Origin of the sequence: Paenibacillus graminis (assembly GCF_000758705.1) — a bacterium.
Taxonomy (GTDB): domain Bacteria; phylum Bacillota; class Bacilli; order Paenibacillales; family Paenibacillaceae; genus Paenibacillus_AQ; species Paenibacillus_AQ graminis.
In genome coordinates, this window is record NZ_CP009287.1 from 1 (window position 1) to 57671 (window position 57671).

Consider the following 57671-nt stretch of genomic DNA (forward strand, 5'->3'; position numbering starts at 1 on the left):
GATAAGATTTCGTAACAACCCATTTTCTTCGACATTTCCACTTCATGGCTGACGCCACATTTGGAAGATTTAAAGGAGTGACAGTCTGTGGACAGCCATACTTCCGAATTATGGCAGCAAATTTTATCGATTATTCAAACCAAATTAAGCAAGCCGAGCTTTGATACCTGGTTTAAGGCAACGAAGGCGCTTACCTTCAGCTCCCAGGCCCTAATCATCTCGGCGCCTACAACCTTTGCTGTAGAATGGCTGGAAAGTCGTTATACCAAATTGGTAGGAGCTACGGTTTATGAAGTGACCGGAGAGCAAGTTGAGGTCAAGTTTGTGATTGAGGAGAATAAGCCGGCCGAACCAGTCGTGCAACAAATGGCTCCTTCCCCAGCGGTATCGCGTGAAGAAGCGCAGACCCATTTGCTCAATCCCAAATACACTTTCGATACGTTCGTCATCGGTTCAGGCAACCGTTTTGCGCATGCGGCTTCACTAGCCGTGGCAGAAGCGCCGGCAAAGGCTTATAACCCTCTGTTTTTATACGGCGGCGTGGGACTAGGTAAAACTCATTTGATGCACGCGATCGGACATTATGTGCTGGAGCACAATCCTAACAATAAGGTAATCTACATTTCGTCCGAGAAGTTTACGAATGAGTTCATCAATTCCATCCGTGACAACCGCGGTGAAAGCTTCCGCAACAAGTACCGCAATGTTGACATATTGCTTATTGACGACATTCAATTCCTCGCCGGCAAGGAGTCAACACAGGAGGAATTTTTCCATACGTTCAACGCTTTGCACGAAGAACGCAAGCAAATTATTATCTCGAGCGACCGTCCCCCAAAGGAAATTCCCACATTGGAAGAACGGCTGCGCTCCCGGTTTGAATGGGGACTCATCACCGATATTCAACCGCCGGATCTGGAGACGCGAATTGCCATTCTTCGCAAGAAAGCCAAAGCAGAGAATCTCGACATTCCGAATGAAGCCATGATGTACATTGCCAATCAGATCGATACGAACATCCGTGAGTTGGAAGGTGCTCTAATTCGGGTGGTTGCCTACTCTTCCCTGACCAACCAGGATGTAACGACCCATCTGGCAGCCGAGGCGCTGAAGGACATTATCCCTTCCAGCCGGCCGAAGATGATTACCATAGGTGATATTCAGCAAAAAGTCGGAGAATATTACAATTTGCGCATGGAAGACTTCAAAGCGCGCAAACGCACCAAGGCTGTAGCTTTTCCCCGGCAAATCGCCATGTATCTCTCCCGCGAGCTAACGGATTATTCGCTGCCCAAGATTGGAGAGGCGTTCGGAGGACGGGACCATACCACCGTTATCCATGCCCATGAGAAGATTACACAGTCACTAAAGGTAGACCAGGAGTTGTACAAAGTGGTAAATAATCTTGCGGAGAAAATTAAAAATCCTTCCTAAGAGGAACAAAGAGCCTATACACAATCTATACACATGTGGGTAGGCTTAATTTTATGCTGTTTTCCGGGTTATCCACATAAACCGGGCCCCTACTACTAATACTATTAAATAACTATAATAATTCATCTTCTAAGAGCCGTGTTTCGAAGTGAATGAACCACCACCGGTTTCCCAATTTTTCCGCTAGGAGTGAAATCATGAAAATAAGCATTCTCAAAAATGAGCTCAATGAATCGATAGGTCATGTATCCAAGGCAATTTCCAGCAGAACTACCATCCCGATTCTTACCGGTATTAAGTTCGAAGTCAGCCATCAGGGAGTTACCCTGACTGCCAGCGATACGGATATCTCCATCCAATCCTTCATTCCTGCAGAAGATGACAGCCATACGATCGTCAAAGTCGAGCAGCCCGGCAGTGTTGTACTTCCAGCCAAGTTTTTCGTGGAGATCATCAAGAAGCTTCCCTCCAAAGAAATTCACATGGAAGTCAAAGAAGGCTTTCAAACCTATATCTCTTCCGGTTCCACCGAGATTCAAATTGTCGGCCTTGATCCGGAGGAATTCCCTGTACTTCCCAGCATTGAAGAGAATGATACGATCTCTCTGCCTGGCGATTTGCTGAAGAATATGATCAAACAAACCGCTTTCTCCATCTCCACCCAGGAGACAACTCCTATTTTGACAGGGATTCTGTGGAATCTTAGCGATAATGAATTCAAATTCACGGCTACTGACCGGCACCGTCTGGCCACAAGAGCTGCGCATCTGGAAGGTACGGAAAGTGTCCAATTTGCCAATGTCGTCATTGCCGGCAAAACGCTGAACGAATTGAGTAAAATCATTCCGGATCAGAATATGCTGGTGGATATTGTCGTTGCCGATAACCAGGTGCTGTTCAAAATTGACAAGGTTTTGTTCTATTCACGGATCCTGGACGGGATTTATCCGGATACTTCTAGGATTATTCCAACCGCCTACAAAACAGAACTAACTTTGGATACAAAAAAACTCAGCGAATCGATTGACCGTGCTTATTTGCTGTCGCGTGAAGAAAAAACGAATATCGTACGCATGCAGACGCTGGAAAACGGTGATGTTGAGATTTCATCCAGCTCGTCAGAGCTTGGGAAGGTCCGGGAAGAGCTGGAGGTTATTGATTTTAAAGGCGAGCCGCTGAAGATCTCCTTCAACTCAAAATATATGCTGGATGTGCTCAAGGTTGTAGAAAGTGAACAGCTCGTCATCGCTTTTACCGGGATGATGAGTCCGATCATTCTGAAGCCGCTGGATGAAAGCCGCAGCCTGTACGTTATTCTCCCATACCGGACAACCAATTAATGCCGCTGTCCATCCACATGTGGATAAGTGGCCGAAAGGATAAAAATCATGAAAAAAATACTTATCCACAGTGAATATATTAAGCTCGACCAGTTTTTGAAGCTCTCCGATTGTGTATCCACAGGCGGGATGGCGAAAGCCTTGCTGCAGGAAGGCTATGTGCAGGTCAACGGGGAAAAGGAAGATCGTCGTGGAAGAAAGCTGTACCCGGGTGATAAAGTAGAGGTTCAGGATAACGGCGTTTTCGAGGTTGAAGGCGGCGGAATAAAAGAATAACACTCGGGGAGGCTCAGCTTCGTGTTTGTCAAAAATATCGGTCTGCAGTATTACCGCAATTACGGACTGCTGCGTCTGGAGAGCCTGGGCGATGTGAACCTGATCCTCGGTCAGAATGCCCAGGGCAAAACCAACCTTATGGAGGCTTTGTTCGTTCTGGCCATGACCAAGAGTCACCGTACCTCCAAGGATAAGGAGCTTATCTCCTTCGATGCTCCGGCAGGCTCTGCGCAAATAGTAGCTGAGGTGGAGCGGAAATACGGTGATCTGAAGCTGGAGCTGACCTTATCCGCCCAGGGCAAAAAAGCCAAAATTAATGGACTGGAGCAGCGCAGGCTTAGCGAGTTCGTCGGTTCTTTAAATGTCGTCATGTTCGCTCCGGAGGATCTGGAGATTGTCAAAGGGACCCCTGGCATAAGACGCCGGTTCCTCGATATGGAGATTGGCCAGGTGCAGCCGAGCTATCTGTTTCATCTGCAGCAATACCAGAAGGTGCTGCTTCAAAGAGGCAATTTGCTCAAACAGTTATGGGGCAAAGAGGCTGCCGGGAAAGAGCTTTTGGAGATATGGGATGCCCAACTTGTAGAACATGGTGTTAAAATCGTCAAAAAAAGGAAAGAATTCATAAAGAAGCTGCAAATATGGGCTGAAAGCATTCATCGCGGCATTACAAACGGCGGAGAAGAGCTGAAACTATTGTATGTTCCTTCTTTTGGTGAGCGTGAGATGGAAGATGAAGCTGTCTTATTAGACAATTTTATGTTAAAGTTATCACAAACGAGAGATCAGGAAATCAGGCGCGGCATGACGCTGACGGGTCCCCATAGGGATGACCTGTCCTTTTTTATCAACGGAAGAGAAGCTCAGGTCTACGGCTCCCAAGGGCAGCAACGCACGGCAGCTTTATCGCTCAAGCTGGCGGAAATCGAGCTGATCCATGAAGAGATCGGAGAGTATCCTGTGCTGCTTCTTGATGATGTTTTGTCCGAACTTGATCCCTACCGTCAGACCCAGCTTATCGAAACCTTTCAAAGCAAGGTGCAGACTTTTATTACCGCCACCGGGATTGAAAGTCTGAGTGCCGATAAATTAAAGGGCGCAAGCCTATATCATGTGCATGACGGCAAAGTGGAGATCTAAAGAGCGGAGGAAGACCATGTATATTCATTTGGGCGGGGAAAAGATTATTCGATCCTCAGAGTTAATCGCTATTTTTGATATCTCGATTGAGAAATCCTCCAAGGTATCGAAGCAGTTTATTGTTCATTCCGAGCAGGACAAAAAACTGGAACGAATCGGTGAAGAGGAAGCGAAGTCCATTGTAGTAACCAAAAATACTGTATATTACTCCCCTATCTCCTCCTCCACTCTCAAAAAAAGAGCCAAAATCTTGTTGGAAATATAACGTTGTGTGAATTACAAGAGATAATCTGAAAGAAGTAGGTGAAGGCATGTCAATGAATCAACCGACATATGATGAGAGCCAGATTCAGGTACTGGAAGGGCTGGAGGCAGTTCGGAAACGTCCCGGCATGTACATCGGTTCTACTAGCGCCAAAGGTCTGCATCATTTGGTCTGGGAGGTTGTCGATAACAGTATCGATGAGGCGCTGGCAGGCTATTGCGACCGGATTCAAGTGAAGATTCATGAGGATAACAGTATTACAGTAATAGATAATGGACGGGGTATCCCTGTCGGCGAGAATGCGAAGCTCAAAAAATCGACGCTCGAAGTCGTCATGACGGTCCTGCATGCTGGGGGGAAATTCGGCGGCGGCGGATATAAAGTATCAGGCGGATTGCACGGTGTAGGGATTTCCGTTGTAAATGCCCTGTCCGAGAAGGTTGTTGTGAACGTCAAGCGTGACGGCCACATCTACCAGCAGGAATATAGACGCGGTGCGCCGCAGTATGATATCAAGATCATTGGTGATACCGATGAGACAGGAACAACAACAACGTTTCATCCGGATCCAGAGATTTTCACCGAAACCACAGTATTTGAATATACGACATTGCTCACACGTATCCGTGAATTGGCCTTTCTTAACAAGGGCATTGAGCTTTCACTGCTCGATGAACGCACTGGTGTATCTAATGTTTTCAAATACGAAGGCGGTATTGTTGAGTATGTAAAGTATCTGAATGAGAAAAAAGAAGCGCTGCATGAGGAACCGATCTACGTAGAAGGTTCCCGCGATATGATTGCGGTGGAAGTTGCTCTGCAGTATAACGATTCCTATACAGAGAACATTTACTCTTTTGCCAATAATATTAATACGCATGAGGGCGGGACCCATGAATCCGGCTTCAAAAGCGCATTAACCCGGATCATCAACGACTATGCCCGTAAAACGGGAGTCATTAAGGACAGCAGCTCCAATCTTACCGGCGATGATGTGCGTGAAGGGTTGACAGCGATTATTTCTGTTAAGATTCCAGAACCGCAATTTGAAGGCCAAACCAAGACCAAGCTGGGCAACAGTGAAGTCCGCGGTATTGTAGAATCTCTATTCGGAGAGAAGCTGCAGGAGTTTTTGGAAGAGAATCCGGCAGTTTCCCGGCGTGTGCTGGAGAAATCCATGCAGGCTTCCCGTGCCCGTGAGGCGGCCCGTAAAGCCCGTGAGCTGACTCGCCGCAAAAGTGCACTTGAGGTAAGCGCCCTGCCGGGGAAACTGGCTGACTGCTCCTCTAAGGATGCCTCCATCAGCGAGCTGTACATCGTCGAAGGGGACTCTGCAGGCGGTTCTGCCAAGCAGGGCCGTGACCGTCATTTCCAGGCTATTCTGCCGCTCCGCGGGAAGATCCTGAACGTTGAAAAAGCGCGGCTTGACCGTATATTGTCCAATGCCGAAATACGGGCGATTATCACCGCTCTGGGAACCGGCATCAGTGATGATTTTGATCTGTCCAAAGCTCGTTACCATAAGGTTGTTATCATGACCGATGCGGATGTCGATGGTGCCCATATCAGAACACTGCTGCTGACCTTCTTTTACCGCTACATGCGGAAGATTATCGAAGCGGGCTATATTTATATCGCCCAACCGCCGCTGTTTAAGATTGAGCGAAATAAGGTCATCCGCTATGCTCAAACCGAAAAGGAACGTGATGAGATTATTGCCAGCTTCGGCGAGAATGTTAAAGTCAACGTTCAACGGTATAAAGGTCTTGGGGAAATGAATGCGGCTCAGCTGTGGGATACAACTATGGACCCTGAGAGCCGCATGATGCTTCAGGTCACCATTGAGGATGCTATTCTCGCAGACGGAATCTTTGATACGCTGATGGGCGACAATGTCGAGCCGCGGCGGGAATTTATTCAGGAGCATGCACAATCCGTGCGTAACCTGGATATTTAATACGGCAGTTTGTTGATAGGAACCTCCGATTTCTCTATTTGTGATAAATAAGAGAGCGGAGGTTCTTTTTTAATGTCTTTTAGCCCGTTTGTATCGACGGACTGAGGTGGGGCGGGCTTTTTTTAATCTACCGTAAGCCCGGGCATAACTGCGGATCTTGCGGTAAATAGACTTATTCTGAAAGCTGCTGAATACAATAATGGATGGAAGCGTATTGACCTCCAGCAGCCATAGATCATGATGCGAATCTATAGCCACATCAAGTCCAATCTCTTTAAGACCCGGATAGGCGGTTTCTAGCTGTGCGGCAATTTTTACGCCCATAAATTTCAACTTCTGAATGGTCGCATTCATTTCATCTGGAATCATATGCGGTTTTAGCAGATTGTGAACGGTATAAATGCTGCCCCCGCTGTGGTAGTTAGTGACAACTTTTTGTGGAGCCGCTACTCTGCCCAGCATCCCCGTAGTTTCCCATGCTCCTGAAAGGTTTTTTTGCGTAAGTACCCGCAGATCGAAAGGACGGTCCTGATGACAGAGCAGATCAATACCCTGCTGGATCAAATACGTACGTCCTTTAATCCGCTGCAGCAAAGCTGCATGCAGCTCCTGCGGCGAGGAGAAGGCCTCTGCATCTTTTGCATAGCGCAGAATATACATTACCTTTTGTTCAATACCTGCATCACTGTCTACGATTCCATGGGTTAAAGCGTAGTCACTGCTCCCGGGTTGACGGTCACTGGGGCTTAAATGAACCGTACGCTGTTCTGCCCTCATTACCCCGCTGCCAAAAGTCCCGCGATCTGGCTTAATATAAACCGTTCCGTAAATCCCAAGCAGTTCTACTAACGCCTCCTGGCTGTATTTTCGCGTTTCAGGAATAAATACAGCCAACTGGCGGTTGGATAAAATGACTTTCGTCTTGGCCCATTTACTGGACACCCGCTGAATCTTCATGACCTGCCTCCTTCAAAGTATTACGAGCAGTAAACTACATTTCATATTCATAGAGTCAGGCATTGGCATTTGAAATTTCAGGACAAGCAACCCAAACAATGTTATAATATAAGGATATGGGGCTATGTCTTTTGGGACAAAATAAGAGTTATAGAGCCTTTCTTCTTGTCTTTACATTCTATGTGCTGAAGGCAATGGCGGAGCGGGCGTATACCCTTATCCCGCTAAAGAAAATCCATTATAGAAGATAAAAGGCTATCATGTTTAATTGTGCTGCTTTTGTGAAAGTAATATAATTAAGGGTAGCGGTTTTTAACTGAAGGAGGTCCAGCAACTCATGGCTGAACAAAATAACCCGCAAGTCAAAGATCGGGACATTGGTGAGGAAATGCGCGAATCCTTTATGGATTACGCGATGAGCATCATTGTGAGCCGGGCTTTGCCGGATGTGCGGGACGGACTTAAGCCTGTCCACCGACGCATTTTGTTTGCGATGTCGGAACTTGGAATGTTTGCCGATAAACCTCATAAGAAATCAGCAAGAATCGTCGGTGAGGTTATCGGTAAGTATCATCCTCACGGAGACTCGGCTGTTTATGAAACGATGGTCCGGATGGCGCAGGATTTCTCGATGCGGTATATGCTCGTCGATGGTCACGGGAACTTTGGCTCTATTGACGGCGACATGGCTGCAGCCATGCGGTATACCGAAGCCCGGCTTTCCAAAATTGCCGGAGAAATGCTACGCGATCTGAATAAAGAGACCGTTGATTTCGCACCCAACTATGATGGTGAAGAGAATGAGCCCGTAGTATTACCTGCCCGTTATCCGAACCTGCTTGTTAACGGGGTATCTGGTATCGCTGTTGGTATGGCTACCAATATTCCTCCTCATAACATGGGAGAGGTTATTGACGGTGTGCAGGCGATGATCAAAAATCCCGACATTACACCCATGGAACTCATGGAATATATTCAAGGCCCGGACTTTCCAACGGCTGGTTACATTTTAGGCCGTGAGGGCATCCGCCAAGCTTACCGTACTGGCCGCGGATCGGTAACTATGCGAGCCAAAGCGGATATCGAAGAAAATAACGGCAAAGCGCGGATTATTGTAAGCGAGCTGCCTTACCAGGTCAACAAAGCCAGATTGGTTGAGAAGATCGCGGAATTAGTGCGTGAGAAACGGATTGAAGGCATTACAGATCTTCGGGATGAATCGGACCGCAATGGTATGCGTGTAGTCGTTGAAATGAGACGTGATGTGAACCCGAGCGTGGTGCTGAATAATCTTTACAAGCATACCTCGATGCAGTCCACATTTGGTATCAACATGCTTGCCATCGTTAATAACGAACCGAAGATTCTTAATCTCCGGGATGTGCTGTACCATTACTTGCAGCATCAGATTGAAGTTATTCGGCGCCGGACGATTTTCGATCTCAAAAAGGCTGAGGCACGGGCACATATTCTGGAAGGATTGCGAATCGCACTGGATCATCTGGATGAAGTTATTGCCTTGATCCGAGCTTCCCGTACAACTGATATTGCTCGGGATGGCTTGATGAGCACCTTCAGTCTCAGCGTAGAGCAGGCACAAGCCATCCTTGATATGCGGATGCAGCGTCTGACCGGCTTGGAACGTGAAAAAATTGAGAACGAATATAATGAGCTGTTGGCCAAGATTGCTGAGTACCGTGAGATTCTGGCTAATGAGCATCTCGTACTGGAGATTATCAGCAATGAGCTCCAGGAGATCCGTGACAGGTATTCGGATGACCGCCGTACAGAAATCACGGTTGGAGAAGAAAGCATCCTGGATGAGGATCTGATTCCGCGTGAAGAGGTTGTCATCACTATTACGCATACCGGATATATTAAGCGTCTGCCGGTCAGCACCTATCGCAGCCAGAAGCGCGGAGGCCGCGGCGTTATGGGGATGGATACCAAAGACCAGGACTTCGTGGAACATCTCTTTGTGAGCAACTCCCACAATTACTTGATGTTCTTTACCGATAAGGGCAAGGTATACCGGATCAAGGCTTATGAGATTCCGGAGCTTGGACGGACTGCGCGGGGGACACCAATCATCAATCTGATCCAGATTGAACAAGGTGAGAAGATTAGTGCTGTAATCCAGGTGGAAGAGGCCGACAGCGACAAATACCTATTCTTTGCGACCCGTGAAGGGATCGTCAAGAAGACACCTCTGGAGGATTACAATAATATCCGCAAAGGTGGATTGATTGCAATCAATCTCCGTGAGGAAGACTCCCTAATCGAAGTTAAGCTGACAGATGGTGAGCAAAACCTGATTATCGGTACTGCACGCGGAATGTCGATTACGTTCTCAGAGAATGATGTCCGTTCTATGGGACGCAGCGCAACCGGCGTTAAAGGTATTACACTTGATGCCAATGACCATGTTATTGGGATGGATTGTGTAGACAAAGAGCTGGAGGTACTGATTGTAACCTCCAAGGGTTATGGCAAACGTACCCCTGCTCTGGACTATCGTTCTCAGACACGTGGCGGTAAAGGGATCAAGACCATCAACCTTACTGACAAGAATGGTCCTGTAGTTGGGCTGAAGGTGGTCAAAAAAGACGAGGACCTCATGATCATTACAACGAGCGGCACCCTGATCCGTACCAGTATGGATGGTATTTCTACCATGGGACGTTATGCTCAAGGGGTTAAGCTGATTAACATCCGTGAAGATGATGCTGTGGCTACGCTCTGCAGAGCCGATAAGAGTGAGGAGGATGAATTCTCCGAGCAAGAGGCTGGCGAGGAAGTTTCAGGCGGAGTTGCTGAGCAGGCTGGGGATGAAATCCAGTCTGAAACAGTCTCTGATGGCGAAGAGGATAATCTGGAGTAAACCTAATATCAAGAGCATGGGTTTCTGTATACAGAAACTCATGCTCTTTTTGCGTACCTGCAGTTGAATTGAAGATATTTTGCAATTAAATTTAAGGAAAATCCCTGCTCCATCTAGTCGCTTGGAGTTATCCATACTATAATTAGGGAGTTATATTACTGGGCACAAGTGTTTCAGAAACAGAGGGGCTGATTGTATGCCAAGCATATCCGTAGGGGAAGTAAAGCCGGGGTCAAAGATTGTTAAAGATGTGGTAACACCTTTGGGAGGCATTTTATTCACCAAGGGGAAAATTATACTGCCGCGGGATATTGAAATCCTGCAGGCTTTTTTGATCCAGCACATAGAGATTGAAGGCGCCCAGGAAGAGAACAAAGCTCCTGAGACAGCCAAGCCAGTCACCAAGCATGCAGCCTCCAAGCCAGGGGCACTAATCAATGAGTCTCAGCTTGCCAAAAGCAATTCTCCGCTTCACGATGAATATGAGAAGATGTTGGCTCTTATTAAGAAAAGCTATGCTTCTGCTGCAGCTGCCCAATTGCCTATACTTGAATTGCGAAGCCAGTTGGAAGCACTGATCAGTCATTTGAAGGACTATCATATTTTGAAGTTTGCACCGCGCGTTCTTTTTGACCAGGATTACAATTATCATAACGCAGTGCTCTCTGCATTGACCTCCTACAAAATCGCCCAGTGGTGCGGGTATCCGCAAAAGGATTGGATGCAGACGGCATTTGCAGGCTTGCTGCATGATATAGGAAACGTTAAGGTGGATGCATCACTGCTGCAGAAGCCGACACCATTGGCTGCCACTGAAATAGAAGAAGTCCGCAGGCACACCACTTACGGGTACCAGCTGCTGCGTAATGTTACAGCTATCAATGAGGGCGTTCGGCTGGCCGCATTGCAGCATCATGAGAAGATCGACGGTTCAGGGTACCCGCTCAAATTGGAAGGCAGCCAGATTCACTTCTATGCCAAGATTGTGGCCGTAGCGGATATATTCCATGCCATGACGCTGGAGAAGGCTTATAGAAAGGCACAGTCGCCATATCTGGTCCTGGAGGAGTTACTAGCTGAGAGCTTCGGAAAGCTGGACCCGGTCATTGTCCAAACATTCATTCAAAAAACAACCGATTTATATAACGGTACAAGAATACGCCTTAGCGATGGCCGCCATGGTGAAATTATATTTACAGACCGCAGCAACCCTACCCGGCCTATGGTCAAGGTTGAAGGTACGATCGTTAATTTAATGCTGGAGCGGGAGTTGTATATTCAGGAGATTATTGCGTAATACTATGTATGATGTAACATATATAGTTCCTTAAAGCTGTTCCTTGCTCTGCTGCTTTGTTTTAAGCGGTGCATGAATAGCTTTTTTCTTTTAAAATAATGCTTGCAATGAATCTCTATACATGGTATATTCTTATTCCGGCCAAGAAAGCTAAACGCCGAGCTCGATAAGAAGTTAAAAAAAGAGCTTGCATTAATCGGCCGAACATGATATATTATAAGAGTTGCTGGTGACGAGATAATCGACACCGACGACGAGCTTGATCTTTGAAAACTGAACAACGAGTGAGTGGGATTTCACGTAAGTGAGATCCAAATTAGAGAATATTTTATTCTCGTCAGATGTTTCAAAATGAGCAATCGCTCTTTTCAATATCTTTTTCGGATGGTTATTTTCTCGGAGTAATTCGGGTGAAGTAACCGCTCGAAAAAACCTATTTGGAGAGTTTGATCCTGGCTCAGGACGAACGCTGGCGGCGTGCCTAATACATGCAAGTCGAGCGGATTTACTGGAGTGCTTGCACTCCAGTAGGTTAGCGGCGGACGGGTGAGTAACACGTAGGCAACCTACCCTCTAGACTGGGATAACTACCGGAAACGGTAGCTAATACCGGATAATTCCCTGACCCCCCTGGGCTAGGGATGAAAGGCGGAGCAATCTGCTGCTAGAGGATGGGCCTGCGGCGCATTAGCTAGTTGGTGGGGTAACGGCCTACCAAGGCGACGATGCGTAGCCGACCTGAGAGGGTGAACGGCCACACTGGGACTGAGACACGGCCCAGACTCCTACGGGAGGCAGCAGTAGGGAATCTTCCGCAATGGGCGAAAGCCTGACGGAGCAACGCCGCGTGAGTGATGAAGGTTTTCGGATCGTAAAGCTCTGTTGCCAGGGAAGAACGTCCGGTAGAGTAACTGCTGCCGGAGTGACGGTACCTGAGAAGAAAGCCCCGGCTAACTACGTGCCAGCAGCCGCGGTAATACGTAGGGGGCAAGCGTTGTCCGGAATTATTGGGCGTAAAGCGCGCGCAGGCGGCTATTTAAGTCTGGTGTTTAAACCTTGGGCTCAACCTGGGGTCGCACTGGAAACTGGGTGGCTTGAGTACAGAAGAGGAAAGTGGAATTCCACGTGTAGCGGTGAAATGCGTAGAGATGTGGAGGAACACCAGTGGCGAAGGCGACTTTCTGGGCTGTAACTGACGCTGAGGCGCGAAAGCGTGGGGAGCAAACAGGATTAGATACCCTGGTAGTCCACGCCGTAAACGATGAGTGCTAGGTGTTAGGGGTTTCGATACCCTTGGTGCCGAAGTTAACACAGTAAGCACTCCGCCTGGGGAGTACGGTCGCAAGACTGAAACTCAAAGGAATTGACGGGGACCCGCACAAGCAGTGGAGTATGTGGTTTAATTCGAAGCAACGCGAAGAACCTTACCAGGTCTTGACATCCAACTAACGAAGCAGAGATGCATTAGGTGCCCTTCGGGGAAAGTTGAGACAGGTGGTGCATGGTTGTCGTCAGCTCGTGTCGTGAGATGTTGGGTTAAGTCCCGCAACGAGCGCAACCCTTGACTTTAGTTGCCAGCAGGTAAGGCTGGGCACTCTAGAGTGACTGCCGGTGACAAACCGGAGGAAGGTGGGGATGACGTCAAATCATCATGCCCCTTATGACCTGGGCTACACACGTACTACAATGGCCGGTACAACGGGAAGCGAAGCCGCGAGGTGGAGCCAATCCCAGCAAAGCCGGTCTCAGTTCGGATTGCAGGCTGCAACTCGCCTGCATGAAGTCGGAATTGCTAGTAATCGCGGATCAGCATGCCGCGGTGAATACGTTCCCGGGTCTTGTACACACCGCCCGTCACACCACGAGAGTTTACAACACCCGAAGTCGGTGGGGTAACCCGCAAGGGGGCCAGCCGCCGAAGGTGGGGTAGATGATTGGGGTGAAGTCGTAACAAGGTAGCCGTATCGGAAGGTGCGGCTGGATCACCTCCTTTCTATGGAGAATCGTTTCCTGCAACGGAAACATTCAAATCGGAAGCTCAGCTTCCAAATCTCAGGTTTAGGCCTGTTGCTCACTCGTTGCTCAGTTTTGAGAGTCCAAACTCTCAAGCAAGACCTTGATCCTTGAAAACTGGATACCGAAACGAAAATGCGTTTTAGAACATCTTTTAGCTGAAACTTGTGTAAGCAAGTTGAAATAGTTATTAGTTGATACAGCGATTTTCCCTGCGGGAAAACGCATGGTTAAGCTAATAAGAGCACACGGAGGATGCCTAGGCGCCAGGAGCCGACGAAGGACGTGGCGAACAACGAAACTGCCTCGGGGAGCTGTAAGCAAGCTTTGATCCGGGGGTGTCCGAATGGGGAAACCCAGCTGTGGTAATTCGCAGTTACTCATACCTGAATACATAGGGTATGCAGAGGCAGACCAGGGGAACTGAAACATCTAAGTACCCTGAGGAAGAGAAAACAATAGTGATTCCGTCAGTAGCGGCGAGCGAACGCGGAACAGCCTAAACCAAGGGGCTTGCCCCTTGGGGTTGTGGGACGTCTCACATGGAGTTACAAAGGAACCGGGTAGGCGAAGAGGTCTGGAAAGGCCCGCGATAGAGGTAAAAGCCCTGTAACCTAAACCCTGTTCCCTCCGAGACGGATCCCGAGTAGTGCGGGGCACGTGAAACCCCGTATGAATCCGGCAGGACCATCTGCTAAGGCTAAATACTACCTGGCGACCGATAGTGAAACAGTACCGTGAGGGAAAGGTGAAAAGCACCCCGGAAGGGGAGTGAAATAGAACCTGAAACCGTGTGCTTACAAAAAGTCAGAGCCCAATTTAGGGGTGATGGCGTGCCTTTTGTAGAATGAACCGGCGAGTTACGTTTAACATGCAAGGTTAAGGTGAGAAGCCGGAGCCGCAGCGAAAGCGAGTCTGAATAGGGCGACTAAGTATGTGGACGTAGACCCGAAACCGTGTGATCTACCCCTGTCCAGGGTGAAGGTGCGGTAACACGCACTGGAGGCCCGAACCCACGTATGTTGAAAAATGCGGGGATGAGGTGGGGGTAGCGGAGAAATTCCAATCGAACTCGGAGATAGCTGGTTCTCCCCGAAATAGCTTTAGGGCTAGCCTCGGTGAATGGAGTCGTGGAGGTAGAGCACTGATTGGGTGCGGGGCCCGCAAGGGTTACCAAGCTCAGTCAAACTCCGAATGCCATGGACTTCTTGCCGGGAGTCAGACAGTGAGTGCTAAGATCCATTGTCAAAAGGGAAACAGCCCAGACCATCAGCTAAGGTCCCCAAGTGTGTGTTAAGTGGGAAAGGATGTGGAGTTGCACAGACAACCAGGATGTTGGCTTAGAAGCAGCCACCATTGAAAGAGTGCGTAATAGCTCACTGGTCGAGTGACTCTGCGCCGAAAATGTAACGGGGCTAAACACACCACCGAAGCTATGGCTAGATACGTATGTATCTGGGGTAGGGGAGCGTTGTATGTAGATTGAAGGTGTACCGTAAGGAGCGCTGGACCGCATACAAGTGAGAATGCCGGTATGAGTAACGAAAAGATCAGTGAGAATCTGATCCGCCGAAAGCCCAAGGTTTCCTGAGGAAGGCTCGTCCGCTCAGGGTAAGTCGGGACCTAAGGCGAGGCCGACAGGCGTAGTCGAAGGACAACAGTTTGAAATTACTGTACCACCGTAATCCGCTATGAGCGATGGGGTGACGCAGGAGGGTAGTGACGCGGACTGATGGATGTCCGTCTAAGCAGTGAGGCTGGTGTGCAGGCAAATCCGCACATCATAAGGCTGGGCTGTGATGGGGAGCGAAAATTATAGTAGCGAAGGTCATGATCTCACACTGCCAAGAAAAGCCTCTAGCCAGGAGAAGGTGCCCGTACCGCAAACCGACACAGGTAGGCGAGAAGAGAATTCTAAGGCGCGCGGAAGAACTCTCGTTAAGGAACTCGGCAAAATGACCCCGTAACTTCGGGAGAAGGGGTGCCTCGGTAGGGTGAATAGCCCGAGGGGGCCGCAGTGAAAAGGCCCAAGCGACTGTTTAGCAAAAACACAGGTCTGTGCGAAGCCGCAAGGCGAAGTATACGGGCTGACGCCTGCCCGGTGCTGGAAGGTTAAGGGGAGCGGTTAGGGGCAACCCGAAGCTGTGAACCGAAGCCCCAGTAAACGGCGGCCGTAACTATAACGGTCCTAAGGTAGCGAAATTCCTTGTCAGGTAAATTCTGACCCGCACGAATGGCGTAACGACTTGGGCGCTGTCTCAACGAGAGATCCGGTGAAATTTTAATACCTGTGAAGATGCAGGTTACCCGCGACAAGACGGAAAGACCCCATGGAGCTTTACTGCAGCTTGATATTGAATTTGGGTACGATCTGTACAGGATAGGTGGGAGCCGTAGAAGCCGGAGCGCAAGCTTCGGTGGAGGCGCCGTTGGGATACCACCCTGATCGTATCTAGGTTCTAACCTGGTACCCTAAGCGGGTACGGGGACCGTGTCAGGCGGGCAGTTTGACTGGGGCGGTCGCCTCCTAAAGAGTAACGGAGGCGTTCAAAGGTTCCCTCAGAATGGTTGGAAATCATTCGAAGAGTGCAAAGGCAGAAGGGAGCTTGACTGCGAGACCAACAAGTCGAGCAGGGACGAAAGTCGGACTTAGTGATCCGGTGGTACCGCATGGAAGGGCCATCGCTCAACGGATAAAAGCTACCCTGGGGATAACAGGCTTATCTCCCCCAAGAGTCCACATCGACGGGGAGGTTTGGCACCTCGATGTCGGCTCATCGCATCCTGGGGCTGAAGTAGGTCCCAAGGGTTGGGCTGTTCGCCCATTAAAGCGGTACGCGAGCTGGGTTCAGAACGTCGTGAGACAGTTCGGTCCCTATCTGTCGTGGGCGCAGGAAATTTGAGAGGAGCTGTCCTTAGTACGAGAGGACCGGGATGGACGTACCGCTGGTGCACCAGTTGTTCCGCCAGGAGCATGGCTGGGTAGCTACGTACGGACGGGATAAGCGCTGAAAGCATCTAAGCGTGAAGCCCCCCTCAAGATGAGATTTCCCAAGTCAGTAAGACCCCTTGAAGACGACGAGGTAGATAGGTTGGAGGTGGAAGTGCAGCAATGCATGGAGCTGACCAATACTAATCGGTCGAGGGCTTATCCAAAAAAGTAAAACGCAGATTCGTTTCGGATTCAGTTTTCAGGAATCAAATTCCTGAAGCATTTACGCTGTAAATGCCCGTTTGGTGGCGATAGCGGAGGGGTTCCACGCGTACCCATCCCGAACACGACCGTTAAGCCCTCCAGCGCCGATGGTACTTGGACCGAAGGGTCCTGGGAGAGTAGGACGCCGCCAAGCACATGAAGCCATTGTTGAGCAATCGACAATGGCTTTTTTGTTGTTTAGGCAACTATGGGTTCCTCTTGATGGGATGAGGTGTTGATGGAATAAGCAAGGCACTGATAGCCGCTTCATCTGTGATTGTAATTTAAGCAAAGAAGAATAGAAAGAATAAATAGTAAAACGCTTTCAATCGAGTGACATTTTTGTTACCGACGGTCTTTGTGTCTCAAGTATAATAGTAAAGTGCAAATATTAAGCACATCCTTAATACGAATGAACTACCGATAAATTCTAATTTTGAATTTTTTTGTGTCTTTAGATGCACGGTAGAGGTAAGGAGGATTTAAGGTATGAAGCGAACCCGACCTTTGTGGATTTTACTTATTGTTTGTATAGTTGGTGTAATGCTGGCTGGTTGTGGAACAAAGGAGCCTGCCTGGGATTCTTTTGAGGGTGCTCTTAATGAAAAAAGCTTTCCGGTACCTAAGGATGCTAATTCTACAGAACACACAACTACTAATGTTGCTATGGACTATGTCCGATATTCTATGCCTGAGCTAAAAGAAAAGGATGGCGTACCGGAGCCTTACTTAGAGGCTATTGAAGACTGGGGATGGGAAGAGCAGAAGGATGAAGATTCGACAAATTCCCGGGTTTTTCAGAAGGATGGACTTATTGTACACTTAACTGTGCATAACGGTTACTTTATAGTTATGATTCCCAAGGAAAAGAAGGCCTCAATCAAAGGGCTGAAAACTAAATAAAAAAACGCCATCCTGGAGCTGGATGGCGTTTTTTGCTGTAATGAGCCAGGTCTATACCCTATGTATATGCGCAAATTGTTATTGTGCGTAGTAAGAGGCATCCGTGGGTGTGAATTTTAACATACCGTCCTTTTCTTCGCGTTTCAGTCGGAACAGTGTATATAATCGGGGCAGAAGCACCCAGAGATGGCAAACCGCCATAGAAACAGTAAATGCGGGAGGGGCCCAGACGATAAAGAGCGCAGTAATGGAAAGGCCGATCCAAAGGTTATGGAGTTGTATTTTACGGAAAATACCGTAGTTGATGTATTGATCGGGCATATATCCGAGCCAAGGAAGGCGATATGACATTTTCCAGCGTTTAGCAATAGGATGGCCGGAAATCAGAAGAACCGAACGTGAAATCACATATTGGATCCACAGAATGACGGGGGCAGCGATGATCATATATAGGATGCTCCACCAAGAGAGAAAAATGGTTTCAACCACAACACAAGATACGGGAATTGCCATATAGACACGCAGCCAGGCAGTGGTGGTATTGATTTTTTTGATTAATTTGTATTGGTAGAATGTAGCTGAGCCTTTGTTGTTTACATCCATAAGAAAGCCCTGACCTCCTCACAAGTCTTTATGTTACTAATATCGGCGGATGAAGGCGTTTTGTTAAACCTACCGGAGGCGGAAACACCGTTTGGGCCAGTGCTGAATATATATATTTTGGTTGTGGAGGATAGGAAAAATCTATGAAAAGGTTTAAAATGATAGAAAGTGTATCATACTGTTCTTAAAAGAGTCAAGGTGGGATGGTAATGGAACAGCAAACCGAGCAAGCCTGCATCATCTGCGGGCAGATGAAAGAAGAAGGAATTGTGATTGTCTCGCATTTCATTTGTGAGGATTGTGAAGCTGAGATGGTGCGTACGGAGGCTGAAGACGCCAAATACCGCTTTTTTGTGGGCCGGATGAAAAAGATCGATCTGCAGAAAAATGCTTGAATGAAGTGCGTGGCAGGCTTAAATGAAATGTGCAGAATCGGTTTGATAGACTGAATTAGTATCGGATGGATTAGAACAAACCAATATAACGGCTTCACCTGCGCTTGTGGGCGGGAGGAGCTGTTTTGTTATGTAGTTAAGCTTTTTGGCGGAAATATAGGCGTATGGGCATAATTGCGTTAAAATAGAAGATAACCCCCAGGGAAGGAAGAAAAGATGGATAGAATTCTGCCTGGAAGGGCACCCGTATATGAAATGCTGGAACAATATAGAGTTAAGGGGAATATCTCTTATCACGTGCCCGGACATAAGAACGGCGAAGCCTACCGTGGTTCAGAAACAGCCGGTTTCTTAAGTGAGGTAATGAGATACGATGTGACGGAGATTACCGGTACGGACGATCTTCATCATCCGGAAGGGGTCATCCGGGAAGCGCAGGAGCTTGCGGCGGATTGTTTTGGGGCAGAGGAGAGCTTTTTTCTCGTTGGGGGCAGCACGGCCGGAAATTTGGCGCTGATCCTTACGGTATGCCCGGAGGCGGGGATGACACTTATCCTTCAGCGGAATGTGCATAAGTCCGTTATCCATGGATTGATGCTGGCAGGGGCACGGGCTGTTTTTATAGAGCCGCAGATTGATCCGCTAAGTGGTCTGGCAGTCGCTCCGGCGGCAGAGGCGGTTCAGGCTGCGCTTGCAGCCTACCCTGAGGCCGCCGCTGTTCTGGTGACCATGCCGAATTACTATGGCATGGGAAGCGATCTTGCGCCCCTCGCACGGGTCTGCCACACCAGCGGCGTACCGCTGCTGGTGGATGAAGCGCACGGGGCGCATTATGGACAGCACCCCGCGCTGCCTGCGGGGGCGCTGATGTGCGGCGCGGACGGCGTTGTACAGTCCACGCACAAGATGCTGCCGGCGCTGACGATGGGCGCCATGCTGCATGTACAAGGGCCATGGCTCGACCGCGCGCTGCTCCGGCAGCGGCTTGCCATGGTGCAGAGCTCCAGCCCATCCTACCCCGTGATGGCTTCGCTCGATTTGGCCCGGCGGCTGGTGCACAGCCAGGGCGCCGGTGCCTTCACGGCGGGGCTAGCCGCCGTGGATGTTCTGCGGCGCGGCCTGGCCACGCTGCCGCGCTACGGGCTGCTGCAGCCGGCAGCGCCGCTGCAGGGAGCCAGCGGCGGCGCTGGCTCAGCCGCCGCCACAAGTACGCCGCCGCAGGGCATGGCGGCGTACAGCACCCAGGACCCCTTCAAGGCGGTCATCTATGACGCTACGGGGGTCCTGGGAGGCTTCGAGCTGCAGCGCAGGCTCGAAGAGAAGGGCATGGTGCCGGAGATGAGTGACGACCGGCACGTGGTGCTAGCCTTCAGCCTGGGGTCGAAGGCTGATGACACGCAGCGGCTGCTGGCTGCGCTGCGGGAGATCGCCGAAGAGACGTCAGGCGGATTGGCGAACCTGCCCGGAGGTACAGCCAAACAGAAATCCTCAACGGAATATCTGCACACTGAACCGGGAGAAGATCAGGTTCAAGCTTCCGTCAAATATTCCACGTGGAACAATTTAATGGATGATTTCATTTCAAGACCTGTGTTATTTTCAATGAAGCCGGTGAATCCAGTGGAAACCGAAAGAATCCGGCTTGAATATAGTGCAGGTAGAACGGCCGCCGAAATGGTCATACCTTATCCACCGGGAATTCCGCTTGTATATCCAGGGGAGTGGATAAGCGAAGACATCTGCAGCCGGCTGGTTAGCCTCAGGCAGGGCGGAGCCAAGTTTCAAGCTTGTGCAGATCCAGCCTTACAGCATATTCAGGTCTACAACATTAAGAAGGGCGGAGACGTATAAGTGGCACGCGAAGGTTTCTTTATTACTCTGGAGGGAGGCGACGGCTCCGGAAAAACAACAGTACTCGGTAGAGTGGCTGCCTATCTGCAGAATCATTCCATGCCCTATCTGATTACCCGTGAACCTGGGGGTATCGAAATTGCTGAGAAAATCCGCTCTATTATTCTGGACCCGGCCCACACGGCAATGGATGCGAGGACGGAAGCACTGCTGTATGCGGCATCCCGGAGCCAGCATTTGGCAGAAGTAGTCGAGCCTGCGCTCAAGGAAGGGCTTACTGTGTTATGTGACCGCTTTGTTGACAGCAGCCTGGTTTATCAGGGCTATGCCAGAGGACTCGGAATTGAGGAAGTTAGAAGCATCAACCAGTTCGCCACCGGCGGCCGTATGCCGGACTTGACCTTTTATCTCGATGTGGACCCGGAAGTGGGGCTCTCGCGGATTGCAGCCAACCAGGACCGGGAGGTTAACCGGCTGGATTTGGAGAGCATGGCCTTCCACCAGAAGGTCAGGGAGGGTTACCGGCAGGTCGTTGAATCTGATCCGCAGCGGATCGTGGTGCTAGATGCCAACCGTCCGATTCATATGGTGGAGCAGGACATTATCCAAACGCTGAAAGACCGGATATTAAAGGATTTTTAAGGCGCTTTGTCTAATATAACTTAAGTGTACAATAAAATTATGTGTATGCTGTCGGAGCAAGTTCTATAAGAACTGAATTCAGGAAGCTAAGCTCACAAACTTTTAGGAGGGATAGCGAAGATGAATCTGATCATTGCAATTATCCAGGACAAAGACAGTAACCGGTTGTCGAGTGAACTAGTCAAAGCAAACTTCCGTGCAACGAAGCTGGCCAGTACCGGCGGGTTTCTGCGGGCAGGCAATACTACATTTATGATTGGTGTTGATGACTCGCAGGTGGAAGGTGTATTAACTGTTATCCGCAACAGTTGCAAGGTCCGTGAGCAGCTAGTCACTCCTGTCACACCCATGAGCGGTACAACGGATTCTTATTTGCCGCTTCCCGTAGAGGTTCAGGTTGGCGGAGCCACAGTATTCGTGCTTCCTGTCGATCGATTTGAGCATTATTGAGTATAATATAGAGCGATACCCCATAAAGGGCGGTGGAAACCTTTGAAAATTAATCCCGGCTACAGGCCCTTAAAAAGTGAGCTGCCGACAGCTGAAGGAACGGGAAGGCCCGTTCAGCAAAAAACCTTTACTGATATTTTCCAGCAGCAGGGCGAGCAGAAGACGATGGATGAACTTAACCAGAAGATCAAGGACATTCAGCAGCAAGGTGATCGATTGGCCAAATCCATGACAGTCCGTGAGCTGGCTATTTACCGCAATATGATCAAGAAGTTTCTGGAGGAAACTGCACGTCGCGGTGTTACTCTGAAGGAAACCAAGGGCTGGGACCGGCGTGGACGCGGCAAACGCTATAAGCTGCTGGAAGAAATTGATGCAGCGCTGCTCAATTTGGCTGATGATCTGCTGGAAAGCGAGCAGGGCCGTATTGATCTGCTGGGGCGTGTAGGAGAAATCCGCGGTCTGCTGATTAACCTTTCTTTTTAAAAGACTTGGAGGAATGTATGTCTTTTCATGATATATTAGGCCAGGAGGATGCCAAACGGCTGCTTCAAAACGCGCTGCGCAAAGATGCCGTGAGCCATGCCTATCTGTTCACGGGTCCATCCGGTAGCGGCCAGATGAAGACGGCGCTAATGTTCGCGCAGGCTATATTTTGTACCACCTGTGAAGATGATGCCTGCGGAGAATGTCTCGAATGCCGCAAGGTGGAGCATGGCAATCATCCGGATTTATCGCTGCTGAAGCCTGATGGGGCAAGCATCAAAATCGATCAGATCCGTGAGCTGCAGCGTATGTTCTCATACCGCTCAGAGGGCGTGAATCCGAAGGTGTATATTATAGAAGGAGCGGACAGAATGACGGTGCAGGCCGCGAACAGCCTGCTTAAGTTTCTGGAGGAGCCCCCGGCACCTGCGGTGGGTATTCTCATTTCCGACAACAGCAGTTCCCTGCTGCCGACAATCCAGTCAAGAACTCAGCGCATTCCTTTCAGTCCGCTGCATCCGGACATTATGCTCCAGGCACTGTCCAGCGAGGGGGTTCCGGTGCCACTGGCACGGTGTGCGGTATCACTGACTTCGGGACTTGATGGTTGCAGGGAACTTTTGGCACAGAATTGGTTTGCAGAAATGAGAAATCTAGTGTTACAATTAGCGAAGGAGTCTTTGGGCAAGGGCAGTTCCGCGGTAGCAACCGCCGGGCAGAAGCTGTTCAAGTCCGGGCTCGGTGAACATTTGGATATCCTGTTCGGTATGTTCCACTTATGGTTCAAAGATATGCTTTACTTCCTGTACCGAAAGCACGAAAGTATCGTTTTCATAGATCAGTTAGACTTCATTTCCAGACATGCCCGTCAACGAAGCACGGAGCAATGGGTGGCTTATATGGAATTTGCTGCAGAGAGCAAGGGGAAGCTGCGTTCCAACGCCAATGCCCAGTTGTGTCTGGAGCAATTCCTAATCCGACTGGAAAGTTAAGGGTTAGTTTTGATATATCCTCCGGATCAACGCTTCAGCCTGGAAGTACGGGTTTAACGGATGAGGAAGGACAAGCATGGATACCAGGGAGCGGACTTGCTTAAGGGTTCCTTTTACCGGCAAACAAGGGGGTTAATTTTTGTACAGCGTAGTAGGTGTCCGCTTCAAAAAAGCGGGTAAAATATATTATTTTGATCCGCTTGATTTTCCGATTGAACGCGACCAGTGCGTAATTGTGGAGACAGCAAGAGGGGTCGAATACGGTAAAGTTGTCGTAGGGAAAAAAGAGGTTGAGGAAGCTGATGTGGTATTGCCTCTCAAAAAAGTCATGCGGATTGCCGGTGAAACGGATGCACGTGTGGTGGAAGAGAACAAAGGTGCCGCAAAGGATGCTTTTACCACCTGTTTAAATAAAATCCGCGATCATGGCCTCAAAATGAAGCTCGTGGATGTAGAATTTACGTTTGACCGCAACAAGATCATCTTTTATTTCACCGCTGAAGGAAGAGTCGATTTCCGTGAGCTGGTCAAGGATTTGGCAAGCATTTTCCGTACCCGAATCGAGCTCCGGCAGATAGGGGTGCGTGATGAAGCCAAGATGCTCGGCGGACTGGGGCCATGCGGACGTGTGCTCTGCTGTTCCTCCTGGCTTGGCGACTTCGAGCCGGTATCCATTAAGATGGCCAAGGATCAGAACCTTTCGCTGAATCCCACAAAGATTTCCGGTCTTTGCGGAAGACTCATGTGTTGCTTGAAATTTGAGCATGATAATTACGAAAGTACGAAGGAAGAAATGCCGGCGGTGGGTAAGCTTGTCGTAACCTCGTTAGGGGATGGTAAGGTTGTAGGCATCAATACCGGAAGCCGTACAGTTCATGTGCAGTTGTTTGAAGTGGGCAAAGTTAAGGAACTTCCAATGGATGATGTTGTCGTCAAGTAAACCATATAAGGTTACTTTCGGGGTGGAAACTTGGAGAAGATGAATATTTTTGCACACATGCAGGAGATGGAAGCGCAGATGGAAAGCATGCGCGCTAGTCTCGGAGAATGGAAGTTGACGGTTAAAGAATTAATGGAAGCCAACCAAAGGCTGAGTCTGGAGAATGAACAGCTCCGCAAAATACTGAAGCGGGAAGCGCCATTGGACCCTGCTGCCCATTCTGCAGAAGCGGAGGCTCTTTTGGCCGCAAGTGAGGGGGTAGAGGAGGTTGTCGGGGAAGGTTATGACAATCTGGCGCGGCTCTATCATGAAGGTTTTCACATCTGCAATGTCTATTTTGGGCATTTGCGTACTGAGGGTGACTGCCTGTTCTGTCTTTCGTTTCTTAATAAATGAGGAAATCCAGCCGTAGGAGATTTACGCCTACGGTTTTTTTTGAATTTAGAGGAGTTTATGCTCTGAAGCATGTGTGATTCCAAGAAGGAGAATATAATGATGAATTCTTATAACGATGGCCCAGTTCCGCTGCATCCTGCCGAGCGGGTGGACGATTTATTGACGCATGATTTGCGGATTATCCAAAGCGACGAGGTATTCAGCTTTTCAATGGATGCTGTATTGCTTGCACGCTTCGCCAGTGTTCCACCTCGGGGCAGAGTACTTGATTTATGTACAGGCAACGGCGTGATCCCAATGCTGCTGACCACACGGACCAAGGCTTCTATAGAAGGTATCGAAATCCAGCCCCGTCTGGCGGATATGGCCCGCCGAAGCGTATTAATGAATAACCTTACGGAACGGGTAACCATCCATGAGGGGGATTTGCGTGAGCTGCACCTTACAGCAGGATACGGTGTATACGATGCCATATCCGTCAATCCTCCTTACATGCCGCTGAACGGAAGCGATCTTAAGCTGAATAGCCATCAGGCTATGGCCCGCCATGAGCTGGGCTGTACCCTGGAGGAAGTGATTCAGGCCTGTGTCCGGCTGGTCCGTACTGGCGGCAAGGTAAGTATGGTCCACAAACCACAGCGTCTGGTGGATATCATCAGTCTAATGAGACAATATAGACTTGAACCCAAGCTGATCCGTTTTGTTCATCCGCGTGCCCATTTGGAGGCCAATATGGTGTTGATTGAAGCTGCCCGTGACGGCAAGCCTGAAGCGCGTTTGCAGCCCCCGCTGATCGTATATAATGAGGACAATCAATATTGTCCGGAAATTCTGGATATCTACTATGGAGCTAAAGAGGGTAAATTATGACAATCTTGTGTCAAAGCAGCTTTCAAAATAAGAATCAGCAAGCAGGAACTGGCTCATTGTATCTGGTGGGGACCCCCATTGGCAATTTGGAGGATATGACCTACCGCGCTGTCCGTACCTTGCAGGAATGTGAGATTATTGCCGCCGAGGATACGCGGATGACCCGCAAATTACTCAGTCACTTTGAAATCACACCATCGATGCTGTTCAGCTATCATGAGCATAACAAGGCCGCGAGCGGGCCCGAACTGATACGCTATATAATAGAAGGTAAAAATTTGGCACTCGTCAGCGATGCCGGCCTGCCGGCCATTTCTGACCCTGGAGCCGACCTCGTGGCGCTAGCGGTCAGCCACGGCATTCCCGTGATTCCGATCCCTGGAGCCAACGCAGCATTGTCTGCTTTGATTGCTTCCGGTTTGCCCACAACCAGCTTCACTTTCATTGGTTTTCTGCCCAGGGAGCGTAAAGATATCCGTAGTGTGCTGTCAGGTCTTCGTTCCGCGCAAGGGACCTTATTGTTCTATGAATCACCGCACCGCGTGTCTAAAACATTAGCCCACCTGCAGGAGGCATTCGGCAACCGTCGGATTGTACTCGCCCGTGAGCTGACTAAGCGTTATGAGGAATTTCTTCGCGGCACTATTGAGGAGTGCCTGGTCTGGCTGTCGGAGCATCCACCGCTGGGGGAGTATGTGATCGTGCTGGAGGGTGAAAGCAAGGAGGAGGCTGAGCTTGCTGAATCCTCATGGTGGCGTGAACTGAGTATCGAGGAGCATGTAACCCACTATGAAACTTCCGGGCTGGCCCGTAAGGACGCTATGAAAAAAGCTGCGTCGGATCGCGGCTTGGCCAAACGTGATATTTATAATGCTCTTCTGGAGAAGGAATAAGCAACATATTCAAGAGATAACTGCACATTATACATTTGCTTCGACTTCTATCTGGTATGAAATAACTGTATAGAATGCAGATATCCAAATCTACCAATGCTAAGTGGGTTGAGCCCAGTGTGACTTGTTACGCGTAGTCAAGCGATTCCCAACGGGAGAGCGCTCCAATGCACCTGAAACCGCTCACCCGCCAGTAACCAGCGAGCACCAACGTCACAGGAAAGTGCTGCTGTAGAGCGATTCACGCAGGTAGAGCGGCTTCTGCGCCCCTCGTTGCCCGTGAGCGCCTTGCGCAGCTGCCATAGAAGCGCGAAGCCTATGGCGGAACCCTTCTCATGACAAGGCCCCGAGGGCTTGCCCGAAAAAGGGCCGGTCCTCCGCCAACCGCTGCTTCCTTACGCGCATCCCCACAGTTAGACAAGCTTCCGGGTGTCCAGAGGGCGGGAGCCCTTGGGGCCCTCCCTGTAGGGAGGGTTTGGGAGGGGAAAAACCTTGGGAGGGTAAAAACGCATAAAAAATACCCCCCGCAAACACGGGAGGCCAAGGAGATATAAAAAAGGTTAGAATTAACAATTGGATTAGTTCCTATTATAACCGATTTGTTTTAATTTGTCACAGGGGTAGGGATGGCAGAAATACAATCGTGACAAACAATTTTTCCTTTGAAGTAGGTTACATTCTCAGCATTGCCGCAGAAGATGCAAGCAGGCTCGTATTTTTTCAGCATGATCCGCTCACCGTCCACGTAAATTTCGAGCGCATCTTTTTCTCCAATGCCCAGTGTGCGGCGCAATTCGATTGGAATAACAACCCGTCCTAGCTCGTCGACTTTTCTTACAATTCCTGTTGATTTCATCATTTCAATCGTTGCTCCTCTCAATGTTCAAAAGCGTCATTATTCGACATTGTTCACCGTTTTATGATACTTATAATACCAACCATTCCCAAAACAGTCAACCTTTTTTGTGGTTAATTTTAAGGGGATTTTGAAAAAAAACTTTTGTACCGCTTATAATCAACTCAAATGACAAGAAAAAGGCCTGAAAAGGAATTTGTCGATTTGTAAATCGTTAAAACGCCATCATTCGACAAAGTACGACAATATATACTATTATAACCGTTATTTCAACCGATTCCTAATCCTAAAATTTGAAGGAGTTGATTTTATGAAGCAGCTGCTGACAGAAGAAAAGGTTTTTAAAGACCCGGTTCACAATTATATTCATGTCCAGGACACCATGATCTGGCGATTAATCAATACCATGGAATTTCAGCGTCTGCGGCGGATCCGCCAGCTCGGCACTTCTTATCTGACTTTTCATGGAGCGGAGCACAGCCGTTTTTCCCATTCATTGGGTGTCTATGAAATTACGCGGAGAATCATCTCCCAATTTGAACGCAGCGGTTATAAGGATTGGATGCCGGAGGAAAGTCTGCTGACTTTATGTGCAGCGCTCCTGCATGATTTGGGGCATGGCCCCTTCTCCCATTCTATAGAAGAAGCTTTTGAAATGAATCATGAGGACTGGACCTGCAGAATCATACAGGAGAACACGGAAATTACAGCAATTTTACGCGAAGTAGGCGAGGATTTCCCTCAAAAGGTTGCATCTGTGATTGCCAAAACGTATGAACATGAGATCGTTGTCAACCTGGTGTCAGGCCCTCTGGATGCAGATCGTATGGATTATTTGCTGCGGGATGCGTATTATACTGGGGTGAACTATGGGACGATCGATATTGACCGTATTCTGAGAATGCTGCGACCCTATAATGGCCGTGTTGTCGTAAAAGAATCGGGTATGCACGCCATTGAGGATTACTTGATGTCACGTTACCAGATGTATTGGCAGGTTTATTTCCATCCCGTTACGCGCAGCTCGGAAATTATTTTAAGGCAGATTTTCCGGAGGGCGAAAGAGCTTTTCCAGGAGGGGTACTCTTTCCGGTTTATGATCAATCCGCTCAGCGATTTATTCGGTGGAGAGATTAATGTAGAACAATATTTACTCCTGGACGAGGCTTTGGTTCAGACAGCCTTTATGCAGTGGACGCTGGAAGACGATAACATACTGGCTAACTTATGCAGCCGTTTTATTCATCGTAAACTGTATAAATATGTGGAGATGGACCATCTTGATTCAGAGACCATTGACGAAATCCGCCGCAGTTTTGCCGGTGCCGGACTGCATCCGGATTATGACCTGGAAATCGATTATCCGACAGATCTGCCTTACGATGTTTTCCGTCCGGGAGAGGGGTTTGACAGCAAGCAGATTTTGCTGCTTGACCGCCATGACAAGCTGCGTGAAATCTCTGAGGTATCTGATATAGTGCGCTCGATCAGCGGCATCCACCGGGGCAGGTATCACCTGTATTTTCCGCAGGATAAGCTGCAGGAGGCACTGACCCGGCTTCCTGGTTCCATTGGCGAGATCTTTGCAAAATAATACAAAAATTTCTGGAATTCATCATAGAAATCAATCCTGAAAGGATGGTATTGCATGCGCTTATTCGACACACATACTCATCTGGATGCCCCACAATTCGACGACGATCGTGAGGAGGTCATTGCCCGCGCGTTAGAGGCTGGAGTCACCAAGATGATTAACATTGGATTTAACCGGGATACGATTCCAACGACAATGAAATTGGCAGAGACTTATGATTATATTTATGCAGCTGTCGGCTGGCATCCCGTAGACGCTATTGACATGAAAGAGGGGGATATGGACTGGATCGCTTCCCTGTGCAGCCATAAAAAGGTGGTGGCCATTGGAGAAATCGGACTGGATTATTATTGGGATACATCCCCAAAAGAGGTACAGCACGAGGTATTCCGCAAACAGATCGGTTTGGCCCGTGAACTAAAAATGCCTATCTGTATTCATAATCGGGATGCCCACGAGGATGTAATCCGGATATTGCGTGAAGAGAAGGCGAATGAAATCGGCGGTGTGATGCACTCCTTCTCCGGCAGCTGGGAAACGGCCAAAATGTGTCTTGATTTGGGCTTTCATTTGTCCTTCGGGGGACCTGTAACTTTTAAGAATGCGAGGGTGCCAAAAGAGGTGCTCGCTCAGACTCCAATGGACCGGCTTTTGATCGAAACTGACTCCCCATATTTGACGCCGCACCCCTTCCGCGGGAAGCGAAATGAGAGTGCTTATGTGAAGCTTGTGGCTGAGGCTGCTGCGGAAATAAAAGGGATTGATTTACAGGAATTAGCTGAAATTACGTATGCGAACGCCCTGGAACGATTTGGAATTGTCTGAAAACGGGAGAAAATGCGGTGAAAAAAGAAGTATAGCCGATATATTAAACTTTTTTAACATAAAAACAGCTGATTATTACAATATTTTAATCATTTTTTTGCGTAAACGTGGTTGAATGCTCCTTTACAACATGCATCAAAACAGGATATCATCTTTTCAGTGAAGTGAGCTGTTGTTACTGTGACAGTCACCAAATTCATGGATCGTCTCGCTGAGTCTCCGTATGGAGAACGGGGGAACCAATGATGCTCTGCCGCATAGTGCACACAGAAATGCCGCAGACGTTATTTGATTTCTTTACGTGGTCTTTGGGGTGAATTTGAGGGCAACCGCCGTGAGCGGGTGACCTGAGATAGGGCGTCTCTCTTATGCCCGAACCCGACAGCTAACCCCGTAAGCGCAAGTAAGAGAGGAAACCTCGTGCATAAACATTCCCGCGTATTCTGACACCCGGAGAGCCACGAAAGAGTCCTCTGTGAACTCTTTTCGGGCTTTTTTTGTTTTTGAATAATGCGGATGTTCCCGGCATACTGTTATATAACAGGTATCTGGAGTAGCTATGCCGAGCAGGCGATCCATGAGCAGGAAACGCTAAAGCAATGCGGGCGTATCCTGTGCAATCTCAAACCTAGTTTCGTCAGAAGTGATGAAGTCACCTTTGTTATACAACTTGGACGACGGGGCTATGTAAGGAGGATGGAGAGAGTGGGCGTATTCCAACCAGAAGTATCCCATGATTCGCAATCATCCAGCAGGTCTTTCGCATTTCGGTGGAAGCAAGTGAATTCTCGCGTACTTTCGCTTGCAGGCGCGGCCTCAATTGTTATCGCGCTGGTAATTCTGCTGTACGTACACGGTCAAAGCATTAAAGAAATAACTTTAGTAATAGACGGGAAGGTACAAACGCTTGAGACGCGGGATGCGCTGCTCGGCGATGTGCTGGCCAAGGAACAAATTTCGCTGCAGCCGCATGATGCTTTATCTATTGGCCTTAGTGATGAAATAAAGGACGGAGACCGTGTCGTCATCAACCGTGCGCAGGCGATTAAGATCACTACGGATGGGACCACCAAAACGTTGTACACGACCGAAGATACAATCGGTCAGGCGATTGACAAACTGGGCATTGGCCTGGAAAGCTATGACAAGATTTACCCTTCGCTAGGCACCGCAGTTTCTGCAGACATGGAAGTCAAAATTGTTCGGGTTAACAAGCAAGTGGTACAGCGGACAACAGCTTTGCCTTTCCGAGTCATTAAAACCGCAGACCCCTCCCTGACCAAGGGAACGGTGAGAGTTGCACAAGCGGGCAAACCGGGCGTAATGATCCAGCACATCGAGAAAATCTACCGAGATGGCGAGCTGGCATCCATGCGTATGGTCGGCAAGGAAGTACAGGCGGTCACCAAAGACAAAATCATTGCCATTGGTACCAAACCGCTTCCCAAAGCTGTTGTAGCCACTACCGTAACTTCTAAATCAACAACAACTTCTAAAACATCCAAAGTGAGCGCAAAAAGCAACAATGTTGCCAGTAAAGCAGGCGTAGATTTTGAGTACAAGAAAATTATCAGAAATGTATCCATGACGGCCTATTCATCGGAAGAGCCTGGTATTGGCAACCGTACGGCTTCCGGCACACGCGTAACGGAAGGCCGGACCATTGCTGTGGATCCGAGCGTAATCCCTATCGGCTGGTGGGTGTACATTGAGGGACTTGGGTTTCGCCGTGCAGAGGATACCGGCGGTGCCATTAAAGGCAACAAGGTGGATGTGTATTATGATTCACTGAGCCATGCCCGTAACTTTGGCCGGAAATCACGCACGATCTATGTGATAGGGCCTGTGAAGCCAGAACTGAACTAAGTGGCAGATACTTTGCAAATTAGCGGTTTATAGGATATAGTGAGGGTAGCACTTAAGGAATTCTCAGGAATCTGAACGTGAAATTACAGAGCTGCCGCTCATCACTTATACATTCTTTAGCCAAAAGGAAGGGGAGCGAATCCTCTTCTTTTTGCGTTGCAGAGTAAGGAGTACAAAAAAATGATCAAAGAATTAATCGTTGTGGAAGGCAAAAGCGACACCGTTGCCATAAAACGGGCTGTTGAGGCCGATACTATCGAGACCGGCGGATCGGCAGTCGACCGCAAAGTCATCGCCAAGATAGCGCTCGCTATGGAACGCAGAGGGGTCATTATACTTACTGATCCTGACCATGCCGGTGAACGGATCCGGAAGATCGTCTCTTCCAAGGTGCCGGGCTGCAAGCATGCGTTTATCCCCGAGAAGGATGCTACCCGAAAAGGGGATATTGGTGTGGAAAATGCCTCACCGGAGGCAATCCGCCATGCGCTTAAGCATGTGCATACCTCTTTTGAGGGTGCACCGGCCCTGATTGGGTTAGAAGACCTTATGGCTGCAGGGATGATGGTGCATCCACGGGCAGCAGAACGGAGAATGGCGCTTGGCAATCTGCTCGGGATCGGCTACTGCAACGGCAAGCAATTATACAAGCGGCTGGCGATGTTCGGCATTACACGGGAGGAATTTTCGATTGCTCTCGCGCAAATTGATCAGGGAGGCATTACCTCATGAGCGGCAACAACAATATCTCATCCCCGGCACGCACCAAGGAAATCATTCAGCGGTACGGGTTCTCATTCAAGAAAAGCCTGGGCCAGAACTTTCTGATTGACCAGAATATTCTGGATAAGATTGTGGATGCTGCAGGCCTGGATCAAGCTGCCGGTGCATTGGAGATTGGACCCGGCATTGGCGCTTTGACCGAAAGGCTGGCTGCTGCAGCCGGAGCAGTAACGGCAGTAGAGATCGACCGGAGGCTGATTCCGATTCTGCGGGATGTTCTGGCGGCCTATCCGCATGTGAAAATTCGTAACGATGATGTGCTGAAGGTGAACCTGCGGGAACTGTTTGCCGAGGATTTTGCCGCAGTGGAGAGGGTCAGTGTAGTGGCCAATTTGCCTTATTATGTGACCACACCCATACTCATGAAGCTGCTGGAAGAGAAGCTGCCCCTGGATAACATCGTTGTGATGATCCAGAAGGAGGTTGCTGAGCGTATGGCAGCTTCCCCGGGCGGCAAGGAATATGGCAGTCTCAGCATCGCCGTGCAGTACTACAGTGAGCCTGAATTGGTCTGTATCGTACCGCGTACGGTATTTATTCCACAGCCTAACGTGGAGTCGGCGGTTATCCGTCTTAAGGTGAGAGAGCGTCCGCCGGTAGAGGTTGCGGATGAAAAGCATTTCTTTGAGGTCGTGCAGGCTTCCTTCACCCAGCGGCGCAAGACGATTGCGAACAACCTCAAGGCACGGTTCTTTCCGGAAGAGGGACGCGAGCGGCTGGAGTCCCTGCTCGCTGAAGCCGAAATAGAGCCAAGCCGCCGCGGGGAAACACTAAGCCTGGCGGAGTACGCCCGGTTAAGCGCTGTGCTCCTTGCTGCCGGGATTGTTTAAGCCAAATCACCGCCGATTAAGAACCAACCGGGGCCTTTGCCCATACGATGGGATAGAGGTGGTGTTTGAAATGAATTTAGGAGACTTGGTCGTTCGTAAATCTTACGGTGGCGATGTAACATTCCGGGTGGAGAATATCGTGCAGAATGGGGCCGTAATCAAAGGCACTGAATTCCGCCTGTTGGCGGATGCCCCCCTGGACGACTTGGTTCAGGTGCCTCCCACCCGTATTACGGAGCGGGGACAGCAGGCGCAGATTAAAGCAAAGGAATCGCTGACCAAACTGCGTAAAGACCGGCAGGAGCAGAGCCAGCGCAGCGGAGAGAGCCTCTCCGGGGTATGGCCCCAGTCCCCCAAGGAAGCGGCATACTTTGAGGTACCGGGAAAAGTGCTGCACCTCGATGGTGATGCCCTTTACTTGAAGAAGAGCCTTAGTCTATACGAGCAGCTGCGGATCCCAGCAGAGGGTCATCATATCCACGAATCAAAGATGGCCGAAACGCTATACCGGCTGCTGCCGCGTGTGCGTCCGGATATTGTCGTGATTACCGGACATGACGGGGTGCTTAAGCAGCAGCATACTTACGATCTCTACAGCCTGAACAGCTATAAAAATTCGCAGAACTTCGTCACCGCGATTCAGGTTGCAAGGGAATATGAGCGCAACTTTGATACGCTGACGATTGTGGCGGGAGCCTGCCAGTCGCATTTTGAAGCACTGCTGGGTGCAGGGGCTAACTTTGCCAGCTCCCCCGGAAGAATATTAATTCATGCCCTGGATCCGGTATATATAGCGGCAAAAGCATCCTTTACCTCTATACGGGACTCTGTCAGCCTGGGGGACGTATTGAATAATACCATCAGCGGCAGCCAGGGTATGGGCGGAATCGAGACCCGTGGGAGCTTTCGCATTGGGATGCCCCGCCTGCAGAACCTGTCTACCCTGAAGGTAGCACCCTCGGTAATGATGTAGCGTCCGGTCAACGGAATAAACATCTAGGAAAGTCCCACTTTGGTGGGGCTTTTTTGTTTAAGGGCGGTTCATGGGGGTCACCCTACTTAGTTTGACTGTTACCGCTAACAAGGGATTAAAGCCAGCATTGGTTTCCGCTAAAAAAATTCCGTTGACAACGTTTTTATCATCATCTATAATTATTTATTTAATTTGACAATGGTTATAGAAAGTTGTATAATGGACAAGGAAAGAGGTGGTCGTCAGGCAATGGCTAATAATGCGCTGTTGGAAATTAAACGCAGTCTCGAAGCTCACGTCGGTCATAAGATCACGTTGCGTGCAAACGGTGGCCGTCGGAAGACCGTTGAACGCACCGGTGTCCTGGAAGAAACGTACCCTTCTGTATTTATAGTCAAACTGGATCAGGAGCAGCAAACCTTCAAGCGAGTCTCCTACAGCTATGCTGACATCCTTACTGAATCTGTGGAAATCACAGTTTGTGAAGATGATGGGCAGATGCGGATTATGTATATTAAAGCTTAATGGTTTTTGGGCAGTCTCCCGCGAGGGAGGCTGCTTTTTGTTTTTATTCCCTGAATGGCCGCCGCGTCTTGGCAGCATACTAAAGCAGCAACAATCTCGTCATCCATCTTTTTAAGGGGGAATTCCGTTAATGAGCCGCAGAAAACGGGGCGTGATGTCAGAAGAGCTGAAGACGGAGCTGGCCAAGGAACTGGGTTTTTATGAGACAGTAGAACGCGATGGCTGGGGCGGAATCCGGGCGAAAGATGCAGGCAATATGGTGAAAAGGGCTATCCAGCTCGCCGAGGAGGCAGCGCGGAGGTCGTAATAGGTTTTGCAGGAAAAAGTTGGACGAGGGGGTGTTGCCAGGACGGCAGCACCCTTTTCGGCATGGGCCGAACTTTTGTGAAAATATAAGGATTTATATGTTTTCACTTCATCAGCCGTCCTTATATTTCCCGCTGAAACTGGACCGTCCTTAAAAAAAGGACGGCAAACCTTTTCTACTTGATGGACTTCGTTACGAGTTTCTCATATAATATGTTAAGTTGTTTTTACGGGAAAAGTGAAGGTGGGTGAACGCCTTGAAAATGTATGAAAAAGCGCCGGCCAAAATCAATCTGATGCTGGATGTGCTGAGCAAGCGCGCCGATGGTTTTCATGAGGTGGAAATGATAATGACCATGGTCGATCTGGCAGACCGTTTGGAGCTGTCCGAGCTGAAGCGGGATTCCATTATTATCTCAAGCCAGGCCGGGTATATCCCGCTGGATGAGAAGAATCTGGCTTTCCAGGCGGCCAGGCTTATTAAAGACCGTTATAACGTGAAGAGTGGCGTACATATCCATCTGGACAAAAGAATCCCGGTCGCTGCCGGCCTCGCCGGCGGCAGCAGTGATGCCGCGGCTACGCTGCGCGGCCTGAACCGGCTCTGGCGCCTGGGCATCCCGGCACAGGAACTGCAGGAACTGGGCGCCGAGCTGGGCTCGGACGTCCCGTTCTGCGTCACGGGCGGCACTGCCCTGGCCACGGGCAGAGGCGAACGGCTGACTCCGATCCAGAGTCCGCCGCAGTGCTGGGTCGTCCTGGCCAAGCCGCCGATCAATGTATCGACGGCTGAGGTGTACGGACGCGTACGCGCGAACAGCATAGCGGTGCATCCGTCTGCGTCCCGGATGCAGGCTGCCATCGAAGCAGGCGACTTCGCGGCCGTCTGCGCGGGCCTAGGCAACGTGCTGGAGGATGTGACACTGAAGCTGCACCCGGAGGTGCAGCAGCTGAAGGAAGCCATGGTGAAGCTGGGCGCCGACGGGGTGCTCATGTCCGGCAGCGGGCCAACGGTGTTCGGCCTTGTGTCGAAACAATCCAAGGTAGCCAGAATCTATAACGGACTGCGCGGGTTTTGCAAAGAAGTATACGCTGTACGTTCACTAAGCTAAGTGAACGCAGTCCTGAAAGTGCTTGGAAAGATTACTGTGCTTGTATAAATCCGTACAAAAGTGATATTATTTTTAATAATATTCGGTTTTGGCGAGGAGCATTCCGTGAAAAAACTTAAAAGAAGCCAACGTTTGGTAGATATGACCCAATTTTTGCTTGAGAAACCGCATGATCTATTGCCGCTGTCTACATTTGCAGACCGTTACGGAGCGGCAAAGTCATCCATCAGTGAAGATTTGGCTATTATAAAAGAGGTATTTGAAGGCGAAGGCATGGGAGAATTGCAGACACTGGCCGGTGCAGCCGGGGGAGTACGCTATATCCCGCGGATGCCTACTGACATGGCCCTTGCCTTCGTGGACGGCCTGTGCGGGCAGCTTGAACAAAGTGACCGGATCCTGCCTGGCGGTTATTTGTATATGTCTGATTTGCTCGGTCTTCCATCCTTAATGGAGCAGGCTGGCAAAATCATCGCAACAGCCTTCTACGGTGTGGAGATTGATGTGGTAATGACAGTAGAGACGAAGGGGATTCCTCTGGCTTATGCCACGGCTGCGCAGCTGGGACTGCCGGTAGTGCTGGTGCGCCGCGACCATCAGGTTACAGAAGGCTCGGCGGTAAGCATTAACTATGTCTCGGGATCGCATAAGAGCATTCACACCATGTCATTGTCCAGACGGGCGCTTAGAGAGAAGTCCAGAGTGCTGATTGTGGATGACTTCATGAAGGCCGGCGGCACTGTACGCGGTATGGTTGATCTGCTGGGCGAATTTAATGCCGAGGTTGCCGGTGTCGGGGTACTGGTAGAATCCGGCGCAGTTGAGAATGAGGAACGTCTGCTGCATGACTATGTCTCACTGGTAAAGCTAAGCGAAGTCGATTCCAAAGGACGGCGGATAACTGCACATCCGGGGAATTATTTCGTTTTCTAGCCGGCAGATAACCCCAATTTACGGGATAGGCTAAAATGTCGAATCTGTGAGGAAAACACAGAGAACTTCACGAAATGTGTCGAAAACGATGGAACGGCAAAAATAATCTTCTTAATCAGCCATTTTTTGGAATCCAAAAGAAGGAATTCGCTTTGCTGTGTGGAATTATACACCAAGTCTCTGATGGAAAAAGGTGGTGAACACACACATGCAAATTACGGATGTCAGACTCCGCCGCGTCAACTCTGAGGGGAGAATGAAAGCAATCGCATCCATTACAATCGATAACGAGTTTGTTGTTCATGACATTCGCGTCATCGATGGTAATAACGGGATGTTCGTTGCAATGCCCAGCAAGCGTACACCGGATGGGGAATTCCGCGATATCGCACACCCGATTTCTTCGGGAACACGCGAGAAGATTCAATCTGCGGTTCTGGCCGAGTATGATCGCGCCGCTACTGAAGAAGAAGAGGTCATTGAAGAGGGAGCCTAAGGGCCGACTCTGAAGGACGGCTGCCCTCGTTTCGGGCGGCTTGAGGCCATGCCGTTTTTTATTGGGGTTCGAAGAAAAGGGAACCATGCCTGCATGGTTCTCTTTTCTTTTTCCCCGGAATGAGATATATTCAGTAGTGAGCTAAAGAAGTAGGAGGTTGGCATTCTTGAAAAGAATGGCTGTTGTACTTGCTGCAGGTCAAGGCAAGCGCATGAAATCTAAATTATACAAAGTGCTGCACCCCGTCTGCGGCAAACCGATGGTCGGGCATGTACTTGATACAGTAAAAGCGACCGGATGCCAGCGCACTGTTGTAGTTGTAGGTCATGGCGCAGAGAAAGTGAAGGCTTATGTAGGCCAGGACGCGGAATATGTGCTTCAGGAAACACAGCTCGGTACAGGCCATGCCGTAAAGCAGGCTAAAGACCTTCTGGGCGGTGAAGCAGGCACAACGGTTGTGATATGCGGCGATACACCGCTCGTTACCGCAGAAACGCTGGAAGGCCTTATGGCATTGCATGAGGGCCAGAAAGCGGCTGCAACCGTACTTACGGCGGTCATGGAGCAACCTGCAGGTTATGGAAGAATTATCCGCGGCGATGATGGCGGCGTACAGAAGATCGTGGAACAGAAGGACTGTACTCCTGAGGAAGCTGCTGTGAACGAGATCAATACAGGAACTTATTGTTTTGATAACGCCAAGCTGTTTGCAGCTCTGGAAAAGGTCACGAACAGCAACAACCAGCAGGAATATTATTTGACCGATGTTATCGGCATACTCCGGGCACAGGGGGATATCGTTCTGGGATATCAGGCTCATGATGCTGCGGAGTCTATTGGCGTTAATGACCGTTTGGCCTTGTCGGAGGCGGAGAACTTGATGCGCCAGCGCATCAACCGCGAACATATGCTGAATGGTGTAACTATTATCGACCCTGCTTCCACCTATATCGCAGCTGATGTGGTGATTGGAGCAGACACTACACTCTATCCGGGAACTGTCCTGAAAGGAAAGACCGTAATCGGAGAAGATTGCCTCATCGGGCCTTCCAGCGAGATTGAGGATAGTGTGATCATGAACGGTGCTGAAGTGAAGCACTCCGTGCTGAATCAGGCACAGGTTGGTGCGCGAACCTCGGTTGGGCCTTTTGCCTATTTGCGTCCAGGCGCTGTGCTTGGCGAAGAGGTCAAAATCGGCGATTTCGTCGAAATCAAAAATGCCAGCATTGGCGATGGCTCCAAAGTATCGCACTTAAGTTATGTTGGCGATGCAACAGTTGGCAAGAATGTTAATGTGGGCTGCGGTGCAATTACCGTCAATTATGACGGCTATAATAAATCCAGAACCGAGATTGGCGATGATGCCTTTATCGGCAGCAATGTCAACCTTGTCGCTCCGGTTACTGTGGGCAAAGGCGCCTTTGTCGTTGCAGGTTCGACTATCACACGTTCAGTTTCGGAGAATGATCTGGCCATTGCCAGAGTAAGGCAGGAAAACAAGCCAGGGTATGCTGAGAAGATCCGTACCCGGGCCAAAGCAAAGAAAGACCAGTCGAGTCCATCGTAGAGCGCCAGAAGCCAAAGCGCCGGACGGACCCGCAAATCCGCGCCGGCGCATCTTGGAAGTTAAATTCCGTCACGGAGGGTTTATATTTTATGACTTATTGTGATTCCAAACTCAAGATTTTTACCTGCAACTCCAATCCCAAGCTGGCTAGTCAAATCGCTGATTATATCGGTATTCCTATGGGTGAGTCCCATACCACCAGCTTCAGCGACGGGGAAATCCAGGTTAAGCTCTCAGAGAGCGTCCGTGGCTGCCATGTATACATTGTGCAGTCCACCTGTGGTCCGGTAAATGATAACCTTATGGAGCTTCTGGTTATGGTAGATGCGCTCAAGCGTGCCTCCGCGAAGAGCATCAATGTGGTTATTCCGTATTACGGGTATGCTCGCCAAGACCGCAAGGCCCGTTCCCGCGATCCAATTACGGCCAAGCTGGTAGCGAATCTGATTGAAAAAGCAGGGGCACACCGCGTCATTACTATGGACCTTCACGCGATGCAGATTCAAGGCTTCTTCGATATTCCGGTGGATCATCTGCTGGGTGTTCCGATTCTGGCCCAATATTTCCGCTCCAAGCAGATTCAGAACCCTGTGGTCGTGTCTCCTGACCATGGCGGCGTTGTGCGGGCAAGAAAGCTGGCTGATTTCCTCAATGCACCGCTGGCGATTATCGACAAACGCCGTCCGGAGCCGAATGTCAGTGAAGTCATGAACATCATCGGTAACATCGAGGGCAAAACAGCGATTCTGATTGATGATATCATCGACACAGCCGGAACCATCGTGCTCGGAGCCAATGCTCTGATGGAAGGCGGGGTGAAGGAAGTGTACGCCTGCTGTACCCATCCTGTATTGTCCGGCCCTGCGCATGAACGTCTGGAAAACTCTCCAATCAAAGAAATTATCGTGACGGATACCATTCCAATTCGCAGCAACAATCCAACTTCCAAGTTGAAGGTTTTATCCGTAGCTCCACTCATGGGCGAGGCTATTATCCGGGTTCATGAAGAGCTGTCAATCAGCAAATTGTTCGAGATCGAATAGACTGCCGGATATCAAGTAGAAACGGACTCGCCGTTATCTATAAGAGGCGGCTTCCGGTTTAGCGGGAAATATAAGGATGATTGATGGAGTGAAAACCTATAGATCCTTATATTTAGAAAAAAAGGGTTACACCTTTCGCGAGGAAGATGTAACCCTTGTCGGCGTAATACAGCGCCGTTTTTTAGTACCCTGGACGCGAGATGAAGGTGAACAGGCTGCGGTTATACAGGGTTCCCTGCAGCTCGACAAAGCCTTCATCCACGGCTGTCACCATACCGATGTCAACATGCACGCTGCCTCTATATACCTCAACAGGTACAGCATTCTGGATATGGTACTGAAAGTGGCGCAGAAGTGTTAAGATTTCGCCTTGTTGTAGCATGGTTCATCACCTGTCTTCGGAATATACAGTTATTGTACCAAAAACGCAACGTCTCTGCCGAGGAGACAAGCGTGGAAAGGATAGCTCCTCATGAAATGGATTGTTGGACTCGGAAATCCCGGACCGCAGTATGCCAAGACGAAGCATAATGTCGGCTTTATGGCTTTGGACGAATTGGCAGCCAGACATGGCATAGTGTTTAATCAGAACAAATGCAAGTCTGTTATCGGTGAAGGTATGATTGACGGGGTTAAGACCGTCCTCATCAAACCGATGACATTTATGAATCTTTCCGGGGAAGCTGTCCGTGCCTATATGGATTATTACAAAGTACAGCTTGAAGATATGATTGTCGTATATGATGATTTGGATACGGAATTGGGAAAAATCCGGCTGCGCTACCAAGGAAGCGCCGGAGGCCATAACGGAATCAAATCGATCATACAGCATACCGGTACCCAAATTTTCAACCGTGTGCGGATGGGAATATCCCGCCCCGAACCCGGATTTGCCATCGTTGACTACGTGCTCTCCACCTTTCCCAAGAAGGATGGAGATAAACTGGAGAAGATGATTCAAGATACCGGTTCAGCGTTAGAGTTCAGTCTGAAGCATACGTTTGAGCAGACTATGGCCAAATTCAACGGCTAAATTGCAAGATGCCGCAACATCCCCTTAAGGCTAAAGCCAAGTCACGCGGGGCATACTGAAGGTATATACTATCTTCAGGAGGCATATAGATGGCAATAAACTACGTATGCAGGCACTGCCGGACTTTTCTGGGAAGCATTCAGAAAAGTGATGTTACAGAAATGCAGTTGGGCCTTCATTCCTTGACCCCTGCGGAGCGCAGAGATATCATAGCGTATGATTCAGACGGCGAGATTACGGTAAAGGTGACTTGCGGTTACTGCAAGGAAGCCTTGGATAATAACCCTGAGCTCAGTCTGCTGGCCAGTCCGCTTCAGTAAAGTGGGAAGCGGCAGTCTCTATTGTCTTCCGCAAGCCTTGGCCTTATCGCTAAGGCTTGTTTTCGATTCTAATTATAATAGGTGGCATCTGCTCTTTGGGGCAGTGCCAGCCTGTTTAGTAAGAGAGGTGCGCCTGTTGTTACAAGGTATTATAGAAGCTTTTTCCAAAGATCCCGATTTTCAGTCGGTTACCCGCGGTATTGCTGCAGGGATGAAGGAACAGCTCATCTCGGGATTATCCGGTTCGGCCAGACAAATTATGCTGGCGGCGCTTCATGAAGAAACGGGACGTCCGCTGCTTGTAGTGACTCATAATATGTTCTCAGCCCAGAAGATGGCCGAGGATTTACAGGAAGCGCTTTCTCCAGATCGCGTACTGCTCTATCCCGCCAACGAGCTGGTTGCCGCTGAGGCAGCGGTCTCCAGCCCTGAGACACTGGCTCAGCGGATTGATGTGCTGACCAAGTGCGCCCAAGGCTTCCGTGGCGTAGTCGTAGTTCCCTACTCCGGCGTTCGCCGCCTGCTTCCTTCCCCTCATGTGATGGCTGGCGCTGAACTGACCATTTCGCAGGATGGAACGCTCGTGCTTGATGATTTCCTGATGTCCATGATCGAAATGGGCTACGAACGGGTTGAACGGGTAGAGAACCGCGGCGAACTCAGCGTACGGGGCGGTATTATTGATTTCTTCCCCATGACTTCTCCCCTGGCCTACCGGGTGGAGCTGTTTGATGATGAGGTGGACTCGATCCGTACCTTCGATCCGCAGGACCAGCGCTCCATCGACAAGGTGCGCAGCGTGAAGATCACACCTGCCAAAGAGATTATTGCCGATCAGATGCGCCAGGATTCAGCTTCTACAGAAGCAGCGGCAATGTTGGAACGGCAGCTCGAAAAGATGACCGACCGCCAGGCCAAGCTGCGCTTGCGCGAGGAAATGGGGCGGGAGCTGGAAATGCTCCGCCAAGGCACTTATTTTCCGGAAATCTATAAATATATCAGCCTTTTATATCCTGAACGCACCCATCTATACGATTACATGGCACAGGATACGCTTCTGGTGCTCGATGAACCGGCCCGGTTGCTGGAAACCGCGAAGCAGCTTGAGCGGGATGAGTCCGAATGGAACCTGCATCTGCTGCAGAACGGAAAAACACTGCCTGACCTGCAGCTTTCTGTCGAGAGTGATGCCGTTATGTATCAGCGGCCGTTCCAGAGCCTGTTCATGTCGATTTTCCTGCGCCAGGTTCCGCATATCCAGCCCCAGAATATTCTGGGCTTCATCAGCCGGGGCATGCAGGACTTCCATGGCCAGATGAATGTGCTGAAATCGGAGATGGAGCGCTGGCACAAATCAGGCGTAAAGGTCATTATGCTGGCCAATGGGGAAGAACGGATGGAGCGGGTCCGCAGGGTTCTGTATGATTACGGGATTGAGGAACCTACGATCCTGCAAGGGAATCTGGGCTCCGGATTTGAACTGCCCTCTATACATCTTGCGGTTATTACTGAAGGAGAAATGTTCTCCCAGAAGCAGCGCAAGGCACGCAAAGTATCCAAAGGCATCGATAATGCTGAACGGATCAAAAGCTACACTGAGCTGAAGATCGGTGATTATGTCGTTCACCAGAATCACGGGATCGGCAAATATATGGGGATCGGGACGCTGGAAGTCAGCGGAATTCACCGTGATTATATGCATATTCTGTATGCCGGAGGCGACAAACTCTCCGTACCCATCGACCAAATTGATCTGATTCAAAAATATGTAGGCTCGGAAGACAAAGAGCCGAAAGTTTACAAGCTTGGCGGCAATGAATGGACAAGGGTTACTAGCAAGGTGCGTTCTTCAGTGCAGGATATCGCCGACGATCTTATCAAGCTCTATGCCGAGCGCCAAAGCGCACTGGGCTATGGTTTTGAGAAGGATACCCAGGAGCAGCGGGAATTCGAAGAGATGTTCCCCTACGAGGAGACGCGCGATCAGCTGCGGGCGATTGAGGAAATCAAAAAGGACATGGAGCAGAACCGGCCAATGGACCGGCTGCTGTGCGGTGACGTTGGTTACGGCAAGACTGAGGTGGCGATCCGTGCCGCTTTTAAATCGGCGATTGAAGGCAAACAGGTTGCGGTACTGGTGCCAACGACTATTTTGGCCCAGCAGCATTATGAGACCTTCCGCGAGCGTTTTGCCAACTATCCGCTTAACATCCAGGTACTCAGCAGATTCCGCAGCCGCAAGGAGCAGAACGAGACGATTAAAGGGGTTCGCCAAGGCACGGTAGATGTAGTTATTGGCACACACAGGCTGCTCTCGCAGGATATGGTCTTTAAGGATCTGGGACTACTGATCGTGGATGAGGAGCAGCGTTTTGGTGTCACCCATAAGGAGAAGCTTAAGAAACTGAAGACAAATGTCGATGTGCTGACGCTTACGGCGACACCTATTCCCCGTACCCTGCATATGTCAATGCTCGGTGTGCGGGACTTGTCCGTTATTGAGACGCCGCCGGAGAACCGTTTTCCTGTACAGACGTATGTGGTGGAACACAGCCAGACGCTTATCCGTGAGGCGGTGGAACGCGAACTGGCCCGGGGTGGACAGGTCTATTATCTCTATAACCGTGTCCAGGGAATCCAGGAAATGGCCGCGCAGATCTCCATGCTCGTTCCCGAAGCCCGGGTCGGCATCGGCCATGGCCAAATGTCGGAGTCAGAGCTGGAGAAGACCATTCTTGACTTTCTGGATGGGGAGTATGACGTGCTGGTCAGCACGAGCATCATCGAGACCGGAGTGGATATTCCCAACGTCAACACCCTGATTGTCCATGATGCCGATAAAATGGGATTGTCCCAGCTGTACCAGCTGCGCGGGCGGGTAGGCCGCTCCAACCGGATTGCCTATGCCTATTTTACTTACCAGCGCGACAAGGTGCTTACTGAGGTAGCCGAAAAACGCCTGCAGTCGATCAAGGAATTCACAGAGCTGGGTTCAGGCTTCAAAATCGCTATGCGCGACCTCTCCATTCGCGGAGCGGGCAATTTGCTTGGCGCCGAACAGCATGGGTTCATTGCCTCTGTCGGGTTTGACCTCTATTCGCAGATGCTTGCGGAGGAGATCCGCAAACGCAAAGTCAGTGTGCTCGGCGAGGAAGACACGTCTCTTAAGCAAGGCAATACGGTCATTGATTTGTCGATTGATGCTTATCTGCCATCTGAATATATTTACGACAGCATTCAAAAAATTGAGATATATAAAAAGGTTGCCGCTGTGGCTACGCTTGAGGATGCCGCTGAGCTGGAAGATGAGCTGCTGGACCGCTTCGGAGAACTGCCAGAAGCTGTAGTCAACCTGTTGTCCGTTGCCCGCCTGAAGGTGTACGGCAAGCTTTACGGCATGGAATCGATGGTCCGGCGGGGCGATGAAGTTTCGCTCAACTTCCATGAAGGCAGCACCGGTGCTTTTGACACGGCGAAGCTTGCTAAAGTTGGAAATAGCTTTGAAAGACGTGTACAATTTGATAGGGACGCCAAAGCAACCATCCGCGTGAAATCGAAGGACCTGGGGGATAAGGAGCTGCTTGACTTGCTGGAACAGTTCCTGGCGGCGGCCAAACAGTCTTTAAAATCGAAGGGAGAACTACACAATGTCATCAAATAAAACAAAATCATGGAAAGTGCTGCTCGTTTCACTGGCGGCGGCAGTTTCCTTCTCCATGCTGGCAGCCTGCAGCAACAACAATAGCAGCAATGGCGCTGGGGATAACAGCAAAGCTGTAGCCACCTACAAAGGCGGCACCATAACCGAAAATGAATTTGATATGGATACACGGGTGATGAAGCTCCTGTCGCCGCAGCAGGCTGCGTACTTAGAAATTGACGCCTTCAAGGAGTCCATTCTGAAGCAGGAGGTCGCTTTCGAATATCTTGCCGGCAAAGCGACAGATGCTGCGAAGAAGGAAGCCGAGAAGCAAGCGGATCAACAAGTGAACTCCATCAAGACTGGCCTTGGTGACACTTACGAAAGTACCCTTAAGCAAGCCAGTTTGACTGAAGGCGATATCCGTTCCTATATGCTGCGTGTGCTTACCGTGTATCAGGATATGCTGCTTAAGGTAAAAGACGACCAGGTAAAGACTGAATTTGAAAAGACTAAAGGCGACTTCACCGTAGCTACGCTTCGTCATGTGCTGATCGGTCTGAAGGATGCTGCAGGCAAGGAACGCACCGATGCAGACGCCTTGAAGCTGGCGAAGGAAGTCAAGGCGAAGCTGGATGGCGGGGCGGATTTTGCCGCAACAGCCAAAGAATATTCCGACGATACGGGGTCCAAGGATGCCGGCGGCGAAATTAAGGACAAGGCGCTTGGAGGCTACGTGGAGGAATTCAAGCAGGCAGCCCAGACCCTGCCGCTGAACACGATCAGCGATCCCGTCAAAACAACCTTTGGTTATCACATTATAAAAGTGGAATCCCGTACAGAGACAACCTTCGACAAGCTGACCGCTGAGCAGAAGGAAACCATTAAGGGATCACTCGCGTCCCAGGGATTGGAATCGTTCCTCGAAAAGGATCTAGGGTCGCTTGATGTTAAAATCAATCTGCCGAAGAGCTCTGCGCCTGCTGGTAAATCAGGAACATCCAATGGCGGAACTGAGCCTACAACCGCACCAAGCGCTGAAGCTCCGGCTGTTACGGCAGCACCTAAATAACAGCATTTATTCTATACCTGGACAGCCCCGCGCTATAAGCGCGGGGCTGTTTGGGGTTCATAATTTTAGAGTTTATGGATATTGGCGGCGGATGTTTTTGCATTCGCCGAAACTTTTATATACATGCCGGAGGATGTATAAGGAACTGGGAAGAGATGAATACTATGGTCAGATATTACGATAAATCACTGGGATTATCCTTTCCCATAATGGACAGTAGTTGGACCAAACTTCTTATGAAAGCGGGGCAACATGTGAAATGAAAGCTACTGGAATTGTACGACGTATTGATGACCTCGGACGAGTAGTTATTCCCAAAGAAATCCGGCGCACTTTGCGTATCCGTGAAGGCGATCCACTGGAGATCTTCGTGGACCGTGACGGTGAAGTCATTCTGAAAAAGTACTCCCCGATTGGCGAGCTGGGGGATTTTGCCAAGGAATATGCAGAGTCTCTTTTTGAAGGAACAGGCCATATTACCATGATCACCGACAGAGACAGCTTCATTGCTCTGGCCGGAGGTTCTAAAAAGGATTATCTGGAGAAGCAGGTAGGTGTACTTCTTGAGAAAGTCATGGAAAACCGCAAGACGGTGCTTGAGACAAATGCAGGCAGCTATGACATCGGTAAAGACCACCCCGAAACCGTATCCTCCTATGTGGCTGCTCCCATTATTTCGGGTGGGGACCCCATCGGCTGTGTGGTCTTGCTGAATAAGGATGACTCGGTAAAAATGGCGCAGATGGAAGTGAAAATGGCCGAGACGGCCGCAGCATTCCTGGGCAAACAAATGGAGCAGTAAACGCCGGGACCCTAAGGCCCCGCCTACCTTTTGAGCAATACAGGCAAAAGGAACGGCGGGGTTTTTGTCGTCCGGCGTCCATATGCGTTATAATATAGAAATTCATCCCATCATAGCAGTTGTAGCTGTAGAAGCAGGTATATGTATGAAACTTAAGTCGCAAGGCTCCAAGCTGCTGCAAGGAGCGTTTATTCTTAGTGCTGCAGCCATCCTTTCCAAGCTGATTGGCACCCTCCAGAAAATTCCGCTGCAGAATCTGGGCGGAGATGCCGTATTCGGCATCTATAACACCGTATATCCGCTGTATACGATGCTGGTAACCGTGGCAATGCTGGGACTGCCGTCCGCCGTTTCGAAATTTGTGGCGGAGGCCTCAGCAGGAAGAGCGGAGCACGAAGGTCACCGGATTCTGAAGCTGTCCGCTATTCTGACCGCTTCCAGCGGCGTGCTGATCGGAATTCTTGTCTATGCGGGCGCACCCATGATATCGGTATGGGTTGGCAATTCGCATGTTACCCCTGCGCTGCGCAGCAGTGCGTGGGGGCTGGCGGTTGTACCGCTTATGGCTGCGCTGCGCGGTTACTTTCAAGGCTTGCATAACATGGTGCCTACTGCCGTTTCCCAGGTTGCCGAGCAGACGGTGCGTGTGGCGGTTATGATTGCTCTCCTGCTCTATCTGACTTCTATCCATGCAGATGCTGCAGGCATTGCTGCCGGCGCTCTGCTGGGGTCAGCCGGCGGTGGTGTGGCAGGTCTGCTGATTATGCTGCTGTATCTGCGGCGGCACCGCCGCCGCCAGGCGGAGCCTGAGCTTGCCGCTGCCTCGGAGACAGCAGGGGTAACGACATGGACGAAAGAGCAAAGAGAGCTTGCCCTAGAGAACCGAAGGGAACGTATAAGAATCGGGCAGCTGCTGGCTTACGGGCTTCCCGTCATGCTGGGGGCTTTGGCTGTGCCGCTCATCGGACTGGTAGATGTGTTCACGGTGCCCCGCCTGCTGTCCTCCGGCGGGAGTGAGGCAGCAGCGATGGCGCAGTTCGGGATCTACAACCGCGGCCTGCCGCTGGTACAGATCGTCACGATGCTGGCAACTTCGCTCTCCGTTGTCTTCATCCCGGCACTCGCCGAAGCCAAGTACCGGGGCGACCTTGGGCTGATCCAGACCCGCTGCAGCCTCTCGCTGCGCTGGTTCTGGCTGCTGGGCCTGGCCGCCTCCGCAGGCCTGGCTGTGCTTGCGGAGCCGGTCAACATCGCGCTCTACGGCGACGCTTCCGGCAGCAGCACGATGATCTGGCTGGCCTTCACCGCCGCAGGCGGTACGGTCAGCATCATCTCGGCCGCGCTGCTGCAGGGCCTCGGCGCCGTGCGTGCGCCGGCGCTGCACCTCCTGGCCGCCGCGCTGCTCAAGGCGGCCCTCAACCTGCTGCTCGTGCCGCAGCAGGGCATTACCGGCGCGGCCATCGCCAGTGTGGCCGCCCACGGGTTCGCAGCAGCGCTGAACGTGCTGCTGCTGCACCGCCAAGGCTATCTGCGGCTGCGCTTCGCAGATGCCGTGCTGCGGCCTGCGCTGCTGCTGGCCGGCCTGGCCCTGGCCGCCGCCGCCGTGAGCTACGGCGCCGGCGCGGCAGCCGATGCCGCGGGCCTTGGCGGCAGCCGCACCGCGGCCCTGGCGCAGAGCCTGCTCGGCGTGCTTGCAGGCTGTGTTGTCTTCGCCATTGGCGCGGTAGCCCTGCGCCTGCTCAGCGAGAACGAACTGCGCCAGCTGCCGGGCTTCGGTCCGGGGCTGGCGGACAAGCTGAAAAAGCTGCGGCTGTTCCCGTAAAAACCAGCCGCCAGGCTGCGTATGGCTTGGGTCAGATCTTCCGCATTTTCCCGTGAATCAGCAGTACATAAAGCGGTCGCCCGCTAAGAGGGCCGCGGCCGCCTGGAAGGAGTAGAAATCGTATGAGTGCAACACTAACAGTAGTCGGGCTGGGCTCGGGGAACCCCGACCGGCTGACGCTGGGAATTATCAAAAAGCTGAAAGCGGCATCTGCCGTTTACGTCCGGACCGCTGAGCATCCGGTGATGAAGGCTCTGGAAGAGCTTGAGATTGCTTCACAGTCCTTTGACTACCTGTATGAATCGCTGTCTTCCTTTCCCGAAGTATATGAAGCGATCACGGCAAAATTAATCGAGAAAGCGGCCTTTTTGACGGCTGGATCGGAAATTGTCTATGCTGTTCCGGGACATCCCATGGTTGCCGAATCAGCCGTTTCCTTGCTGCGGGGGCGCTGCCCCGAAGCGGGAATCAAGCTGGAGATTCTCGGCGGCGAGAGCTTCCTGGATGAGGCTTTTGTGCGTCTTGGCTTTGATCCGATCGAGGGCTTTCAGCTTCTGGATGCTTCCGGCATCCGCAGCTCCCAGCTTCAGCCCGAGCTGCATACGCTGATCGGCCAGGTGTATGACAGTTTTACCGCATCCGAGACCAAGCTCTGCCTGATGGAGCTATATCCGCCGGAGTATGAAGTCATTGTAGGCCATGCGCTTGGGGTGGAGGGCGAAGAGAAGATTGACCGCGTACCGCTCTTCGAGCTGGACCGGCTGACCGGTTATGGTAATCTGTCACTGGTCTACGTTCCCGCGAACCGTGCAGAGACTGCAAGACGGCGCAGCTTTGCCCGCCTGCATGAAATTGTTGATATTCTGCGCAGTCCGGAGGGCTGCCCCTGGGACCGGGAACAGACCCATGAATCCCTCCGCAAGAATCTCATAGAGGAAACCTATGAAGTGCTTGAAACGATCGATGAGGATGATCCGGATCATATGAAGGAAGAGCTTGGCGACCTGCTGCTTCAGATTATGCTCCATGCCCAGATGGAAGAGGAGCTTGGAACCTTTAATGTCTACGACGTCATTGAAGGTCTGAATGACAAGCTGATCTTCCGCCATCCGCATGTATTCGGGGACACCGAAGCCGGCAATGCCGAAGAGGCGCTTATGAACTGGGAGGGAATGAAGGCTGAAGAGAAGCGGCGCAAGGGGCTGAAACCAGAAGCCGAGTCTGCGCTCAGCGGAGTGCCCCGTGACCTTCCGGCGCTGATGAAGGCTTATAAGCTGCAGAAAAAGGCTTCCAAGGTAGGTTTCGATTGGGATAATGTAAGCGACGTTCTGGCCAAAATCCGCGAGGAGGCAGACGAGCTGCAGGAAGCGATCGAGAACGGTGCGTCAGCGGAGGAGCAGATGCTGGAGCTGGGGGATCTGTTGTTTGCAGCAACCAATGCCGCCCGTTTTATTGATGCCGATCCGGAAGAGGCGCTTACCCGCACCAACCGCAAGTTTGTCTCCCGGTTTCAATATATCGAGCAGAGGCTGCGGAGCCAGGGGACAAGAGTTCAGGACAGCAGTCTGGAACAGATGGAAGCTCTCTGGGAGGAAGCCAAATTAGAGGAGCGGAAGCTGTAGAGACAGCAGTACGTTGCACACCCGGTGGCTGGTTCAAGCTATATAAATTGAACTTGAAATATTATAATTAGGGAGAAGTGGCGGAGGAGAAGTTTGGAACTGTAGGAGCGGTAGCGTCCGCCTTTGTCTGCAGATTTCCACCGTTAATAACGGTATACAATCAAGAAATCTGTAGACAACAGCGGCCGGAAGTCCAAACATTCTCTGGAGTCACGACTACCCCAAAATCGAAAAATCATAAGTTCAGTTTATATAGCAGGAAGAAAATTTAATAGAGCTCCTGTTCATCTGGTATAGCGGGCCTGCAAAGCGGCAATGCTGTGAATGCGCCGGAATCTCTGATTTAAACTGCAAAGAGTAGTTTATAGTTTTATAGTGCCCTAAGTCTGATTTTCCGGTGAGGGCCTGTTTTTTTAAAAAAATCGGCGATTCATGGCAGGAATTCGGGTTGGCATCAAGAATATCATAAAGACGAAATGACGATTGCGGCAGAACCCCTGCGGTACTATCGCGTTTCATTTATTTTTTTGTATCCTAGGAGGAACTTCAAATTATGAACAAGACAGATTTGGTTAACAACATTTCCGAAAAAAGCGGATTGGCAAAAAAAGATGTAGAAGCCGTATTGAACGGAGTGCTGGGTGAAATTACCGATGCATTGGCACAAGGCGACAAAGTGCAGCTTATCGGATTCGGCACTTTTGAAACCCGCAAACGTTCCGGCCGCTCGGGCCGCAACCCGCAAACGGGCACACCGATTGAGATTCCTGAATCCACTGTACCGGCCTTCAAGGCTGGCAACAAGCTTAAAGAAGCCGTTAACTAATGCGTCTTGATAAATTCCTGAAAGTTTCCCGTTTGATCAAGCGCCGCACAGTGGCCAAGGATGTGTCCGAACAAGGCCGGGTACTGATCAACGGGCGGGAATCGAAGCCAAGCAGCACGGTAAAGATCGGTGACGAGATTACCGTACAATTCGGTCAAAAGCTTGTAACGGTCAAAGTGGAAAAGCTGGTCGAGACGACCCGCAAGGACGAGGCCGCCGGCATGTATACACTGCTCCGTGAAGAGCCTGTTGCCAAAAGCAGCGGTCTGGACTGGTAAACGGATCTGTAAGATTACTGAGAAAAGCGCAGTTCTGCATTTATGTAGAGCTTGCGCTTTTTTTGCTGCTGCGTCTGTTCTATAATCGATCCCTTCCCCATAGATTAGAAGCAAGAAGGAGGGGTACATGCTATGATCGAGCCAGCAAAGGTCAATAAACAGCACGATTTGCACATGCACAGCCGCAAGCAGCTTGAACTTACCGGTGTGCAGAATGTGGAAAGCTTCGACAGCGAAGAGTTTTTGCTCCGTACGGAACTTGGCCATCTCACCATTCGCGGGAATCATTTACATATCAAGAATTTAAGTCTGGAGAATGGCTTATTGTCCCTGGAAGGCAATGTGCATTCCCTGATTTATCTGGATCCCGGAGCGCAAGGCAAAAATAAGGGAATACTCGGCAAGCTGTTCAAATGAATCCAGCGGTTCAATGGGTGACCCTGTTCTATATGCTGCTGGCCGGTACAGCCATGGGACTGGCCTATGACAGCTACCGGGTGCTGTCGCTGAAATTGAGCTTTCCCAAATGGTTGAATGCGCTGCTGGATTTGCTGTACTGGCTCTGGGCAGCGCTGCTGGTCTTTCGCATGCTTTATGCCGGAAATCAGGGAGAATTGAGGTTTTATGTCTTCGTAGGGCTGTTTCTAGGCGTATGGATCTATTTTTTAATCTTCAGTGTTACGGTGCGGAGATTTGTGGTAATGTTAATTCAGTCGGTTCAGTATACGTGCAGACTGCTGTGGAAAGTTATAGAAGTGCTGATTGGTGTTCCACTGCGCTGGTTATGGCGCCTCTTGAGAGGCATAATCCGGCTGCTGGGCGTTATCCTTTTATTTATTCTTAAGCTGCTGCTGCGTCTAACGAAGCCGATTTGGGTATTTCCTGTAAGGTGGATCTCACCTCATGCTTCCCGGCTCTATCACAGCGCTTGGATCACGAGATTCACGGCATGGATACACACCAGACGGAAACACTGATTTTGTATTGGAGGTACGCTGCATGAACAGATTCTCTGCGGAAGAGAAGGAGAATAACCACAAAGCTTCGGCCGCAGGTGCGAAGAGAAGAAGAGTCATATGGACACTCGTCGTCGCGGTGTTTTTCGGCTGGGCCGGTTATATTTTCTTTGCCCAGAGTGCGGTGATTGCGGATAAGAGTGGACGGCTCGCCCAGAAACAGGAGAGCCATGAGAAGGTTACGACTTCCCTGAATCAACTGAAATATGAAGTCTCCCGCCTGAAAGATGATGAGTATATCGGACAATTAGCGCGCAAATGGTACAATATGTATCCGCCAGGCGAAACACCTATTCGTACAGAGCAATCAGGGGAATAAAGCAGGCTAAAAGGGGCTTTCGCTGTGTTGCCTTGATTTGTTCTTTACTGTATAATCAAATCACCGCAGACTGGATGGACTTTATATTCGTCTGTATATTTTTAAGGGAGGATCATTTTATTCTATGGCAATTGAAGTGGGCACCAAGTTAGAGGGCAAGGTGACAGGCATCACGCATTTCGGAGCATTTGTGGATCTGTCAGGAGGTGTCACAGGTCTCGTTCACATCTCGGAAATCGCCGATAACTACGTCAAGGATGTTAACGATCATTTGAAGATTGCTGATGTGGTAACCGTCAAAGTGATTAATGTTGACAAGGACGGCAAGATCGGACTTTCCATCAAGCAGGCCGTAGATAAGCCGGCATCGGAAGTACGTCCCCCCAGAGCTCCAAGACCTGAACGTCCAAGCGGTGGAGACCGTTTCGGCGGCGGTGGCGGCAGTGGTGGAGGCGGCGGTGGTTATAATCGTGAACGGGGAGGGCGTCCATTCAAGCCTGCAGCCGGTAAACCTTCATTCGAGGATAAAATGTCACGCTTCCTGAAAGACAGCGAAGAACGGATATCTTCGATCAAGAAGAACACAGAAGGAAAGCGTGGAGGCCGTGGAGCCAAGCGCGTATAATTTGAATACCTGCACATCATTAATAACCGCCGGGGGCAGAGTGCCCTTTGCGGTTTTTTTGTGTTACAGGGAATTATGTGCAGTTAGTTGGAAAAAGGAAACTTATTTTTCCTGCAAATCAACGATTGGGAGATTTAAGTGGAAAATGGAATCTTAACTGGGTGATATTATCGTTTCAGGAGCACAACGAGCTGAAATAGTGATCTTTTTTTCCAGCATAGGCCTCGGAGGGCAGTGTTCTCAAGCAAATTAGTGATCCTATTTCACTTGGAATTGCCGCAGGAAACATGGAGTGTGTCCTCAAGGCAAAGCTAAATTGAAATCGAAACTGTGTTAAATAGGGAAGAACGGGTCAGCCGTTTTGTTCTGCCATCGCTCAGCACTCCCTTTGTGGCGGTTTTTTTTGTCGGCAGCAAACAAATTGCCGACAGCATCCTAGCCATTTTCACATAACTCCAGAGCAATCGCTGACGAATGACTGCAGCCGCAAGGCATGTAAAAGTGGGAATGGTTTCCATAAAAACCACCAACCGGCTGTCCCGCAAGGGCTGCGCAGGCTTTTCCACGGAATGTCGGGACAGGCTTTTTTGTCGGAAATTTCTTGCAGCCTGCTCTCTGTTTCTGACAAACTTTCTTAAGACCCCCGCTATATAATGAGAACCATAAATTCTAAAGCGGGTGGTGTAGGAATGAGTAAAAGCAATGTGGTGAATTTGCCGGAGTGGACAAGAGCTGGAAGCAATGACAAGGGTCAGAAGGATAGCTGGGGTGAACGTGCTAAAGCGTGGAGTCTGAAGCAGCCGGTGATCCAGCTTTTCATAGTGAAAAAATGGACGCTGCTGCTAAGTCTTATGGGCTTTCTGCTGGGCCGTGCGATGATACTGGACGAGCTGTCCCCCTTTGCAGCAGCTTATTTTGCCGTTATTGTATTTATGCGCAGAGACTCCATATTGCCTGTGGCCGCCGCAATCATCTTTGGCAGCCTGTTCACTCCATTTCCCGGTGCCGTGATGGTTGCCGCCGAACTTATTATCTTTTTCCTGATCTATAAAGGGCTGGAGAACTTTCAAAAAGTAGAACTTTCTTACGCACCGCTGATGGTGTTTGTCTCTTCTTTTATGGTGGGTTTATTCAGAATTGTGATGGGACCTTCGATTACATGGTATTCGCTGATGATGATAACGCTTGATGCCCTGCTCGGATTTGTGCTCACACTTGTATTTTTGCAGGCGCTTCCGATCTTTACCTATAAGCAGAAAAGCAGGGCGCTGCGCAATGATGAAGTGCTATGTCTGATTATTTTGCTGGCTTCGGTAATGACCGGCCTTGTCGGCTGGAGTGTCAATGGGCTGTCACTTGAGCATATTCTATCCCGTTTTTTGATTTTGATTTTTGCCTTGGCAGGAGGCGCTCCGCTCGGTGCAGCCGTCGGTGTGGTGACCGGACTGATTCTCAGCCTCGCGGATATCGGGGCCATCTATCAGATGAGCCTCCTTGCTTTTTCCGGAATGCTGGCAGGCATGATGCAATCTGGACGCAAAGGCGCGGTATCCATCGGAATGCTGCTGGGGTCAACGATTCTGTCCGTCTATTTTCTGGGTCCGGGTGATGTGATGGCCTCCACTTGGGAAACCTGCGCAGCCGTAGTGTTGTTTCTTCTTACACCTAAAGGGATGATTTCTGCCATTGCTAAGTATGTGCCGGGCACCCCTGACCACAGCCGCACACAGCATGAATATGCCAGAAGAGTCAGGGATATTACAGCAGACCGGGTCACCCAGTTCTCCCAGGTGTTCCGGCAGCTGTCGAGCAGCTTCGGCCAGATTCCCCGTGCCGGAGAAGCGGGCAAGTCGGACCGTGAAATGGAGGATTTTATGAATACTGTGACGGAAGGAGCCTGCTCGGGCTGCATCCGGCGCACCCATTGCTGGGACGCTAAGTTCTATCAGACTTACCGATATATGACCGATATGATGACAACTGTGGAGGAATGCCCGAATATCACCGCTGCCCAGCTTCCGCCGGAATGGAGCCGGATCTGCGGCAAAACTGGGGAAGTGCTGGAAGTGATGAAAGGCCAATATGAGTTATACCAGCATGATATGCGCTGGAAGAGACAAATATACGACAGCCGCCAATTTGTTGCCGAGCAGCTGTCAGGGGTTTCCCAGGTAATGGAAGACCTGGCCAATGAGATCAAGCGTGAAGGCCAGGCGATGTACCGTCAGGAGGGCCAGATCCGTGAGGCGCTGGAGAAGCTGGGCTTGTCCATCCACAGTATTGAAATCCTGAGTCTGGACCCGGGGCGGGTAGAGATTGAAGTGGTTCATGCCTATACCCGCGGCTTCGACGAATGCCGCAAGATGATTGCTCCGCTGCTCTCTGACATTCTCGAAGAGAATATTGCCGTGGTGACCGAAACGGCAGTTCATCCCCGGGAGGGACTGTCGATGGTGACCTTCGGCTCAGCCAAAGCCTATGAGGTCAATACCGGAGTCGCCGGGGCAGCCAAAGGCGGGGATATGCTGTCCGGAGACAGCTTCAGTACCGTTGAACTTGGCAACGGAACCTTTGCGGTTTCCATTAGTGACGGAATGGGCAATGGAGAGCGGGCCCGCATGGAGAGCAGCGCGGCGCTGGGAATGCTCGAAAAGCTGCTGCAGTCCGGAATGGACGAGAAACTGGCTGTTAAATCCGTCAATTCCATTCTGCTCCTGCGCTCTCCAGACGAATTCTATGCGACGGTGGATATGGCGCTGATCGACCAGTATTCGGCACAGACCACATTTATGAAAATTGCCTCGGCTCCCAGCTTCATCCGGCGCGGCAGCGAGGTTATTCCGGTCACGGCCAGCAATCTGCCCATTGGAATCATCAAGGAGATAGAGGTTGATCTCGTCAGCATGCAGCTGCGTCCAGGCGATATTCTCATCATGATGACCGATGGTATTTACGATGCACCCGGATATGCCGTTAATAAAGAGATATGGATGAAACGATTAATCCAGGAGCTTGAGGGTGATGATCCCCAGGAACTGGCGGATAACCTGCTGGAGAAGGTTATCCGGTATCAGGGCAATGAGATACATGATGACATGACGATCGTGGTCAGCCGTCTGGATCACTTTCATCCGGAATGGTCCAGCCTGCATTTGCCCGGTATTGGGCGGATGGAGCGCCCGCGCACCGTGAGCTAATCTATCATTTAACTGACGCTGCTGTCTGCAGCTATAGCCGCCGGGGGAATCTCTGCCTCCCCAGGCTATAATAACGAATTTCTGCATCCGCATTATCTAGGAGGCGATAAAACACCCCTAAGCGTTCTTTTTATCTCTCTTCTGTTTCATAGGCCGCTGATTCAGCGGTGCTGCTTTCAGATTGAAAACATAATGTGAATTAAAGGAACGGAGAGGAGGTTTGGAACTGGCTTAATTTATTCTGAAATTCCCGCAAAGCGGCGTTTGAAATCTCTCTACCTTGGATATGCTAGAAACATATACAAGGAAGGGGAGTATCGGGTATGAAGCAAATCCTGCTTATTACTGATGGTTGTTCGAATGTAGGGGAGAGTCCGGTGATGGCTGCGGCGCATGCACGCCAGGAGGGGATCACCGTCAATGTGGTCGGCGTTGTCGATTATGGAACCATCGGAGAGCTGGGCAGCCGGGAGATTGCGGATATTGCCAAAGCCGGCGGAGGAATCAGCCGGATTGTCGGAACGCCGCAGCTGGCACAGACGATTCAGATGATGACCCGCAAGACGGTGGTTCAGACGATTCAGCAGGCGGTTAATAAAGAGGTAAAAAAAATTCTCGGTGATGGTTCGCTGGAAGAGCTGCCTCCACTGCAGCGTTCGCAGGTGGTTACGGTTGTCGATGAGCTGACCGAGACCACTCCGCTGCGCATTGCACTGCTCATTGACGCCAGTGCGAGCATGAAGCCGAAGCTGGGTGCTGTAGAAGATGCGATCCGTGATCTGGCGCTTAGCCTGGAGGCGCGGGAGGGCAAGAGCGAAATTGCTGTTTTCCATTTTCCCGGACGCTCCAGCAGTGAGGAGGCTATGCTCGATATAGACTGGACACACAATGTCTCGGAGGTCCGTTCGTTGTTCTCCAAGCTGAAGATGCGCGGAGCTACGCCTACTGGGCCAGCCATTTTCAAGGTGATTGAGCATTACCGTTATGATACACTGGATGAACACCGTGATCGTCCGACAGATGACGGTTACGATGAAAAAGAAGGGATGATTGGTGGGTATGTTGTCTAATCCGCCCTATCCTGCCGGCACGGTAATCAGCGGCAAATGGCGGGGGAACCGTTATGTCGTTGAACGTATGCTGGGAAGAGGAGCGAATGGAACCGTATATCTCGTGCAGCGTGAAGGCAGACGGGAGCGCTATGCACTCAAGA

The 57671-nt window shown here is 50.3% G+C and carries 52 protein-coding genes, 3 rRNA genes and 1 riboswitch (1 of these 56 running past the window's edge); of the genes, 51 read left to right on the top strand and 4 right to left on the bottom strand.

Going from position 1 to position 57671, the window contains the following annotated elements; all coding sequences use genetic code 11:
- Window positions 1-87: 87 nt before the first annotated feature.
- From dnaA to gyrB, 6 genes are all read left to right on the top strand, one after another.
- Entirely contained in the window at window positions 88-1434 is a 1347-nt protein-coding gene (dnaA, locus tag PGRAT_RS00005; protein WP_025706825.1) for a chromosomal replication initiator protein DnaA, read from the top strand.
- Between the two features lie 197 nt (window positions 1435-1631).
- On the top strand, window positions 1632-2774 hold the full coding sequence (dnaN, locus tag PGRAT_RS00010; RefSeq protein WP_025706826.1) for a DNA polymerase III subunit beta: 1143 nt from the start codon (window positions 1632-1634) through the stop codon (window positions 2772-2774).
- A 48-nt stretch (window positions 2775-2822) separates the two neighbouring features.
- A complete protein-coding gene (yaaA, locus tag PGRAT_RS00015; RefSeq protein ID WP_025706827.1) occupies window positions 2823-3050 on the top strand; it encodes a S4 domain-containing protein YaaA in 228 nt (75 codons plus the stop codon).
- A 21-nt stretch (window positions 3051-3071) separates the two neighbouring features.
- Window positions 3072-4190, top strand: a complete 1119-nt coding sequence (gene recF, locus PGRAT_RS00020) for a DNA replication/repair protein RecF (protein ID WP_025706828.1) — start codon at window positions 3072-3074, stop codon at window positions 4188-4190.
- Between the two features lie 16 nt (window positions 4191-4206).
- A complete protein-coding gene (gene remB, locus PGRAT_RS00025) occupies window positions 4207-4455 on the top strand; it encodes an extracellular matrix regulator RemB (RefSeq protein ID WP_020425573.1) in 249 nt (82 codons plus the stop codon).
- A 46-nt stretch (window positions 4456-4501) separates the two neighbouring features.
- Complete coding sequence (gene gyrB, locus PGRAT_RS00030) at window positions 4502-6412, top strand: DNA topoisomerase (ATP-hydrolyzing) subunit B (protein ID WP_025706829.1); 1911 nt, start codon at window positions 4502-4504, stop codon at window positions 6410-6412.
- A gap of 69 nt (window positions 6413-6481) precedes the next feature.
- On the opposite strand, the gene PGRAT_RS00035 is transcribed toward gyrB, so the two are convergent.
- Window positions 6482-7369, bottom strand: coding sequence for a YheC/YheD family protein (locus tag PGRAT_RS00035; protein ID WP_025706830.1), 888 nt, complete (start codon window positions 7367-7369; stop codon window positions 6482-6484).
- A gap of 337 nt (window positions 7370-7706) precedes the next feature.
- Here PGRAT_RS00035 and gyrA point away from each other — a divergent pair, with 337 nt between their 5' ends.
- The 6 genes from gyrA (at window position 7707) to PGRAT_RS00065 (ending at window position 17659) form a co-directional block, all read left to right on the top strand.
- Complete coding sequence (gyrA, locus tag PGRAT_RS00040; protein ID WP_025706831.1) at window positions 7707-10250, top strand: DNA gyrase subunit A; 2544 nt, start codon at window positions 7707-7709, stop codon at window positions 10248-10250.
- A gap of 196 nt (window positions 10251-10446) precedes the next feature.
- The gene (locus PGRAT_RS00045; RefSeq protein WP_025706832.1) at window positions 10447-11547 is read left to right on the top strand and encodes an HD-GYP domain-containing protein; all 1101 of its coding nucleotides are present in this window, start codon (window positions 10447-10449) and stop codon (window positions 11545-11547) included.
- A 434-nt stretch (window positions 11548-11981) separates the two neighbouring features.
- Window positions 11982-13540, top strand: a 16S ribosomal RNA gene (locus tag PGRAT_RS00050).
- Window positions 13541-13788: 248 nt separating this feature from the next.
- Window positions 13789-16716 (top strand): 23S ribosomal RNA (locus PGRAT_RS00055).
- 77 nt (window positions 16717-16793) lie between these two features.
- A 5S ribosomal RNA gene (rrf, locus tag PGRAT_RS00060) occupies window positions 16794-16910 on the top strand.
- Together the 16S, 23S and 5S rRNA genes form the textbook arrangement of a ribosomal RNA operon.
- A gap of 335 nt (window positions 16911-17245) precedes the next feature.
- Window positions 17246-17659, top strand: coding sequence for a hypothetical protein (locus tag PGRAT_RS00065; protein ID WP_025706667.1), 414 nt, complete (start codon window positions 17246-17248; stop codon window positions 17657-17659).
- Between the two features lie 78 nt (window positions 17660-17737).
- On the opposite strand, the gene PGRAT_RS00070 is transcribed toward PGRAT_RS00065, so the two are convergent.
- Window positions 17738-18262, bottom strand: a complete 525-nt coding sequence (locus tag PGRAT_RS00070) for a hypothetical protein (RefSeq protein WP_025706666.1) — start codon at window positions 18260-18262, stop codon at window positions 17738-17740.
- A gap of 209 nt (window positions 18263-18471) precedes the next feature.
- Here PGRAT_RS00070 and PGRAT_RS00075 point away from each other — a divergent pair, with 209 nt between their 5' ends.
- The 10 genes from PGRAT_RS00075 (at window position 18472) to rsmI (ending at window position 26177) form a co-directional block, all read left to right on the top strand.
- On the top strand, window positions 18472-18657 hold the full coding sequence (locus PGRAT_RS00075; protein ID WP_020427902.1) for a sigma factor G inhibitor Gin: 186 nt from the start codon (window positions 18472-18474) through the stop codon (window positions 18655-18657).
- 216 nt (window positions 18658-18873) lie between these two features.
- The gene (locus PGRAT_RS00080) at window positions 18874-20508 is read left to right on the top strand and encodes an aminotransferase class I/II-fold pyridoxal phosphate-dependent enzyme (protein WP_042265802.1); all 1635 of its coding nucleotides are present in this window, start codon (window positions 18874-18876) and stop codon (window positions 20506-20508) included.
- Window positions 20509-21150 carry a dTMP kinase gene (tmk, locus tag PGRAT_RS00085; protein WP_025706630.1) on the top strand — a complete coding sequence of 214 codons (642 nt, stop codon included), beginning with the start codon at window positions 20509-20511 and terminating at the stop codon, window positions 21148-21150.
- A 120-nt stretch (window positions 21151-21270) separates the two neighbouring features.
- A complete protein-coding gene (locus tag PGRAT_RS00090; protein WP_025706631.1) occupies window positions 21271-21600 on the top strand; it encodes a cyclic di-AMP receptor DarA in 330 nt (109 codons plus the stop codon).
- A gap of 42 nt (window positions 21601-21642) precedes the next feature.
- Entirely contained in the window at window positions 21643-22086 is a 444-nt protein-coding gene (locus PGRAT_RS00095) for a YaaR family protein (RefSeq protein WP_025706632.1), read from the top strand.
- 17 nt (window positions 22087-22103) lie between these two features.
- Window positions 22104-23078 (top strand): DNA polymerase III subunit delta', encoded by a 975-nt coding sequence (gene holB / locus PGRAT_RS00100; protein ID WP_025706633.1) that lies wholly within the window; start codon window positions 22104-22106, stop codon window positions 23076-23078.
- 139 nt (window positions 23079-23217) lie between these two features.
- On the top strand, window positions 23218-24018 hold the full coding sequence (locus PGRAT_RS00105) for a PSP1 domain-containing protein (RefSeq protein ID WP_025706634.1): 801 nt from the start codon (window positions 23218-23220) through the stop codon (window positions 24016-24018).
- A 30-nt stretch (window positions 24019-24048) separates the two neighbouring features.
- Entirely contained in the window at window positions 24049-24414 is a 366-nt protein-coding gene (locus PGRAT_RS00110; RefSeq protein WP_025706635.1) for an initiation-control protein YabA, read from the top strand.
- Between the two features lie 96 nt (window positions 24415-24510).
- Complete coding sequence (locus PGRAT_RS00115; RefSeq protein WP_025706636.1) at window positions 24511-25284, top strand: tRNA1(Val) (adenine(37)-N6)-methyltransferase; 774 nt, start codon at window positions 24511-24513, stop codon at window positions 25282-25284.
- Window positions 25281-26177, top strand: coding sequence for a 16S rRNA (cytidine(1402)-2'-O)-methyltransferase (rsmI, locus tag PGRAT_RS00120; protein ID WP_025706637.1), 897 nt, complete (start codon window positions 25281-25283; stop codon window positions 26175-26177). Before PGRAT_RS00115 ends, rsmI begins: the two co-directional genes overlap by 4 nt.
- Window positions 26178-26781: 604 nt before the next feature.
- On the opposite strand, the gene PGRAT_RS00125 is transcribed toward rsmI, so the two are convergent.
- Window positions 26782-27036, bottom strand: a complete 255-nt coding sequence (locus tag PGRAT_RS00125; RefSeq protein WP_020427913.1) for an AbrB/MazE/SpoVT family DNA-binding domain-containing protein — start codon at window positions 27034-27036, stop codon at window positions 26782-26784.
- 307 nt (window positions 27037-27343) lie between these two features.
- Between PGRAT_RS00125 and PGRAT_RS00130 the strand changes: the two genes are divergently transcribed.
- From PGRAT_RS00130 to PGRAT_RS00190, 13 genes are all read left to right on the top strand, one after another.
- The gene (locus PGRAT_RS00130) at window positions 27344-28627 is read left to right on the top strand and encodes an HD domain-containing protein (RefSeq protein ID WP_025706639.1); all 1284 of its coding nucleotides are present in this window, start codon (window positions 27344-27346) and stop codon (window positions 28625-28627) included.
- 54 nt (window positions 28628-28681) lie between these two features.
- Window positions 28682-29452 (top strand): TatD family hydrolase, encoded by a 771-nt coding sequence (locus tag PGRAT_RS00135; protein WP_025706640.1) that lies wholly within the window; start codon window positions 28682-28684, stop codon window positions 29450-29452.
- 199 nt (window positions 29453-29651) lie between these two features.
- Window positions 29652-29867, top strand: a riboswitch (cyclic di-AMP (ydaO/yuaA leader).
- 290 nt (window positions 29868-30157) lie between these two features.
- The gene (locus PGRAT_RS00140; RefSeq protein WP_025706641.1) at window positions 30158-31318 is read left to right on the top strand and encodes a resuscitation-promoting factor; all 1161 of its coding nucleotides are present in this window, start codon (window positions 30158-30160) and stop codon (window positions 31316-31318) included.
- Window positions 31319-31498: 180 nt separating this feature from the next.
- Entirely contained in the window at window positions 31499-32050 is a 552-nt protein-coding gene (rnmV, locus tag PGRAT_RS00145) for a ribonuclease M5 (protein WP_025706642.1), read from the top strand.
- Window positions 32047-32931 carry a 16S rRNA (adenine(1518)-N(6)/adenine(1519)-N(6))-dimethyltransferase RsmA gene (rsmA, locus tag PGRAT_RS00150; RefSeq protein ID WP_025706643.1) on the top strand — a complete coding sequence of 295 codons (885 nt, stop codon included), beginning with the start codon at window positions 32047-32049 and terminating at the stop codon, window positions 32929-32931. Before rnmV ends, rsmA begins: the two co-directional genes overlap by 4 nt.
- Window positions 32932-33001: 70 nt before the next feature.
- On the top strand, window positions 33002-33904 hold the full coding sequence (yabG, locus tag PGRAT_RS00155) for a sporulation peptidase YabG (protein ID WP_042265804.1): 903 nt from the start codon (window positions 33002-33004) through the stop codon (window positions 33902-33904).
- A gap of 249 nt (window positions 33905-34153) precedes the next feature.
- Window positions 34154-34429, top strand: a complete 276-nt coding sequence (gene veg / locus PGRAT_RS00160) for a biofilm formation stimulator Veg (RefSeq protein WP_019914493.1) — start codon at window positions 34154-34156, stop codon at window positions 34427-34429.
- Between the two features lie 130 nt (window positions 34430-34559).
- Entirely contained in the window at window positions 34560-34736 is a 177-nt protein-coding gene (locus PGRAT_RS00165) for a small, acid-soluble spore protein, alpha/beta type (RefSeq protein WP_025705055.1), read from the top strand.
- Window positions 34737-34992: 256 nt separating this feature from the next.
- Window positions 34993-35847 carry a 4-(cytidine 5'-diphospho)-2-C-methyl-D-erythritol kinase gene (gene ispE, locus PGRAT_RS00170; protein ID WP_020425828.1) on the top strand — a complete coding sequence of 285 codons (855 nt, stop codon included), beginning with the start codon at window positions 34993-34995 and terminating at the stop codon, window positions 35845-35847.
- A gap of 105 nt (window positions 35848-35952) precedes the next feature.
- Window positions 35953-36780, top strand: coding sequence for a pur operon repressor (purR, locus tag PGRAT_RS00175; protein WP_025705056.1), 828 nt, complete (start codon window positions 35953-35955; stop codon window positions 36778-36780).
- 208 nt (window positions 36781-36988) lie between these two features.
- Window positions 36989-37276 (top strand): septation regulator SpoVG, encoded by a 288-nt coding sequence (gene spoVG, locus PGRAT_RS00180; RefSeq protein ID WP_020425826.1) that lies wholly within the window; start codon window positions 36989-36991, stop codon window positions 37274-37276.
- Between the two features lie 166 nt (window positions 37277-37442).
- Window positions 37443-38843: a bifunctional UDP-N-acetylglucosamine diphosphorylase/glucosamine-1-phosphate N-acetyltransferase GlmU gene (gene glmU, locus PGRAT_RS00185; protein ID WP_025705057.1), complete on the top strand. Its 1401-nt coding sequence runs from the start codon at window positions 37443-37445 to the stop codon at window positions 38841-38843.
- An 89-nt stretch (window positions 38844-38932) separates the two neighbouring features.
- Window positions 38933-39886 carry a ribose-phosphate diphosphokinase gene (locus PGRAT_RS00190; RefSeq protein WP_020425824.1) on the top strand — a complete coding sequence of 318 codons (954 nt, stop codon included), beginning with the start codon at window positions 38933-38935 and terminating at the stop codon, window positions 39884-39886.
- A 181-nt stretch (window positions 39887-40067) separates the two neighbouring features.
- Here the strand turns inward: PGRAT_RS00190 and PGRAT_RS00195 are convergent, their stop codons facing one another.
- Complete coding sequence (locus PGRAT_RS00195; protein ID WP_025705058.1) at window positions 40068-40268, bottom strand: hypothetical protein; 201 nt, start codon at window positions 40266-40268, stop codon at window positions 40068-40070.
- A gap of 90 nt (window positions 40269-40358) precedes the next feature.
- Between PGRAT_RS00195 and pth the strand changes: the two genes are divergently transcribed.
- The 16 genes from pth to PGRAT_RS00275 all read left to right on the top strand — a co-directional run.
- Window positions 40359-40919 (top strand): aminoacyl-tRNA hydrolase, encoded by a 561-nt coding sequence (gene pth, locus PGRAT_RS00200; RefSeq protein WP_025705059.1) that lies wholly within the window; start codon window positions 40359-40361, stop codon window positions 40917-40919.
- Window positions 40920-41008: 89 nt separating this feature from the next.
- Window positions 41009-41239, top strand: coding sequence for an anti-sigma-F factor Fin family protein (locus PGRAT_RS00205; protein WP_025705060.1), 231 nt, complete (start codon window positions 41009-41011; stop codon window positions 41237-41239).
- A gap of 136 nt (window positions 41240-41375) precedes the next feature.
- Entirely contained in the window at window positions 41376-44900 is a 3525-nt protein-coding gene (gene mfd / locus PGRAT_RS00210; RefSeq protein ID WP_025705061.1) for a transcription-repair coupling factor, read from the top strand.
- Window positions 44887-45951 carry a peptidylprolyl isomerase gene (locus PGRAT_RS00215; protein WP_025705062.1) on the top strand — a complete coding sequence of 355 codons (1065 nt, stop codon included), beginning with the start codon at window positions 44887-44889 and terminating at the stop codon, window positions 45949-45951. The genes mfd and PGRAT_RS00215 overlap by 14 nt, the downstream gene beginning before the upstream one ends.
- 259 nt (window positions 45952-46210) lie before the next feature.
- Window positions 46211-46753, top strand: a complete 543-nt coding sequence (gene spoVT, locus PGRAT_RS00220) for a stage V sporulation protein T (protein ID WP_025705542.1) — start codon at window positions 46211-46213, stop codon at window positions 46751-46753.
- Window positions 46754-46898: 145 nt separating this feature from the next.
- Window positions 46899-48575: a putative polysaccharide biosynthesis protein gene (locus tag PGRAT_RS00225; protein ID WP_042265811.1), complete on the top strand. Its 1677-nt coding sequence runs from the start codon at window positions 46899-46901 to the stop codon at window positions 48573-48575.
- Window positions 48576-48697: 122 nt separating this feature from the next.
- Entirely contained in the window at window positions 48698-50197 is a 1500-nt protein-coding gene (gene yabN, locus PGRAT_RS00230) for a bifunctional methyltransferase/pyrophosphohydrolase YabN (protein WP_025706251.1), read from the top strand.
- A 553-nt stretch (window positions 50198-50750) separates the two neighbouring features.
- Complete coding sequence (locus PGRAT_RS00235; RefSeq protein ID WP_025706252.1) at window positions 50751-51023, top strand: HU family DNA-binding protein; 273 nt, start codon at window positions 50751-50753, stop codon at window positions 51021-51023.
- Window positions 51023-51301, top strand: a complete 279-nt coding sequence (locus PGRAT_RS00240) for an RNA-binding S4 domain-containing protein (protein WP_019914474.1) — start codon at window positions 51023-51025, stop codon at window positions 51299-51301. The genes PGRAT_RS00235 and PGRAT_RS00240 overlap by 1 nt, the downstream gene beginning before the upstream one ends.
- Before the next feature lie 132 nt (window positions 51302-51433).
- A complete protein-coding gene (gene yabP, locus PGRAT_RS00245) occupies window positions 51434-51718 on the top strand; it encodes a sporulation protein YabP (protein ID WP_020425550.1) in 285 nt (94 codons plus the stop codon).
- The gene (gene yabQ, locus PGRAT_RS00250) at window positions 51715-52278 is read left to right on the top strand and encodes a spore cortex biosynthesis protein YabQ (protein ID WP_025706253.1); all 564 of its coding nucleotides are present in this window, start codon (window positions 51715-51717) and stop codon (window positions 52276-52278) included. Before yabP ends, yabQ begins: the two co-directional genes overlap by 4 nt.
- A 22-nt stretch (window positions 52279-52300) precedes the next feature.
- Window positions 52301-52636, top strand: coding sequence for an FtsB family cell division protein (locus PGRAT_RS00255; RefSeq protein ID WP_025706254.1), 336 nt, complete (start codon window positions 52301-52303; stop codon window positions 52634-52636).
- Between the two features lie 124 nt (window positions 52637-52760).
- On the top strand, window positions 52761-53261 hold the full coding sequence (locus PGRAT_RS00260) for a S1 domain-containing RNA-binding protein (RefSeq protein ID WP_020425553.1): 501 nt from the start codon (window positions 52761-52763) through the stop codon (window positions 53259-53261).
- 689 nt (window positions 53262-53950) lie between these two features.
- On the top strand, window positions 53951-56458 hold the full coding sequence (spoIIE, locus tag PGRAT_RS00265) for a stage II sporulation protein E (protein ID WP_025706255.1): 2508 nt from the start codon (window positions 53951-53953) through the stop codon (window positions 56456-56458).
- A 323-nt stretch (window positions 56459-56781) separates the two neighbouring features.
- Window positions 56782-57528 (top strand): vWA domain-containing protein, encoded by a 747-nt coding sequence (locus PGRAT_RS00270; protein ID WP_025706256.1) that lies wholly within the window; start codon window positions 56782-56784, stop codon window positions 57526-57528.
- Window positions 57518-57671 carry the 5' portion of a serine/threonine protein kinase gene (locus PGRAT_RS00275; protein WP_025706257.1) on the top strand. The gene runs 785 nt beyond the window's last position, so the window shows 154 of its 939 coding nt (coding positions 1-154); its start codon is at window positions 57518-57520; its stop codon lies beyond the right edge, outside the window. The genes PGRAT_RS00270 and PGRAT_RS00275 overlap by 11 nt, the downstream gene beginning before the upstream one ends.

What these genes read in the sequence shown, in the direction of transcription:
- gyrA (WP_025706831.1), top strand. Translation starts at nt 7,707, where the DNA reads ATGGCTGAACAAAATAACCCGCAAGTCAAAGATCGGGACATTGGTGAG.
- PGRAT_RS00065 (WP_025706667.1), top strand. Translation starts at nt 17,246, where the DNA reads ATGAAGCGAACCCGACCTTTGTGGATTTTACTTATTGTTTGTATAGTT.
- PGRAT_RS00125 (WP_020427913.1), bottom strand. Translation starts at nt 27,036, where the DNA reads ATGATGAAATCAACAGGAATTGTAAGAAAAGTCGACGAGCTAGGACGG.
- spoVG (WP_020425826.1), top strand. Translation starts at nt 36,989, where the DNA reads ATGCAAATTACGGATGTCAGACTCCGCCGCGTCAACTCTGAGGGGAGA.
- PGRAT_RS00255 (WP_025706254.1), top strand. Translation starts at nt 52,301, where the DNA reads ATGAACAGATTCTCTGCGGAAGAGAAGGAGAATAACCACAAAGCTTCG.
- PGRAT_RS00225 (WP_042265811.1), top strand. Translation starts at nt 46,899, where the DNA reads ATGAAACTTAAGTCGCAAGGCTCCAAGCTGCTGCAAGGAGCGTTTATT.
- PGRAT_RS00070 (WP_025706666.1), bottom strand. Translation starts at nt 18,262, where the DNA reads ATGGATGTAAACAACAAAGGCTCAGCTACATTCTACCAATACAAATTA.
- PGRAT_RS00035 (WP_025706830.1), bottom strand. Translation starts at nt 7,369, where the DNA reads ATGAAGATTCAGCGGGTGTCCAGTAAATGGGCCAAGACGAAAGTCATT.
- PGRAT_RS00215 (WP_025705062.1), top strand. Translation starts at nt 44,887, where the DNA reads ATGTCATCAAATAAAACAAAATCATGGAAAGTGCTGCTCGTTTCACTG.
- PGRAT_RS00270 (WP_025706256.1), top strand. Translation starts at nt 56,782, where the DNA reads ATGAAGCAAATCCTGCTTATTACTGATGGTTGTTCGAATGTAGGGGAG.
- PGRAT_RS00205 (WP_025705060.1), top strand. Translation starts at nt 41,009, where the DNA reads ATGGCAATAAACTACGTATGCAGGCACTGCCGGACTTTTCTGGGAAGC.
- rsmA (WP_025706643.1), top strand. Translation starts at nt 32,047, where the DNA reads ATGAGCGGCAACAACAATATCTCATCCCCGGCACGCACCAAGGAAATC.
- PGRAT_RS00090 (WP_025706631.1), top strand. Translation starts at nt 21,271, where the DNA reads ATGAATCTGATCATTGCAATTATCCAGGACAAAGACAGTAACCGGTTG.
- yaaA (WP_025706827.1), top strand. Translation starts at nt 2,823, where the DNA reads ATGAAAAAAATACTTATCCACAGTGAATATATTAAGCTCGACCAGTTT.
- yabP (WP_020425550.1), top strand. Translation starts at nt 51,434, where the DNA reads ATGATCGAGCCAGCAAAGGTCAATAAACAGCACGATTTGCACATGCAC.
- spoIIE (WP_025706255.1), top strand. Translation starts at nt 53,951, where the DNA reads ATGAGTAAAAGCAATGTGGTGAATTTGCCGGAGTGGACAAGAGCTGGA.
- veg (WP_019914493.1), top strand. Translation starts at nt 34,154, where the DNA reads ATGGCTAATAATGCGCTGTTGGAAATTAAACGCAGTCTCGAAGCTCAC.
- PGRAT_RS00240 (WP_019914474.1), top strand. Translation starts at nt 51,023, where the DNA reads ATGCGTCTTGATAAATTCCTGAAAGTTTCCCGTTTGATCAAGCGCCGC.
- remB (WP_020425573.1), top strand. Translation starts at nt 4,207, where the DNA reads ATGTATATTCATTTGGGCGGGGAAAAGATTATTCGATCCTCAGAGTTA.
- rnmV (WP_025706642.1), top strand. Translation starts at nt 31,499, where the DNA reads ATGATCAAAGAATTAATCGTTGTGGAAGGCAAAAGCGACACCGTTGCC.
- PGRAT_RS00195 (WP_025705058.1), bottom strand. Translation starts at nt 40,268, where the DNA reads ATGCTACAACAAGGCGAAATCTTAACACTTCTGCGCCACTTTCAGTAC.
- PGRAT_RS00045 (WP_025706832.1), top strand. Translation starts at nt 10,447, where the DNA reads ATGCCAAGCATATCCGTAGGGGAAGTAAAGCCGGGGTCAAAGATTGTT.
- yabG (WP_042265804.1), top strand. Translation starts at nt 33,002, where the DNA reads ATGAATTTAGGAGACTTGGTCGTTCGTAAATCTTACGGTGGCGATGTA.
- PGRAT_RS00235 (WP_025706252.1), top strand. Translation starts at nt 50,751, where the DNA reads ATGAACAAGACAGATTTGGTTAACAACATTTCCGAAAAAAGCGGATTG.
- rsmI (WP_025706637.1), top strand. Translation starts at nt 25,281, where the DNA reads ATGACAATCTTGTGTCAAAGCAGCTTTCAAAATAAGAATCAGCAAGCA.
- holB (WP_025706633.1), top strand. Translation starts at nt 22,104, where the DNA reads ATGTCTTTTCATGATATATTAGGCCAGGAGGATGCCAAACGGCTGCTT.
- PGRAT_RS00190 (WP_020425824.1), top strand. Translation starts at nt 38,933, where the DNA reads ATGACTTATTGTGATTCCAAACTCAAGATTTTTACCTGCAACTCCAAT.
- PGRAT_RS00075 (WP_020427902.1), top strand. Translation starts at nt 18,472, where the DNA reads ATGGAACAGCAAACCGAGCAAGCCTGCATCATCTGCGGGCAGATGAAA.
- PGRAT_RS00080 (WP_042265802.1), top strand. Translation starts at nt 18,874, where the DNA reads ATGGATAGAATTCTGCCTGGAAGGGCACCCGTATATGAAATGCTGGAA.
- PGRAT_RS00135 (WP_025706640.1), top strand. Translation starts at nt 28,682, where the DNA reads ATGCGCTTATTCGACACACATACTCATCTGGATGCCCCACAATTCGAC.
- spoVT (WP_025705542.1), top strand. Translation starts at nt 46,211, where the DNA reads ATGAAAGCTACTGGAATTGTACGACGTATTGATGACCTCGGACGAGTA.
- yabN (WP_025706251.1), top strand. Translation starts at nt 48,698, where the DNA reads ATGAGTGCAACACTAACAGTAGTCGGGCTGGGCTCGGGGAACCCCGAC.
- PGRAT_RS00130 (WP_025706639.1), top strand. Translation starts at nt 27,344, where the DNA reads ATGAAGCAGCTGCTGACAGAAGAAAAGGTTTTTAAAGACCCGGTTCAC.
- dnaN (WP_025706826.1), top strand. Translation starts at nt 1,632, where the DNA reads ATGAAAATAAGCATTCTCAAAAATGAGCTCAATGAATCGATAGGTCAT.
- PGRAT_RS00115 (WP_025706636.1), top strand. Translation starts at nt 24,511, where the DNA reads ATGATGAATTCTTATAACGATGGCCCAGTTCCGCTGCATCCTGCCGAG.
- PGRAT_RS00165 (WP_025705055.1), top strand. Translation starts at nt 34,560, where the DNA reads ATGAGCCGCAGAAAACGGGGCGTGATGTCAGAAGAGCTGAAGACGGAG.
- yabQ (WP_025706253.1), top strand. Translation starts at nt 51,715, where the DNA reads ATGAATCCAGCGGTTCAATGGGTGACCCTGTTCTATATGCTGCTGGCC.
- pth (WP_025705059.1), top strand. Translation starts at nt 40,359, where the DNA reads ATGAAATGGATTGTTGGACTCGGAAATCCCGGACCGCAGTATGCCAAG.
- gyrB (WP_025706829.1), top strand. Translation starts at nt 4,502, where the DNA reads ATGTCAATGAATCAACCGACATATGATGAGAGCCAGATTCAGGTACTG.
- PGRAT_RS00260 (WP_020425553.1), top strand. Translation starts at nt 52,761, where the DNA reads ATGGCAATTGAAGTGGGCACCAAGTTAGAGGGCAAGGTGACAGGCATC.